The organism is Caballeronia eucalypticola (assembly GCF_047608185.1).
Taxonomy (GTDB): domain Bacteria; phylum Pseudomonadota; class Gammaproteobacteria; order Burkholderiales; family Burkholderiaceae; genus Caballeronia.
Map to the genome: position 1 here is coordinate 115,344 of NZ_JBLKRU010000018.1, position 40,767 is coordinate 156,110.

Consider the following 40,767-nt stretch of genomic DNA (forward strand, 5'->3'; position numbering starts at 1 on the left):
TGTCAATTTGATAGCTGGTTAAAAAAGCATTTTACCTATGTTCGCGGAAGGTTCCGAGTTTTTCCCGGTATTTGCGAACGCGTATTGATATTTCATCGATTGGATCTGGCAAGAATTTTGTCTGCGGTTTGCCGCCATGTGTCGATAAAAATCGGACCGGCAAACCGCAAAACCGCTAGGAACGGGCCTCTACGACCCACTTTCCATCACGTTCCACCAGCACGCGATCGAACGCGAATTCATCGAGATCATGGTTGTGACCAGGCAACGCCTGGATCACCACTTCGCCTGCGTCGCGCAATTGCGCAACTGCCTTGAGCAGCGGTTCGTCGTGCTTCCACGGAGCGAGGACCGCGCTGCCGCGGGCATCGACGGGGGAAATACGCGCGACTTCGCGCAGGTCGAGCGAGAAACCCGTTGCCGGGCGCGCGCGGCCGTAGGCCAAACCGACATCGTCGTAACGGCCGCCTCGCGCCACTGCATTCGGCACGCCGTCAACGTAAGCCGAGAACATCACGCCGCTGTGGTACGCGTAACCGCGCAGATCGGCGAGATCGATCATCAACTCGGCGCCGTTCGCTTGAGCCGCCAGGAACGCGAGGTCGTCTAGTGCCCGGCCGATCACCGGAAGATTCGGCAGCCGCGCCCGCGCTTCGTCGAGCACGGCAGCGTCGCCATACAGGGACGGCAACGCGCGCAATGCGTCCCGGGCTACATCGCCGAGCTTGGCCGTGAGCTCGTTCAGACGCGGCACATCCTTCGCGCCGAGCGCGTCGAACAGCGCTTCACCGAGCGCCGCCGCCGACGGTTCCAACTCAAGCAGCGCCGACAAGACACCGGCGTGGCAGAGGTCGAGGCGCACTTTATCGAGGCCGCTCAGACGCAGCGAATCCAGCATCAATTGCTGGATCTCGAGATCCGCTTCCAGTCCTGCATGGCCGTAGATTTCCGCGCCGATCTGAATCTGCTCGCGCGTAGCGTGCAGACCGCGCGGGCGCGTGTGCAGCACGTTGCCTGCATAGCAAAGACGCGTTACACCTTGCCGATTCAGCAAATGCGCGTCGATACGCGATACCTGCGGCGTAATGTCAGCACGCAGGCCGAGCGTGCGGCCGGACAATTGATCGACGAGTTTGAAGGTGCGCAGATTCAGGTCGCTGCCGCCGCTGGTGAGCAGCGACTCGAGATACTCGAGCATGGGCGGCATGACAAGTTCGTAGCCGTACGAACGAAAACGGTCGAGCATCCGACGGCGCAATTCTTCAATCTTGCGAGCCTCGGACGGCAAGACGTCGGCGATATTCTCGGGAAGTAACCAGGTGGACATCGATGCGTTTCCTACGGAGCGTTTGAGCGCGGCGGGATTCTCGCCGCAGATGAGCGCAAGCTTTGAGTCTATGGGTGACTGGAGACTACACGTCGACCCGCTTTGAATTTTTGGGTTGCCAGGGTCAAGCCGCTGGGTCAAGTCACTGGGTCAAGTCACTGGGTCAAGTCGCAATAATCAGCAGGATAACGCCAAGCACCATGGCGATCAGTCCGCCGATACGAATCTGGTGCGGCGGCCGTTGTGCGATCCGGCGGAACGTATCGCGCCAGGAGTTAGGGAAGACGAACGGAAACATCCCCTCAATAATCAGCATCAACGCGATCGCGAGCAGTAACGATGCAGCCATATCCATTCGATTAAAGGCGCCGCGGCTTTTCGCCGCGACGCTTGGACGATCTCAGCGCTTGCGCGCGAGCGTCGGTGGGGTGGCATCGCTGCCGCTCGGCGCAGCACCACCATTCGGGCTGCGCATGAAGCGGAAGAAATCGCTGCTCGGATCGACAACCATGACGTCGCCGGCATTGAAGGTCTTTTTATACGCTTCGAGGCTTTGATAGAACTGGTAGAACTGCGGATCGACGCCGTATGCATCGGCGGCAATAGACGCAGCCTTGCCGTCACCCTCACCCTTGATCGTCTGCGCTTCCTTGTAAGCATCGGCAAGAATGGATTCCTGCTGACGCTCCGCGGCCGCTTTCAGTGCATCGGCGTCTGCCGTCCCCTTCGCGCGCTCCTCGGCTGCCGCTTGCTGGCGCGCCGCGATCATGCGTTTGTAGACTGAATCGGCCACCGCCGGCGGAAAGTCGATGCGCGTCAGTTGCAAGTCCACCAGCTCAACGCCGAACGCCGCTGCAGGCTGCTCGATCGCTTTCTGCGCTTCGGTCGCAATCACCTGCTGCTCACCCAGCACATCCGTCAGCGGACGTTTGGTGAACGACGACGTCAACGCGGTGCGCGTCAGCGCAGCCAGCCGGTCCTGCGCCGTCTGCGTGTTCTTCTCGTTGCTTTCAAACAGCTTGAGCGGATCGGCCACGCGATACTTGATGACCGTATTCACGATCACTTCGTTCTTGTCCGATGTGTTGAAGCGATCCGAGCCTGCTTCGTCGAGCGTGAGCGTACGGGTGTCGATCAGCGTCAGCGTCTGGAACGGGGGCGGCAACTTGAAATGGAGGCCGGGCGCGACGAGCGTGGGCGTACCGCCGCCATGTGCTGTGACCACACCCGCGTGGCGTTCATCGACCACGAACATCATGGAGGAACCGATGAACAATACGATTACCACGGCTACGACAAGCGCAATGATTCGATTCATGATCGCGCTCCTCATTGCGTGTCGTCTTCGCGCGAACGCGAACGGAACGCATCGCGCGAGCGCAATGGGTCACCCGATGACTGCGCGGCAGCGCCCGAAGCAGCAGCAGACGCTGCGGCGCTTGCAGGCGCGGCGGACTGGGCAGTCACGGCCGAAGCCGCCGATGCGCTTTCGGCACGCGCATCCTGCGTGATGGAGCCTCCGATCACGCCGGCAGGCGCGGCGCCGATCGGTTGACTGGCGCCCGAAGGCACCGTCCCTGCGGCGACACCCGACGCGCCCGATGGCACCGTTCCAGCAGCCGCTGCGTTCGCGTTCTGACGGTTTGCATCGACGAGTTTGTCGAGCGGCAGATACACCACGTTGTTCGAGCTCTTGCTGTCGACGAACACCTTCGTCGCACGCGAATAAATCTGCTGCATTGTGTCCAGATACATGCGTTGACGAATCACTGCCGGCGCCTTCGAATATTCTGCATAGACTTGCTTAAAGCGCTCGGCATTGCCTTGCGCCTGCGAAACGACCCGGTTGCTATAGCCCTTCGCGTCGTCGACCATGCGCGCCGCGTCGGTCTTCGCGCGCGGCAACAGTTGATCGGCATAGGCTTTCGCGGTGTCGACCGCGCGCTCGTTGTCCTGGCGCACCTTCGCGGCGTCTTCAAACGCCGGCTGAACTTGGGCCGGCACCTGCACGCTTTCGATGGTCACGCCCGTCACCTGCAAGCCCGTCTTGTACAAATCGAGCGATGCCTGGATGGTGTCGAGAAGCTTCGCGCGCAATGCTTCGCGATCCTTGAAAAGCAGGTCGTCGGTGCTGTGCGTGCCCGCGATCTCGCGAATGGCCGCCTGCGCCGATTCCGTCACGTTTTGATCAGGATCGACATTGCGGAACAGATAGTCGGTAGCCGACTTGATCTGATACTGCACGGCAAACCGCACCTCGACGATATCCGCGTCGTGCGTCAGCAGCGATGCGTCGCGCACGTTGGCCTGGGTCACGGTGTTGTTGCGACCGACTTCGACCGAACGAATTTGCGACGTATTGACGATCTCGTGCGACTCGAACGGATACGGTAGACGCCAATGGATACCCGCATCCGCTGACTCCTCATACTTCCCGAAGCGCGACACGACACCCACATTGCCATCCTGTACGACGAATACGCCGCTACCCAGATAGATCGCAATCAAGACGCCGACAACTATGCCCAAGCCGATCTTGGCGCCGCGGCCGTTGTCAGCACGCGGACCGCCGCCGGCCGGCTTCTTGCCGAACAAGCCCGCGAGTTTCTTGTTGAAGTCACGCCACATTTCGTCGAGATCCGGCGGCCCTTCGCCGTCCTTGTCCTTCGATGGGCGCTTTTGTTCCTGCGGACGCTTCTGCTCCTGGCTTTTGCCATCGCCATTGCCGTCGCCCCGTCCCCAGCGCGGGTCGTTGATCGAAAAGACGGCATGCGAAAGCTGCCGGTTACTCCGCTCGTTGTAGTCGTTCACTCGGTGATTCACCATTAGACAGCCGGGTCAATGCAAATCGAAACAGATCAGTGCCCGTGCTCGGGGACCTTGCGGTCATCACTTTCACTTTCGTCGGCTGACCGGTGATCTTCCGGTAGCGCGGTTCCGTCGTCGGATGTGCTATCCATGGACTCCGGCACGATTGTGCCGTCCGGAAGTTCCGTGTACTCGTTGTTATCTTTGGGTTCGGAAGCCGCAAATTCGGCGATCGCCGTGCGCAGTGCGTCGAGTCCCTGACCCGTTCGCGCGCTTAAAAAGACGCGCAAAATATTACCATACTCATCCCTTTCAACCGGATCGTTACGGGCCGCGAGCTCAGGCACTGCATCGATCTTGTTGAAGACGAGGATTTGCGGAATGCCGTCGGCGCCAATGCTGCTCAGCACCTTGTTGACTTCCTCGATCTGGTCGAGCCGCACCATGCTCGATGCATCCACTACATGCAGCAGCAAGTCCGCCTGAACCGTCTCTTCAAGCGTTGCGCGAAATGCCGCGACCAGTTGGTGAGGCAGGTCGCGAATGAACCCGACCGTATCCGACACCACGGCCTGACCCGCTTCCTCGCCGAGATAAACCCGGCGCGAGGTGGTGTCGAGCGTGGCGAACAACTGGTCCGCCGCGTAGGCCTGCGCTTTCGTCAACGCGTTGAAGAGCGTCGACTTGCCCGCGTTCGTATAACCGACAAGCGATACCGATGTAGTCCGGTTGCGCCCGCGCTGGCGTCGCTGCGTGCCATGTTGACGCTGCAGCTTCTTCAGCTTCGCCTTGAGCGCCTTGATCCGCTCGCCGATCAAACGGCGGTCGGTTTCAAGCTGCGTTTCACCCGGGCCGCGCAAGCCGATACCGCCCTTTTGCCGCTCAAGGTGAGTCCACGCACGGATCAACCGGGTGGACAAGTAGGTGAGCTGGGCGAGTTCGACCTGCAGCTTGCCTTCATGACTGCGGGCACGCTGCGCGAAAATATCGAGGATAAGACTGGTGCGGTCGATCACGCGCCTGTCCAGCGCCGTTTCCAGATTGCGCTGCTGCGCGGGCGCGAGGGCGTGATTAAAAATGACGAGTTCCACGTCGTTGGCTTCGCACGCGAGGCGCAGCTCTTCGACTTTGCCGCTGCCGACAAACATCTTGGCATCGGGGCTGGAACGGCGACCGGTCAGGGTGACGGCGGGATGAGCACCCGCACTTTGTGCGAGCAGACTGAGTTCTTCGAGACTGGCATCGAAATCGATTTTTCCGAAGTCGACACCGACAAGCGCTGCGTTGATCAAATTAATATTTTCATTTTGAAGCGACCGGTGAATTAGCACGTTCATTCATGCCATCACACCGGACGCTGCGAGGTTTAGGGCGTTTCTGCATCCGGGTGGAAATTCACTGGACGCGCCGGCACGACCGTGGAAATGGCGTGCTTATAGACCATTTGGGTAACCGTATTCCGGAGCAACACGACGTACTGGTCGAACGATTCAATATTGCCTTGCAGCTTGATGCCGTTGACCAGGTAGATCGATACAGGCACATGCTCTTTTCGCAGTGCGTTCAAAAACGGGTCTTGTAACAATTGCCCTTTGTTGCTCATAGCAAACTCCGTATTATTTTTGCAGGTTGACGTGATTGCGACGAAGAAAAAGAGATCCGCCGTCAATCGCTACACTATAGCCGATTTTCATTTTCGCACCAGCGCGCCACGGCCGCCTGAAACCCGGCGAAACGCTTGGTGCACGCGGGATTCAGCCTTTGTCCGCGTAAGGGTTCGCGCTTGAACGGAACTCTATGCGCAATGGAGTCCCTACCAGCCCAAAAGTTTCTCTGAAGCGCCCTTCGAGGTAACGTTTATAGGTGTCGGTGATCGCGTCGAGGGCATTTCCGTGCACGACGATGATCGGCGGATTTTGTCCACCCTGGTGCGCATAACGCAGCTTCGGACGAATCGGTCCGCGGCGGCGCGGCTGCTGAAATTCAACCGCGTCGATGAGCGCGCGCGTGAGCTTCGGCGTGGGCAACTTGGCCATGGCGGCGGCGTAGGCGTCATCCACTGACTTCATCAACTGGCTGATGCCCGTCTTTTCCAGCGCCGACACGTAATGAAATTTAGCAAAGTCCAAAAACTTGAGCTTGCGCGTCAGGTCGGCCTTGGTGCGCTCGCGCACATGCGAATCCAATCCGTCCCATTTATTCACCCCTACCACCAGCGCACGTCCTTGCTCGACCACGAAGCCCGCAATATGCGCATCCTGATCGGAGATGTCCTGTTGCGCATCCAGCAGCAGAATCACTACGTTAGCGTCGGAAATGGACTGTAACGTCTTCACCACCGAAAACTTTTCCACCGCTTCGAACACCTTGCCGCGACGACGCAACCCAGCCGTATCGATCAGGGTGTATTTGCGGCCGCTTCGCTCGAAATCAATATAGATGGAGTCGCGCGTGGTGCCGGGCATGTCGAACGCGATCACCCGCTCCTCGCCGACCAACGCATTGATCAGTGTCGACTTGCCGACGTTCGGGCGTCCCACGATCGCGATTTTCACGCCGCGCGCCGCCTTTTCCTCGGGGTCTTCTTCCGGCTGGCCGGCATAGGCTATTTCGAGCGCGTCACCGATCATTTCCGTGACGCCGTCGCCATGCGCCGCAGAGATTGCGCGCGGGTCCCCGAGGCCCAGTTCGTAGAAGTCTGCGGCAACGGCGCTGTACTTCATGCCTTCGGCCTTGTTGACCACGAGGAACAGCGGCCGCCCGCTCTTGCGCAGGTAGTCCGCAATCGCCTTGTCTTGCGGCGCGAGTCCGTTGCGGCCGTCGGTGATGAAGACGACCACGTCGGCCTCTTCCACTGCCTGGCGCGTCTGGCGAGCCATTTGGTGCAGGATGCCGTCTTTCGCGACCGGCTCGAAACCGCCGGTGTCGACGACCAGATAAGGCCGGTCGCCAACCCGCCCTTCGCCGTAGTGGCGATCCCGGGTAAGGCCGGGCAAGTCGGCGACGAGTGCATCGCGCGAACGGGTCAGGCGGTTGAAAAGCGTCGATTTCCCCACATTGGGGCGCCCCACGAGGGCAATTACGGGTTTCATCAGATGGTGTTCACAGTTGAACGCAAGGCGGATGATTCCGGCCCGGCGCGCGCCGGATAAAAGTCCGGAAACGGCGAGCCGCGAGTGTGCGTGGCCCGGCGATGTGTCGAAAATTAGCACGGTTCCAGCGGAGCGACCGCGGCGTGCAGCGATGTTCCACGTTCATGGCGTTTGAAGCGCATGTGGAACGCGCTGAGCGCTCCGCCAAACGACATGATCGATCGAGCAACGTCACCCGAAGGTGTGGAGCGGCTTGTACAAAACTGCTGCCGGAATCCCGATGCCTGGTGATGCCTGTTGTTACTTGTACCGTTGCCTGTACTGCCTGTGTGCTACCTGTGTGCTGCTTGTGCGCTTATTTGCCACACGATAATTTCGTCGCGCGGGCTTTAATGAATCGATTCTATTCGCACGGCGCGGACTCAAAAACAAAAAAGTCCGGAAAAACGCGAACGGCCGGCAAAGCCGGCACGTTCGGCAAAACGTTATCGCATCAAACCATTCAATCAACGCGGACGGAAACCGTACAGCCCGCCATCGTGCGTCAGGATAACCAAAGTATCGCCCGCCAGCACCGGCGCAGCGGTGATTGCGCTGCCGTCAGTCTTGGCCCGGCCGACGAATTCGCCATTAGCCGTTGAAAGGAAATGCACGTAACCCTGGTAGTCGCCAATCACGACCGCGCGGCCCAGGATGAACGGCACGCTGACCATGCGATTCTTCAGCTTGTCGTTCTTCCAGAGCGGCGCGCCGTCGATCCCGCTAAACGCGTTGACGATCGACCAGTCGTCGCCGGCTGCAACAATTTCATTGTCCTGCGCCAAGCCGCTGTCGCTCGAAAATGCCTTTTCCCATTGCGGACGGCCGGAGTTCGCATCGAAACAGCCAATGCGACCCTGGAAGGTGACCGCGCACGTCTCCGATCCCACTAGCGTTGGCGCGCCGGTTACGTCGTTGATACGCTCGACTTCAGTGACTCCCTTCGGGAATGACACCGGTGTCTGCCAGTAGGTATCGCCAGTCTGCAGATTGATTGCTGCGAAGGTACCGCCCGGGAAGCCCGCCAGGACCGCCTGGGAAGCCGCGAACGTCATGCCGGCAGCCACACGCAGGTTGAGCGGCACGGCGCGCGCCTGGAAGATCCACTTTTGTTCGCCGGTCTGCGCGTTGAACGCGATGACCTTGCCATCGATTGTCCGAACGACAACCACGTCATTGCCGACCAGCGGCGGCGAGATGATTTCGCCCGGCGCAGTTGCTGTCCAGAGTTGCTTGCCGTCCGGTCCGAGCACGTACACGCTGCCTTTCAGGCCACCGACCGCAGTCAGGTTACCGTCGCTGCCCACGCCCGCCGACAGATCGTCCTTAAGCTTGATGCGCCATACGTCCTGACCAGTCTTTGCATCGATCTTCGCTACCGTGCCGTTGGCGCCCGCCGCGTAGACGAAGTCACCGACCGCCACCGGCGAGAACAGGTAACGACCGGCCTTGCCGACGCTCGCCTTCCAGGCCTGCTCCACGGTTAGAACCGGCTTGATGTCTACAAGCGGAGTCGGTACGCGGCGCTCGTCCTTGGTGGCGCAGGCGGTGAGCATAACCGTCATCGCGCAAGCGAGCGGGAGAGCGTAGCGTTTCAGAAAGGTCATCGGTGGACGCAACATGAATAAGTGAAATCGGTTGATCGGTGTGCGGCGTGGTGCTCGGCCAAGTTAGATGCACCATTGCAAACCGGTGACTTTAACCTAGTGAGCAGCGCGCCCGCATAAGGACGTGGTCGACTGACAGGCTTCGAGGCCCGCCGTCGGCGCTAGCCCCCGAGTGCGTCCAGCTTGAACTGGACCAGTTGACGGGCGGACGAATCGGATTTCGGCAGCGTGTCAAGTGCGACCTTGTAGGCCGCGCGCGCGTCATCGCGCTTACCTTCGGCCACCAGCAGGTCGCCGCGACGGTCCGACACCACGCCCTTGAACGCGTCGAGCGGCGCGTCGGCGAGTACCTTCAGCCCAGCGTCATATGCCTTTTCGTCAAGCAGCAACAAAGACAGCCGCAATTTCGCGATCTGTTTGTATTCAGCGTCTTTCGCGTGATCGGCGGCCCATTGCAGTTGGGTTTTAGCCCCTGCACTGTCCCCTGCGGTGTACAGCGATTTGGCGGCGGCCAGCGCCGTCATCTGCGCGTAAGCGGTGCCGCCGAACTTGTCTTCCATGTCCGTTGCCGAGCGCGTGACCATTGCCTTGTCACTCGATGCCACCGCTTGCTGCACCTGGTCGTAGAGCACGGCGGCTTCCGCAGCCTGCCGGCGCTGCCAGAAATTCCAGCCGTTCCAGCCGGCCGCGACGACGAGCACCGCAAGAACAATCCAGGTCGTGGAATTGCCCCATTTCGCCCACCAGGCTTTCAGGTTTTCAAGTGACTCTTGTTCTTCGTGATAGCTCATGCCCTGCGTATTCCTTGACTGCTTTTGTGTTCACGCGCAACGCTGCACGCCATTGTTTCGGCCCGCCGCACGGCTTTGACCGCGCGGCGCCGCCCGATAAATTAGTCGGCGCCGTCGTCGGCGGTTGCCACCATCGCATTGATTAGAAATTCGGTCAAGTCTTCCACTGGCACCGTGGCTTGCTCGTTCTTTTGACCCGTCGACTCGACCGATGCGCTACGCAGCGGCTTCACGCCAACCATCCCCTGCGCCAGTTCATTCTCGCCCAGCACCACGGCAAATGCCGCGCCGCTGGCATCGGCCTTTTTCATCTGCGACTTGAAGCTCGCCGGCGTGCCGTCCGGGCTGCAATGCAGAATCACGTCCAGGCCGGTATCGCGCAGCCGCTCGGCGATGATAAACGCCTGCTCCGCCGCCGCTTCGCCTTGGTGCACCACGTAGATGTCGGTTCCTTCAGGCGCCGGCACGAGATCTTCTTCTTTCAGCAATTCAAGAATGCGCTCGACACCCATCGCCCAGCCGCACGCCGCCGTTGCCTTGCCGCCAAGCTGCTCGATCAGCGGATCGTAGCGGCCGCCGCCCGCCACCGTGCCTTGCGCGCCGAGCTTGTCGGTCACCCATTCGAACACGGTGAGGTTGTAGTAATCGAGGCCACGAACCAGACGCGGATTGATCTTGAACGGAATGTTGTTCGCCCTCAGCAAACGCTGAACACCGTCGAAGTGCGCGAGCGATTCGGCCCCAAGGAAATCGACGAGCTTCGGCGCGTTCTGCGCAATCTCCTGCATGGCGGGATTCTTGGTATCCAGCACGCGCAGCGGATTGGTATAGAGACGGCGCTTCGATTCTTCGTCGAGTGCATCGACGTGCTGCTCGAGATAGGCGATCAATTCCTTGCGATGCGCCGCGCGCTCTTCCGGCTGGCCGAGCGAGTTCAATTCGAGCCGAATTCCGGAAAGTCCAAGATCGTCCCACAAGCGCTGGCACATCATGATGATTTCAGCGTCGGTGTCCGGTCCTGCAAAGCCGAGCGCTTCCACGCCGACCTGATAAAACTGGCGATACCGCCCGCGCTGCGGACGTTCGTGACGGAACATGGGACCGATGTACCACAGCCGCTTGGGGCCGTCGTAAAGCAGATTGTGTTCAATCGATGCACGCACCACAGCCGCCGTATTTTCCGGGCGCAGCGTGAGCTGCTCGCCGTTGAGGGCGTCGGTGAAACTGTACATTTCCTTCTCGACAATATCCGTCACTTCGCCAATGCCACGCGTGAACAACTGCGTGGGCTCGAGGATCGGCGTGCGGATCTGCTGATAGCCGTATGCGCGCAGCATCGACCTGACGGTGCTTTCGAAGAATTCCCACAACGCGGCATCCTGCGGGAGGATGTCGTTCATGCCCTTCACGCCGCTTAGCTTCTCAAGCTTTTTCTTCTGTTCAGTCATCTGTCTTTAAAGTGTTTCTGCCTGCGCGGTTTCGCGCTTGCCGTAGGTCCGCGTCACGTACTCGCTGACGATTTGCTGGAAATCCTGGGCGATATGCTCGCCGCGCAGCGTCTTGACCTTCACGCCATCGATAAACACCGGCGCTGCCGGGTTCTCGCCCGACCCCGGCAAACTGATGCCGATATTCGCCTGCTTCGACTCGCCCGGCCCGTTCACGATGCAACCCATCACCGCGACATGCATTTTTTCGACGCCGGGAAATTCATCGCGCCAAACGGGCATTGCGTTGCGCAGGTACGTTTGAATCTGCGACGCCAGTTCCTGGAACAACGTGCTTGTCGTGCGTCCGCAGCCCGGGCACGCAATCACCATTGGCGTAAACGAACGCAGGCCCATGGTCTGCAAAATTTCCTGGCCGACGATCACTTCGCCGGTCCGTGCGCCGCCCGGTTCCGGCGTAAGCGAGATGCGGATGGTGTCGCCGATTCCTTCCTGCAGCAGCACCGACAACGCCGCCGTCGACGCCACAATGCCCTTCGATCCCATTCCCGCTTCGGTCAAACCGAGGTGCAGCGCGAAGCTGCAGCGCTTCGCCAATTCGCGATACACCGCGATCAGGTCCTGCACGCCGCTTACCTTGCACGACAGGATAATCTTGTCGCGTCCGAGGCCGAGTTCGACCGCGCGTTCCGCCGACCCGATCGCCGATTGAATCAGCGCTTCATACATCACGCTTTGCGCTTCCCAAGGCGTGGGACGGGCCGCGTTCTCATCCATCATCCGCGCGAGCAGATCCTGGTCGAGGCTGCCCCAGTTCACGCCGATCCGGACCGGCTTGTCATAGCGCGCAGCCGCTTCGATCATCTGGGCGAACTGGGTGTCGCGTTTGGCTCCCGCGCCAACGTTGCCCGGATTGATCCGGTATTTCGACAACGCTTCGGCGCACGCAGGGTAGTCACGCAACAGCGTATGACCGTTGTAATGAAAGTCCCCGACGAGCGGCACCGTCACGCCCATCCGGTCAAGCTGCTCGCGTACTGCCGGCACTGCTGCTGCTGCTTCGGGCGTATTCACCGTGATCCGCACCAGTTCCGAGCCGGCTTGCGCCAGTTCCTTGATCTGGATCGCCGTGCCGATGGCGTCGGCGGTATCGGTGTTCGTCATCGACTGGATGCGCACGGGCGCATCGCCGCCGATTGTGACGAGCTGGCCGCCCCAACGGACGTCGACAGCGTGCGACGCCCGCCGTTTCCACGATCCGCCGAAGACTGGCTCCGTCGAACAGATCTTGCTTTCAATAAGGGGTTGTTGAGCTTCGGATTGCATCTAGAGACCCTTTGCGCCGCCGGCTATCACACGGTGACGCGTATCTGGACATGAATGAGACTCGAGGACATAAAAACGGCGCCGCCACCTTTGCGACGCCTTGATGAAATCTTCGCACAACTCCGTGTCAAGGCTGAGAACCGACCTCAAAGCCCCTCGCGCCATGTGGCGTAATTTCTTCAAGCCCACGTTATATAACGGCGCGGGCTCAACCACACACGAGCGCACACACGAGTGGACGCGCGGACGAAATCAGGGCAGCGAAAAACGGGCGACATTGCCCTTCGCGGGGCCAAATTTGGCTGGGTCGACGGGTTGTCCGTCGAACGTCAGCGAATCGAGGCCTGCCCGATTTCCAACCGTGACCTTGAACGGCGCGTCACCTGCGACTTTCTGCACGTTGCCAGCCTTGACCAGGCCCGAGAACACTTCCTTGCCGTCCTTCTGGCGCACGCTGAACCAGCTGTCGCTCGCCACCTTCAATTCGATCTCGTTGCCACCGGTGCCGACTGAAGCAGTTGCCGACGCCGAAGTTGCTGCAACCGCCGACGACGCGGATTTCGGCGCATTCGCCAACGGAGCGCTTGCGCTCTGTGCACGCGCTGCGGCGCCCTGGACAGCCGTAATCGTGGATGAAGACGCCGCAAGCGCGTTCGTACCCAGCGGGCTCGGCATAGGCTGAGCCCCTGCCTGCGTTCCAGCCTGAACTCCGGCTCCATTCGCCGAGGCTTCACTAGCGGCGTCAGCAGAGGCGACTGCCCCCGTGTTGGCCGTTGCATCGTCAGTCGCTGCCACCGACGAACCTGCACTGGTGTCGCTGTTCGTGGCCTGAGTTGCGCCATTGGCGCTGGCCTTCAGCCGGGCAAACCATGCGGCAGAATCCCCACCCGTGTGCCACATGGCGAGCGCAATCACCGCAACGATCACCGCCGCTACGCCCCACAACCAGGACCGGCGCCGCGGCGAACTGCCCAGCGGCACTGACACGCGGCCGCGCGGCAAACCCGCACCTGACGATGCCGGCAACGATAAATTTTGCTCGACCGGACCATTCGCGTGACGCAGCGCGGCCGTGAAGGGAGCCGGGTCGGCGCCCATGATTTTCGCGTAACTGCGCACAATGCCAGTCGCGAAGTTCCGGTCGGGGAAAAGGCTGAGATCGCCGCTTTCGAGCGCACGTAGTTTCTGCGGCGACACCTTCAACCGCGCGGATACATCGTCCAGGGACCAGTTCTTCGCTTCGCGAAGCTGCGTAAGCCGCGCGCCAACCGCGGCGACAGAATCAAGACTCGCTGCCTGCTGAATGCCGCCCGCGGTACTGGCGACGCTCGCGGCGTTTTCGGGCTGGTTTCCGGGCAAAACGCCGGACTGACTGCCTGATTGGCCAGCTTTATGAGCGCCGAAAGGCGTCGGGTGCTGCGGCTCACTCATCCCAATTTCCTCGCATCGATTCTTTTTGTCGCTGTTCAGCTTCGTTGCTGACCTTAGCGCCACCGTGGCTGCAGCCGAGTTGGCGTTGCAGACGGCTTTATAACAAAATGCACGGCATTGTGTGCCGACTTCTATCGTTTATTGCCGGATTTTCCGCTTTTTTCACCGGATAGGGCGCCGCAGGTCGGCGGCGCGATTATCCCGCCCAAAGCTTCAGACAGCGCGAACCTCGATCACCTTCGCCGTCTTGCCCATACGCTGGGCCAGACGCGTACGGTCCTGAACCTCGCCGGCCAACTGCCCGCATGCCGCGTCGATGTCGTCGCCGCGCGTCTTGCGCACGGTTGTCACGACGCCGGCGTCCATCAGCACTTGCGCGAATCGCTTGATCTGTTCGTTGCTCGATCGCGTCAAACCGGACTCGGGGAACGGATTGAACGGAATCAGGTTGAATTTGCATGGCACATCACGCGTCAGCGCGATCAGTTCGCGCGCGTGCGCTTCGCTGTCGTTCACGCCGTCGAGCATGCAATATTCGAATGTGATGAAATCGCGCGGCGCAACCTTCAAATAACGCTGGCAGGCCGCCATCAATTCCCGCAGGGGGTATTTCTTGTTCAGCGGCACCAGCATGTCGCGCAGCGAATCGATGGGCGCATGCAGCGACACGGCAAGCGCGACCGGCAGGTCTGCGCCCAGACGGTCCATCATGGGCACGACGCCCGACGTGGACAACGTCACGCGGCGACGCGACAGCCCGTACGCGTTGTCGTCGAGCATCAGCCGCATGGCCGGCACGACGGCGTCATAGTTGAGCAAGGGTTCGCCCATGCCCATCATCACGACGTTCGTCACGACGCGATCGGCCTTGCCGTTATTCGGCGCTCCATAGGTGCCACTTTTGGACGCCCGCAGCGCAAACTCGGCCATGCGCAACTGGCCGATGATTTCGCCCGTGCTCAGGTTGCGCGAAAAGCCTTGCTTGCCGGTGGAGCAGAACCGGCAATTCACGGCGCAGCCCGCTTGCGACGACACGCAAAGGGTCCCGCGATTTTCTTCCGGGATATATACGGTTTCGACCGCGTTGCTATTTCCCACGTCGATCAGCCACTTGCGTGTGCCGTCGGTGGAAACGTGATCGCGGACGATGGAAGGCATGTCCAGGCTTGCCCGCCCCTTTAACTTCTGACGCAGCGATTTCGCCAGGTCCGTCATGCCGTCGAAGTCGTCGACACCGAACTGGTGAATCCAGCGTTGCAATTGCTTGGCGCGAAACGGCTTTTCGCCCAGGCTGTCGCAATAAGCGACGAGCCCGGCGGCATCGAGATCAAGAAGGTTGACTGTTGCAGCTGTCATTTCGATTCTGCCATTTCCTTGCTGAGCGAAAAATGGACCGCGTTCTAAGCCGCGCTCCAGCTATTTCGCGCCAATTCCAGCGATAAATCTACTCCCGAATCAACGCGAATAGACGTTCACTTCGGGGAAGAAGAAAGCGATTTCCTGACGTGCGGTTTCAGCAGCGTCCGAACCGTGCACCGCGTTAGCGTCGATGCTGTCGGCGAAATCCGCGCGGATCGTGCCCTTGTCAGCCTTTTTCGGGTCCGTTGCGCCCATCAGGTCGCGATTCGTCAGGATGGCGTTCTCGCCTTCCAGCGCCTGGATCATCACGGGGCCCGAGATCATAAATTCGACCAGGTCCTTGAAGAACGGGCGTGCAGCGTGAACCGCATAGAACTTTTCCGCATCAGCGCGCGACAGGTGGACCATGCGAGCTGCGATGATCATGAGGCCAGCTTGCTCAAAACGGCTGTAGATCTGACCGATCACATTCTTTGCCACTGCATCCGGTTTAATAATCGACAGGGTGCGCTCGATCGCCATGAAAAACTCCAAAAAATGAACGGGTTACGAATATAAATGAATCGGTAATTGTAGCACGAAGCGTTGTATGATTGCGATGGAAACCTTACGACTCCGTAAGCATCAAAGCAAGTGACGAATTGCAGTGCGGATCACAGCGTGGGTATGAAACGCGCCGTAATTTTAGCGGTCTCGGTAGTGCACAGCAGCAACGTTGATTTCGGCGCAAGATAGGCCCATATTTCGTGTCAGAAGGGCTTTCGGGCTTTCGGGCTTTCAGGCCCCGCGGCGTACAATGCAACTAGCAGATGTTCGCGGCGTATCGTCCAACGAAGGTCCAGCGAAGCCGCCTGACTGACAAAGCCGTGTTTTTGCATCGCAGCTTCCGCACGGCGGCGTCGGCGTTTTCCGGCAAATCGAGCCGGTTTTTGAACCAGATGGCTTTACACAAGTTTAGGCAAGGAGAAACCATGAACGAATCCCCTTACGGTTTTGGTCGCAGCGGTAGTGTCACGTCCTCCGAAACCCGCAACCGCGTACTACGGAACACCTATTGGCTCCTCGCAATATCCATGGTCCCAACCGTGTTGGGCGCGTGGGTCGGGGTGGCAACAGGTTTCTCCCTGTTTGCGGCTACCAGCCCCGCCATGAGCTTCATTGCCTTCATGGCAATCGCGTTCGGCTTCATGTTCGCCATTGAGCGCACCAAGAACAGTAGCATCGGTGTATTCGTGTTGCTCGGCTTCACGTTCTTCATGGGTCTGATGCTGTCTCGTCTGCTGAGCTTCATCCTCGGCTACACGAACGGGCCGCAGCTCATCATGATGGCGTTTGGTGGCACTGGTGTGATCTTCGCCGCCATGGCGACTATTGCAACGGTCAGCAAGCGTGACTTTTCCGGTCTCGGCAAGTGGCTCTTCATGGGCGTACTGGTGCTGCTGCTGGCCGCGTTTGCGAACGTGTTCCTGCACCTGCCGGCCTTGATGCTGACGGTCTCCGTGCTGGCCATCGTGATCTTCTCGGCGTACATGCTCTTCGACGTCCAGCGGGTAGTGAATGGCGGTGAAACGAACTACATCAGCGCCGCGCTCGCGATCTACCTGGATTTGTACAACGTGTTCACCAACCTGTTGATGCTGCTCGGTATCTTCGGTGGCAATCGGAATTGATTGCGCTTTAGTTTTGCTTCGCAAGTGAAAACCGGCCTTTTTCGAAGGCCGGTTTTTTATGCACGCAAATCTGGGAAATTCAAAGCTTGGAGAGTCAATCGCGTTCGAACAGCGCAATCGATTCGACGTGCGATGTATGCGGAAACATGTTCACCACGCCCGCGCCCTTCATGCGGTAACCAGCATCGCGCACGAGCACGCCCGCGTCCCGGGCGAGCGTTGCCGGATTGCACGACACGTACACAATTCGCTTAGGCAACACGCCCTCGCCGCTCTGCGCCATTTCTCCCAACGCCTTCGATACCGCCAGCGCGCCCTCACGCGGCGGATCAATGAGGATCTTGTCGAAGGGACCTAGCGCGCGAAAATCGTCCGTTGTGATCTCGAAGAGGTTTCGGCATGCGAACGACGTATGCTCTTGAACGCCATTGATCCGGGCATTTTCTAGCGCCCGTTCAGTCAGGCCCTCGCTCCCCTCGATTCCCACCACCTCACGCGCCATCCGCGCGAGCGGCAACGTGAAATTGCCGATGCCGCAAAACAAATCCAGTACCCGATCCGTTCGCTGCGCGGCCAGCAACCGCAACGCGCGGCTAACGAGCACCCGGTTGATCTGATGATTGACCTGAGTGAAATCGGTTGGCTTGAACGGCATGCGGATGCCGAATTCCGGCAGCGTGTAGGCCAGATCCCGCTCAACGGGATAAAACGCAAAAGCGGTCTCCGGTCCTTTCGGCTGCAGCCAGAATTGAACGGCATGGGCATCGGCGAAAGTACGCAGCAGCGCTTCGTCTGCCTGCGTCAACGGCTCGAGAATCCGCAGCACCAGCGCGGTCGTCTCGGCGCCAACGGCCACTTCAATCTGCGGCAGGCGGTCGCGAATGGATAAATCGCGGACGAGCGACCGCAGCGGCATCAACAGCGCCGACACATTCGGGTGCAGGACGTCGCACGTTTCCATATCGGCGACAAAACTGCTCTTTTTCTCGTGGAATCCCACGAGCGCGCCGCCCTTTCCCGCGATCAGCCGTACAGCCAGCCGTGCCCGATACCGGTATCCCCACGACGGCCCATGAATTGGCCGGTAGATCGTTTCTGCGTGGAGCTTGCCGATGTGCTGGAGGTTGTCCTCGAGGACCCGCTGCTTGACGGCAATTTGCGCGCGCACATCAAGGTGCTGCATGGAGCAGCCGCCGCATTTGCTGAAATAAGGGCATTTCGGCCGCGTGCGCATGACGCTTTCACGCAGGATTTTGATCAGCAACGCTTGCTCGAATGCGGCCTTCCTCCGAAAGCTCGCGTACAACACGCGTTCACCCGGCAGCGCGCCTTCCACGAAAATAACCTTGCCTTCCGAGCCGTCCTCGGCCGTCGCACGACCGACACCCTGCGCATCCATATCGAGCGATTTGATTTCGATCTCGATTGGCGCGGCCGAAGGGTCCAGAGGAACGATTCGAGTGGGCGGATTCCAGCGATTACGCGATTTTTTTCGAGCGTGAGACACCTGCGGACTTCCTGGCTAATGTGAAACTTGGTGAACGAAGTGAACAATCGGGAAGCGGAAAGCGAAACGAAACGCGGGGCGAAGACCCCGGAAAAGAGCAACAAAGGCGAGATTGTAGACGATGCCGGGGGAGCCCCGGCGCGGCACTCAGTTGTCGAAGGCAGCCAGATATTCGGCCCAATGGGACGCCGGTTCCAGCGCGAGCGCATTTTTTACGAAGCTGATCTCGTCGGCATACTCCTCGGCGGAAAAACCGCCGCGCATCAGTTGGAAACGGCAGTACATCAGATACGTGTTGACCACGTCCGTCTCGCAATAATTGCGGATTTCCTCGATGCGCCCTTCCGAGTACGCCTGCCAGACCATGCCGCCGTCCATGCCCAGCTTTCCCGGGAAACCGCAGAGCTTGGCAAGCGCATCCAGCGGAGCGTTCGCACGAGCCTGGTACATCGCGAGCACGTCCATGAGGTCAGTGTGGCGCGCGTGGTAACGGCTGATGTAGTTGTTGTAGCGAAACTCGCGATCATCATTGCCCAGGTCCCAATAGCGGGACGCTGTCACGCCGTGCACCAGCGCGCGGTAGTGCAGCACGGGCAGATCAAAACCGCCGCCATTCCATGAAACTAGTTGAGGCGTGTATTTTTCGATTACACGAAAAAACGACTGGATCAGCGATGCCTCGGAATCGGTCGTCGTGCCGAGCGAACGCACGCGAAACCCCGTGTTATCGCGAAACACGCATGAAATGGCCGCAATGCGTTGCAGATGATGCGGCAGGAAGTCGTTCCCCACCTTTTCACGGCGCGCGGCGAACGCATGCTCCGCCACCTCGATATCGGTGAGCGTGGCGGGAAGAGAATCGAGACGGCGAATACCGTCGACATCGGGAATGGTCTCGATGTCGAATACGAGAATTGGAGTCATTATTTTTTTAAGGACGGCCTTGCAAAGCGCCTTGCCTAAAGCACGGCGTCTTTTCGCACGCCATTCGATGCGAAGAACCGCTTGAGTCGGACCAGCGCTTCCTGCTGAATCTGGCGCACGCGTTCGCGCGTCAAGCCCATTTCGTCGGCGAGTTCTTCGAGCGTGGCCGGCTCAATATGATTCAGGCCGAAACGGCGCTCAATAACGTGCCGGTGTTTGTCGGAGAGACGGGAAAGCCACAGCTTCGTAAGCGTTTCCAGTTCGCGATGCTGAACTTCCGAATCCGGCGACTGACTTGCGTCGTCGGATAGCAAATCGAGCAGGCTGCTCGCCGGGTCAAGATCGAGCGGCGCGTCGAGCGACGCCGTGTGTTCATTGAGGGCGAGGATGTCGGTGACTTCTTCGGGCGTTTTGCCGGTGAGATGCGCAATGTCGTCAATGCTCGCGTCTCGCCGGTCCGGCGCAATGGCCGCCGTCGAATTCGCCGAGCTTTTTTCGAGATGACGTTTCGCGCGAAGCACCTGATTGAGTTCGCGAATCACATGAACGGGCAAACGCACTGTGCGCGCCTGATTCATGATCGCGCGCTCGATGCTCTGGCGGATCCACCACGTGGCATACGTCGAAAACCGGAAGCCACGCGTGGGATCGAATTTTTCGATAGCGTGCATCAAGCCGAGATTGCCCTCCTCGATCAGATCGAGCAGCGGCACACCGCGATTCAAATAGCCCTTCGCGATACTGACCACCAGCCGCAAATTGCGCTCGATCATGACCTGGCGCGCTTCGAATTCGCCGGCTTTCGCCAGCCGCGAATAGCGCTGCTCTTCCTCGACCGTCAGCAGCGGCTTCACGCTAATGCGGTTCAGGTAATGCTGGATTGTGTCGGCCGTGAGTTCAGCCTGCAAAATAGACTTGAAGTCATCGACGTCGGGTACGGAATCAGCGGCACCCTCGACGGCATCCTTGCCATTCGCGCCACCGTCTTCGTCTGAATCGAGTTCGGCGTCAGCCGTTTCGCCTTCAGACTCGTCTGCCTGATTCGAAGCGCCGTCTTCCACCGTTGTCTGCGTGGGTCGGCTGATTGTCTCAGCCTCGGCTTGCGGCGGTTGGCGCTTCGATTTAGGCATGATGATTTCGCTTATTGCGGCGGCAAATACTTCAGAGGGTCGACAGGTTTGCCCTGCCGGCGAACTTCGAAATGCAACATCACGCGGTCCGAATCGCTGTTGCCCATCTCGGCGATTTTCTGCCCTTTTGTCACCGCGTCTCCCTCTTTTACCATCAAAGCACTGTTATGTGCGTACGCGGTAAGAAAAGTTGCGTCGTGCTTGATGATGACAAGATTGCCGTATCCGCGCAGACCGTTGCCGGAGTAGACAACCCGTCCGTCAGCCGCCGCATTGACCGGATCTCCGCTCGCGCCGCCAATGTTCAAGCCTTTGTTCTTCGCCTCGTCGAACGTGCCGAGAATCGGTCCGCGCGCCGGCCAGATGAACGCCGGCTGTGCAGCCGGAACCGCAGCTGCCCCATTGTCGACACCCGTTCCCGGCGGCGGCGTCATGGCCAGTCCGGGCGCTGCCGTACCCGGCATTGCACCCATGCCGGACGACGTGCCGTAATTCGGCGCCGGCGGCGTGCTGCCGTTTGCATAGCCACTCGCGCCCGGTACAGTCGACGTATTCGCGCCGTAAGTATTATTGAGCGGCTGAGCTTGCACCCCGCCGCCAACAATGGGAGCGGTAGAAACGCCCGGTGTTGCCGCCGCGAGATTGGCGCCCGGAGGCGCCACGCGCAACAACTGGTCGACTTCGATCTGATTCGGATTCGTCATGTTGTTCCACGACGCAATGTCCCGATAATTCTGGCCGTTTTCCAGGGCGATCCGGTATAGGGTGTCACCCGGCTTCACCCGGTAGTAACCCGGCGGCGGCGGACCCGGCGGCAACATCGATCCATCCTGGGCAGCCTGCGTGCCGATAGCGGATCCAGTCCGGTCGACGACGGGCGCCTGATCCATCCGGGTCGCGCAGGCGGCCAGTGCGGACAGCGCCACGACGCATACACCGCGCTGAACCACCGACAGACCGGGGTTCGCGCTCACATTTCGTTTAGCACGCAACATACTCATCGGTGTCAAATCACTCCGGATTTTAAGGGTACAAAGAAAACCCGATCGAGCTGCGATTCGCGCCATTGAGTGGGCGAAACGCGCTCGACGAGCGTCAGTATCTGCGCTTGCGCCGTCTGCGATCCGACGGGCGCAACAAGTCTGCCGCCGACAGCAAGTTGATCGAGCAACGCCTGCGGAACGTCGAGTCCGGCACAAGCAATCACAATGGCGTCAAACGGCGCGACTGCCGGCAACCCGAGACGGCCATCGCCGTAATGCAGGCGGATATTTGGTACGCGCAACGGCCGCAGATTGAGCTTCGCTCGCTCAGATAACGGCCGGATCCGCTCAATGGAATACACGTCGGTCGCCACCTGCGACAGGACAGCCGCCTGATATCCGCAACCCGTGCCAATCTCCAGCACATTCCTGAGCGTGCGACCGGCGGCGACCAGCTCGATCATCCGCGCGACCACCGATGGCTTCGAGATAGTCTGATGATGCCCGATCGGCAGCGCCGCATCCTCGTAAGCCTGCGTGGCAAGTCCGGGATCGACGAACATATGGCGCGGCACCGCGGCCATGGCAGCGAGCACGCGTGCATCCGTTATACCGTTGGCGCGCAGCCTTTCGACCATGCGCTCACGTACTCGTTCCGATGTCAGCGCATGAGTGCTTTGCTGCCCGGCCTGGGCCCCAGCCTTTCGGACGTTGGACCGGGCCTCGGGCTGCGACGCCGTTTGCAACCTGGCCGGTTGTGAGTTCGATTTGGCGTCCGGCTTCACATGCGTCCGGGACCTGGGTTGAGCGTCGCGTGTTTCGTTCGGACGCGCACCCGCACGCAGCGCGCCGGGCTGATGGTGCGCCACGACCGTGGATGGTTTCGATGCAGCGTGCACTCTCGCAGCAGACCGATGCCCGTCTCCCGCCGATGCGGCTGAACTCCCCGCCACACCCCGCGCCGCCGTGTTGCTCGCGAGCGCCTTCGGCTCGGCTTTCGCCGCCGCATTTGTCTTTATGCCGGAATGCATCCCGGCCGACGGTTTTGCTGCCCTTGCCGCCGCCAGTTTCGGCGCGGCGGCGGAAGCCTTGTGCGTAGCCGCAGCCGATTTCAAACCGCCGTTGCCGCCCGGTATCGCCTTCAATGCCGGCTTGCTGCGCGCATCGGGGCGCGCAGTCGCCTTGCGTGGCTCACGCACCAGATCGGCGAGCGCCAGCGGAAAGCGTTTCGCGCGTTCGTCGGTCATGAACGGCGGCTCCGTGCCTCGGCCCACTCGCGGGTCGCGGGCAGCAGTTTGGTATGCGTCAGGTCGAGCTGCAGCGGCGTGATCGAGATATGGCCGTTCGCCACGGCATGGAAGTCCGTTCCTTCACTGGCATCGAGTGCGTCGCCGGACGGCCCGATCCACCAGATCGGATTACCGCGCGGATCGATCTGACGAACGACAGGCTGCGATGGATGACGCTTGCCCAGCCGCGTAATGCACCACTCGCCCATCTGGTCATACGGCAGACTCGGAATGTTCACATTGAGCAGCGGATGGCCGGGCATGGGATGCGCGAGGTAGTGCGCGACGATCTCCGCCGCCACGCGCGCCGCGTCCTCCAGATGCAGCCAGTCCCGTCCGACCAGCGAGAAGGCAATGGCGGGCACGCCAAACATGAAACCTTCGGTGGCTGCGGCGACCGTGCCGGAATACAGCGTGTCCTCGCCCATGTTCTGGCCGTTGTTGATACCGGATACGACCAGATCCGGCTGCTCGGCCAGCATGCCCGTCAGCGCGATGTGCACCGAATCCGTTGGCGTGCCGTTCACGTAGTTAAAACCATTCGCCGCAGTGTGAATGCTGAGCGGCCGCGACAGCGTGAGCGAGTTCGAAGCGCCGCTGCAGTTTTGCTCGGGCGCCATCACAGTGACTTCGCCAAGCGGCTGCATGGCCGCATGCAGCACGTTAAGGCCGCGTGCCTGATAACCGTCGTCGTTGCTGAGTAGGATTCGCATTCGACGATTGTAACCGAGGAAGGAAGGCCCACGGATCGACGTCGGGGCACTCGGCCAAACGGTTTGCCATTGCGCTTTGCAGAGGGCAAATTGGTCGCGATTTGTAGACCGTTCGGCCAACGAGACGTAGGCAAGAGCACGTTCGTACGGCCCTGATCTACACTGCCAGATCACGATTATTTCACCCGGAGACACCATGCGCGCCATTCGATGCAACCAGTTCGGACCGCCGGAATCCCTCGTCCTGGAAACACTCTCCGACCCCCAGCCCGGGCCGGGCCAGGTAGTGATCGACGTGCGCGCCGCGAGCGTGAATTTTCCTGACGTCCTCGTGATCCAGAACAAGTATCAGATGAAGCCCGACCTGCCGTTCACACCGGGTTCCGAGTTCGCGGGTGTGGTGCGAGCCGTAGGCCCGGACGTCACGCGATTGAAGGCCGGCATGCGAGTGGCCGCCTATACGGCGCAAGGCGCATTCGCCGAGCAGGCGTTGGCAAGCGAGGCAGCGTGCATGCCATTGCCTGACGACATCGACTTCGCCAGCGCTGCGGCCATCACGCTCGCGTGCGGGACATCGCACCACGCGGTGGTCGACCGGGGCGCACTGAAGGCCGGCGAAACCATGCTCGTGCTGGGAGCGGCGGGCGGCGTGGGGCTGGCGGCCGTGGAAATCGGCAAGGCGCTGGGTGCGCGCGTGATTGCGGCGGCGTCGAGTCCGGAGAAGCTCGCGTTGTGCGTGGAACATGGTGCGGACGCCACCATCGACTACACGAGTGAAAACCTGCGCGAACGGATCAAGGCGCTGACAGACGGGAATGGGCCCGACGTCATCTACGATCCGGTCGGCGGCGAGTACGCGGAGCCGGCTTTTCGCAGTATCGGGTGGCGCGGTAGATATCTCGTGGTCGGGTTCGCGAACGGCGACATTCCAAAGCTGCCCCTCAATCTTGCACTGCTCAAGGGCGCGAGTATTGTGGGTGTGTTTTGGGGCCAGCATATCCAGCGCGAGCCAGATTTGGCGAGTGCCGCGATGCAGCAGATCTTTGGCTGGATCAAGGACGGCCAGGTACGGCCGCACGTCACGAAGCGTTATGCCCTCGAAGAGACCGCCGCGGCATTGAATGACATGGCCAGCCGACGCGTCTCCGGGAAGATCGTGATCGAACCTCGATGAATCACGCCAAGGCTTAAATTGCCTTGTCCGCCCGCAGTCGCGCAATTTCTTCGGGCGCGTAGCCGAGGGATTGCAGGACGTCATCGGTGTGTTCGCCGAGTTGCGGGCCAAGCCAGCGAGTCTCGCCCGGCGTTTCCGACAATTTCGGCGTGACGTTCGGCAGCGCGATCTCCCGACCATCCTGCCAGGGAAAATGCTGAATCATCTGGCGCGCGATGTATTGCGGATCGGTGAACATATCGGCCACGCTGTAGATTCGGCCCGCAGGCACATCCGCAGCGTTGAGCACAGCGAGCGCCTCATCGATGGAACGGGTGCAAAGCCATACACGGATTGCGTCGTCAATTTCCCGAGTGCGCGGCACACGTCCGTCATTCGATGTCAGCGTAGGATCGTTGCCCAGGTCCTCGCGGCCGATCGCGAGCATGAGCCGTTTGAAGATTGGATCGCTGTTGCCGCCAATCACAATACTGCCGTCGCGGCACGGATACGTGTTTGACGGCACGATGCCCGGCAACGACGCGCCGGTGCGCTCGCGGATCATGCCGTACACGCCGTATTCGGGTACGACGCTTTCCATCATATTGAACACGGCTTCGTACAGCGCGACATCGACGACTTGTCCCTTGCCGCCATTCGCTTGCCGATGATGCAGCGCCATCAACGCGCCAATCACGCCATGCAGCGCGGCAATGGAGTCACCAATGGAAATGCCGATGCGCGGCGGCGGCAAGTCCGGATAACCGGTGATGTGGCGCAATCCGCCCATCGATTCAGCGATGGCGCCAAAGCCCGGCCGATCGCGATACGGCCCGGTCTGGCCGTAGCCCGACAGCCGCACCATCACGAGGCCCGGGTTTTCGGCGGATAGCACCTCATAGCCGAGCCCGAGTTTTTCGAGCAAGCCCGGACGAAAATTCTCAACGACGATATCGGCTTCCTTCGCCAGTCTCCGGACGATTTCCTTGCCGTCAGGAGACTTGAGATTGACTGTCACCGATTTTTTATTGCGTGCCTGGACGGCCCACCATAGCGATGTCCCGCCTACTTCCGGATACAGCTTGCGCCATTTGCGCAGCGGATCGCCGCCGTTCGGATCTTCGATCTTGATCACGTCGGCGCCGAACTCGCCCATGAAGCGCGCGGCGAACGGCCCGGCGATCAGCGTACCGAGTTCGAGCACCTTGACGCCGGCGAGCGGTCCCGTAGAAGCGCTCATGGTGTCTCCTTCGTTGTCGTTTTAAAAACTGTTTCAGAGCGGCTTGAAATAGCGTGATGGCTTGACGCGCCACACGGTTTTTACAGCGGAATGTCGAGCGCCTTGAACCGCGGTGACCCGTCGGCGAGCGTGCCGTTAAACAGTTCCGCAGGACGCACCCACAGGCCATGATCGTGCGGCCAGAGATGCTCATAGACGATCATCGCCTCTTCCGTCTCCGCATGCCGCGCCACGCCAATCACGCGATATAAACCGCCCTTGTAATGCCGGTGCGTGGCGAGCGCCAACGCTTCTGCTTCGGTCATATTGTTGCCTTGTTACGGTATGACTAGGATCTACAACTGCGGTCTAAACCGAGCGCCTGTCGAGCATTGCACGCGCGATCGTGCCCGCGTCAACGTATTCAAGTTCGCCGCCGACCGGCACGCCGCGCGCAAGGCGCGTCACCTTCAGGCCCTTCGACTTGAGCGTCTGTGCAAGGTAATGGGCGGTCGCCTCGCCTTCGTTCGTGAAGTTCGTGGCAAGCACGATTTCCTTCACGAGGCCGTCAGTGGCTCGCTGGATCAGGCGATCGAAATGGATCTCTTTCGGCCCGATACCATCTAGCGGACTCAGCCGTCCCATCAACACGAAATACAGTCCGCGATACGTCAGGGTCTGTTCGAGCATGATCTGATCGGCCGGCGTTTCGACGACACAAAGCAGTTCAGGATCGCGTTCGGGATCGTCGCAGACTTCGCAAATCGCCGCCTCGGTGAACGTGTTGCATTTCTCGCAATGTTGCAGATGCTCGGTGGCGAACATCAACGACCGGCCAAGCTTTTCAGCGCCTGACCGGTCGTGCTGCATCAGATGATAGGCCATGCGCTGCGCCGACTTGGGACCCACGCCCGGCAGCGCACGCAGCGCTTCGACGAGCGCCGACAAGGCGGAAGGTTGTTTCATGCGCTGATGGCCCTATGCTCTGAGGATTGAGGTGTTTAGAACGGCAGCTTGAAACCCGGCGGCATTGGCATGCCGGCCGTCATGCCGCTCATCTTTTCCTGCGTGGTGGCTTCGGCTTTGCGCACGGCGTCGTTGAACGCGGCGGCAACGAGATCCTCCAGCATGTCCTTGTCGTCGGCGAGCAGGCTCGGGTCGATCGTCACACGGCGGACGTCGTTCTTGCACGTCATGACCACCTTCACGAGACCGGCGCCGGACTGCCCTTCCACTTCGACCAGGGCAAGTTCGTCCTGCATCTTCTTCATGTTGTCCTGCATCTGCTGAGCTTGCTTCATCAAGCCGGCGAGTTGGTTCTTCATCATGGTCGGGCTCCTTGCTCGAAACGGGGTAAAGAGAATGGATGCGTGCCGCGCGGTTCGGGATCGGCTCGGGTCCGCGCCGGCTGTGAATGGGTGATGGTTGTAGCCTTGCGTGCTCTATGTGCTTTACAACGGGTGTTCGATGTCCTTTGAACCGTCCGGCGTGAAAGGGGCCTCACCTTCATGCTTGCCCGGCGTTCTTGATCCGAAGCTTAGATGCTTTCTCTGACTCGTTCGCTCTGCGGGGGTTCTGGCTTTAACGTATTTCAGCGATCTCACGGGCCGCGTAGCTTAACGGCTTTCGGTGTCAGCCCTTCTTCGCTCACGACGAAATCGTCAACTCGCCGATGCCGCGTTCTGCCCGCCATCCTGCGGGCTACCCGATGCCAACGGCTTGATCGAACCCTGCACAATACTTGCGCCAAAATCGCGGATCAGCGATTGCACGAACGGGTTCTGCGTAATCTCCTTTTCCGCCTCCTGCTGGCGCTGCGCGCGAGCAGCGGCGTCGATCGCAGCAGCCGTGCGGCGCGCTGGGCCGACGCTCACGTTTACATCGATCGGCCGGCCCAGCTTGTCGGTTAATGCAACCTTCAGCTTCGCCACTTGTGCGCTTTCGGCGTATTGCGGCACCGGCACAGCAAGCGTGATCGATGTGCCGTCACACGCGGTGAGTTCGCTGTTGAAAGCGAGCTGGTAAGCGATACCCTTCAGCGGTAAATCCACGGCGAGCGTTGGCCAGTCACCGCTCACACCAAGCGCATCGAGCGGGACGGCGGGCGGCAGCGGACGTGCATCGACGCGGGGCGCCGGCTTGGCGGCGGGCGCATCGTTGAAGCGCAGGTCGTCGGGGCCGCTGTCGAACGCGGGCATGAAACCGTCGTCGGGCGGCATGAAATAGCCCTCTTCCGACGACACCGGCTGATAGTCGTCCAGCGGCATTTCTTCCCACGGAGGAGTTGCGCCGCCATTGTTCTTGCTCGCTACGGCGCCAGCACCGTTCGCGCCGCTGCCATTTCTATCTGTGCCGTTCGCGTTCGGCTGCGCACCACCGAACCTGGAGTCACCTGCGGCGGGCGCTGCATTTCGATCAGCCGAAGCCGCAAGCCGGCGTGGCACGGGAACCTGCACGGTCGGCGTTGCCTTCGGGACTGCGGGCTTGCGCACCGGTTCGGGAGCACGCACACCGCGATCCGACGATACCCGATTGCCTGCACTGCGCAACACGTCGAGCGCGGCGCTAGCACCGCCCGTCGCACGCGGCGATGCGATTTTTTCAGCTGAGGGCACCGCCCGGTTTGCTGGCCGACTGGCAGCGTCGCGATCGACGAGTTCCTGAGCCGCTGCGGCCAAAGTCGAGGCGCTGGAATCAGGTTCTGATTCAGGAGCAACCGAGACGTCCTCCGACGACCCATGGCAACTGACGGTCGACGAAGGCGTATCGGCGGCGGGCTCGGGATCTAAAGCCACGGCCGCTACGTCAGATGATGCCGGTCCAGCAGGGTTGTTCGCCGGCGCGCTTTGCGCATCCGCTGCGTCCACCTTGGCGCCATCGTTATGCAAGTCGACAGCCTTGTCGGTCAGCGCATCAGCCGTTGCATCTTCCCTCGAACCCTCTGGATCGATAGCACCACCCGGTGCAACGGCGGAGGTATCGATACCCTCATCCGTTCGATCAGGCTCCGCGATCATTTGCGCGTTCGCAGCCGGCTTAGGCTCGAGCTTAACTGCAATGCTCTGCACGGCATTCTGACTAGCCGCTGCGAGATCTTCCCGCGGTTCCGATTCAGCAACCGCCTTCGGAGCTGAATCGTCAGCCGCACTGTGCCGTGCCACGGCCGTTTGATCTGCATCCCGCGCGCGATCCACACTCGTCGTGGCGGCTCCAGTAGAGGCAGCATCGGAGACACGATTTACCGCTGGCTTCGGAGCCTCCGCACTCGGCAAACTCGCCCCACCGGCGACGACACCACTCGGCGCCGATGCGCGTGTCCCCGCGCTGGACGAACCCACAACCGCCTGCCTTACCCGCGCGCCGCCTCCGCCGCCTCCGCCCGGACCACCCGCGGGTTCGAACGCGAGCATGCGCAGCAGCGTCATGGTGAAACCAGCGTATTCATCGGGTGCCAGGCCCATCTCGCCGCGCCCGATCGTTGCAATCTGATAGAACAGTTGCACGTGCTCGGCACTCAGCAAGTCGGCGAAACGGCGGATATCGGTTGCCTCCGGCCATTCGTCCAGCACCGAAGCCGGCGCAAATTGCGCCCATGCGATCCGATGCAACAAGCCGGCCAGATCTTGCAGTGCCGTGGAAAACGACAAACTGCGCAACGCCATTTCGTCCGCGATGGCAAGCACGCCCTCCCCGTCGCCGGCCGCGAGGGTATCGAGCAAGCGGATCAGGTAACTCTGGTCGAGCGCGCCGAGCATGCCGCGCACGGCCTCCTCCGTGACCTGGTTCGCCGAATACGCAATGGCCTGGTCAGTGAGTGAAAGCGCGTCTCGCATGCTGCCGTCGGCGGCACGCGACAAGAGCCGCAACGCTTGCAGCTCAAACGGTATCTGCTCTTCGCCCAGCACATGTTCCAGATGCCCCACGATCTGCCCTGCCGGCATCTGCTTCAGATTGAACTGCAGGCAGCGCGACAGCACAGTGACGGGGATCTTCTGGGGATCGGTGGTGGCGAGGATGAATTTGACGTGTGCGGGCGGCTCTTCCAGCGTCTTCAACATGGCGTTGAACGCGTGGTTCGTTAGCATGTGCACTTCGTCGATCATGTAGACCTTGAAACGCGCGTCGACCGGGGCGTACACCGCGCGTTCCAGCAGCGCTGCCATTTCGTCCACGCCGCGATTACTGGCCGCGTCCATCTCCACATAATCGACGAACCGTCCTTCATCGATCTCCCTGCACGCCCGGCATATGCCGCACGGAGTGGAAGTTACGCCGGTCTCGCAATTGAGCGCCTTGGCGAAGATGCGCGACAGCGTCGTCTTGCCAACACCGCGCGTGCCGGTGAACAGATAGGCGTGGTGCAGTCGCCCGCCGTCGAGCGCGTGCGTCAGCGCGCGAACCACGTGCTCCTGGCCGACGAGCGAAGCGAATGATTTGGGCCGCCACTTGCGTGCGAGAACTTGATAGGTCATGCCGAAATTGTATCAGCAACGTCAAGAGGCAAAAGCGTTTCGCGGCGGCGCGCACGCCTGCGGAAGCGATGCATAGGAAGCTGCACTGCATATGGGCAGAACCGCTTATTGGCCGGCAAGAGACCTCGATGGGAAATGCGAATGAAAAACGTGAAAACGGAGGTAGGGCCCAGCGCGAAAGACGCAGATCTGCCAGGACATCCGAAAAGCGGGAGGCAGCAGGTTTTAAACCAGGGACAAACCGATGCGACGTTTGGGGAAATTACGAAGTTTGAAGAAGGAATAAGACGAGGAACTAAAGAACGGCTGGAAGATGGCGACGCAAATAACAGCGAAACAAACAAGAAAAGCGAAGGTGACGAGCCCGACCCTCGGCACTGGTAGAAAACGGCTGTGGCTGCTTCGTTCCCGACCTGACCAGGTTGACCGCGCCACCATGCGAGGAGGCCCGTCACGGAGAATCATATCAGAGAAGAATCGCCGCGCCCACCACCAAGCGAAGTGCTATTGCAATCCCGGCACGTAATCTCCATATTCGTGTTGTGGGGCGGCGGCCTTGGTGGATGGACTCCTTGTACATCGATACACGGCTGAAATGAGCGCAATAACACGCGCCGGAGGTTCGTCCAGAAGGGGCCTATCGGTACCGGGCAACAGATAGCAAAGTAAGCTAAGATGACAATTTGAAGCACCGGCTAATCGCCGTGTGACGGGCAGAAAGCGGCTTTTCCGGCAACGGATGCGCCCATCCAAGCGAGCGGTTCTACACCCCGCAGCGCGGCGAACTATTTCCTGTTTTGGTGTATCGTGGCGAGCATTCAAACGCGGGCCTCGAAATCATAGAGGTATTCACATAATGAGCGAATCGATCAAACATATCAGCGACGCATCCTTTGACCAGGACGTCACGAAATCGGATAAACCTGTCTTGCTCGACTTCTGGGCGGAATGGTGCGGTCCTTGCAAGATGATTGCTCCGATCCTCGATGAAGTGGCCAAGGACTACGGCGACCGCCTGCAGATCGCCAAGATCAATGTGGACGAGCATCAATCGACACCGGTGAAGTTTGGAGTGCGCGGTATCCCCACGCTGATCCTGTTCAAGAATGGTGCCGTAGCCGCGCAGAAGGTCGGCGCATTGTCCAAGTCGCAACTGACCGCGTTTCTGGACAGCAATCTGTGATTTGAAGCTGCAGGGCGGATGTTGTTATCCAAAGTTGTGACTCGAAGCCGGAAGCTCGCAATGGCATTTCCGACTTTCACGGATCCGCCCTCTCCCAGCGACAAGACCTGGCGTTTGTGCCGGGTTTGATCACTGACTAATTAATACAAGTAAAATGGAAAAAGCAGCTAGCTACACGCGGTGATTCCAGCAAATTGTTGTGAGGTCACAACATGCGCGAATCACACTGTCACCACGGCCACCCGAGGGCCTGTCGGCATGTGCTATGCTAGAATCCTAAGACTGCAAGACGTTTCTTAAGACGGCAAGACGTTTAGGTCCTTGAGCGTTCAGCTCACTTCTCCTCCCAAATTCTCTGTTGTACCTCTTCTCCCTGGCGGGAAATCCGTATGCATTTATCCGAGCTCAAGTCTCAGCACGTCTCCGCATTGATCGAAATGGCCAATGGCCTGGAGATCGAAAACGCCAATCGACTGCGCAAGCAGGAATTGATGTTCGCGATTCTTAAAAAGCGCGCCAAGACTGGCGACACGATCTTCGGCGACGGCACGCTCGAAGTATTACCTGACGGCTTCGGCTTCCTGCGGTCGCCCGAGACTTCATATCTCGCCAGCACGGACGACATCTACATTAGCCCGTCGCAGATCCGCCGCTTCAACCTGCACACAGGCGACACCATCGAAGGTGAAGTGCGTACGCCGAAAGACGGCGAGCGTTACTTTGCACTGGTCAAGGTGGACAAGGTCAACGGCCAGGCGCCGGAAGCCTCGAAGCACAAGATCATGTTCGAAAACCTGACGCCGCTGCATCCGAATAAACCGATGCCGCTCGAGCGCGAAATGCGCGGCGAAGAGAACGTGACGGGCCGGATCATCGACATGATCTCGCCTATCGGCAAGGGTCAGCGCGGGTTGCTGGTGGCATCGCCGAAATCGGGCAAGACCGTGATGCTGCAGCACATTGCGCACGCGATCAAATCGAACCATCCGGATATCGTTCTGTTCGTGCTGCTGATCGACGAACGGCCGGAAGAAGTGACGGAAATGCAGCGTTCGGTGGTCGGCGAAGTGATTGCCTCCACCTTCGACGAACCGGCCGCGCGCCACGTGCAAGTCGCGGAAATGGTGATCGAAAAGGCGAAGCGCCTGGTCGAAATGAAGCACGATGTCGTGATTCTGCTCGACTCCATCACGCGTCTCGCACGCGCCTACAACACGGTGGTGCCGGCCTCGGGCAAGGTGCTCACCGGTGGTGTCGATGCCAACGCACTGCAACGTCCGAAGCGCTTCTTCGGCGCCGCACGCAATATTGAGGAAGGCGGTTCGCTGACCATCATCGGCACGGCGCTGATTGAAACCGGCAGCCGGATGGACGACGTGATCTACGAAGAGTTCAAGGGCACCGGCAACATGGAAGTGCACCTGGAACGCCGCCTCGCAGAAAAGCGTGTGTATCCGTCGATCAACCTGAACAAGTCGGGTACACGCCGCGAAGAACTGCTGATCAAGCCGGACCTGCTGCAAAAAGTCTGGGTGCTGCGCAAGTTCATTCACGACATGGACGAAGTCGAATCCATGGAGTTCCTGCTCGACAAGATCCGTCAAACCAAGAACAACGCTGAGTTCTTCGATCTGATGCGCCGCGGCGGCAGTTAATTCCGCGTAGTAAATCCAACGCGCTGGTTCGAAACATGAAAAGCCGCCCGCATTCGCGGGCGGCTTTTTTTCGTCTGGCGAAACGCGAGCCACGATTGACAACATGTACGTTCACGTTCATGTTGATCTATAATTTCGGGGCATCCACATCCGCCGATAAAACCATCGGCCAGCACCATGTCCAGCGAACTGCTCACCGTACGCAACGCCGCCGAACGCCTCGGCGTCACCCCGCGCACACTGAAATACTACGAAGAGCGCGGTCTCGTTACGCCCAGCCGTAGCGAGGGGCGTTATCGGCTCTACGATGAAAACGACCTGGAGCGCTTCGGGCGGATCTTGCGGCTGCGATCGCTGGGATTTTCGCTGCACGGCATCGTGGAAATGCTCAAGCGGCCGCTCGAAAAAACGGAGGCTGGGAAGAACCGCTATTCGACGGAGTCGCTGGCGGACATCCGCCAGGGTCTGCAGCAGCAACTTGATGCTATCGATACCCGCATTGAGTCCGTGCGTCGCGAGCTGAAGGAAGCGCAAGCGGTGCGCGCCGAACTGCGTCTCGACTTGGACTACGTAGAAGCCCGGCTCGCTGGCCAGCCTGCCGACGCATTGCTCGAACAACGATCGAAAGCAAGCGCGAAGGCCGGAGGTAAAAAGGCGTGAGCGCGCGGGCACCGGTGTTCACCGTCGAGCGATTGCGCGGCGATTTTTTCCCGTGGGTGCTCGCGCTCGTGACCGGGCTGGATTACTTCGACAACGCCATCTTCTCGTTTTTCGCCAGCTACATTGCGGGCGGAATCAATGCATCGCCGGATGAACTCGTGTGGTCATCGAGTGCTTACGCGGTTGCCGCGGTGCTCGGGATCTTGCAGCAGCAATGGTGGGTCGACCGTCTCGGACACCGGCGTTATGTGGCCGGCTGCATGCTGTTGTACGCGTGCGGCGCGATGATGTCGGCGCTCACCGAAACCTCGTTGCAACTGATGTTCACCCGCGGTTTGCAAGGCTATTTCATCGGTCCAATGATGGGCGCGTGCCGCATCCTCATCCAGGTGAGCTTTACGCCGCAAAAACGCGCCGGCGCGACGCGGGCGTTCCTGATCCTCATTGTCGGCAGCAGCGCGGTTGCGCCTTTGCTTGGCGGCTGGTTGGTGTCGCACTTCGACTGGCGCGCACTGTTCGCCTGCACCGCGCCCGCGGGACTCGCGTTCGCCGTCCTGGCGATGCTCGCGCTGCCTGATACCGGCAACGTGGTGCGGGAAGAACGTGGCGCGACCAGTTTCTGGCCGTATCTCTTGTTTGCATTCGCGCAGGGTGCGCTGCAGATCGTGATGCAACAAGTGCGCTTCGTACACTTCAGCACATCGCCCGCGCTCGTGCTGCTGACGGTGGCGGGGATTGGCGCCCTCGCCTGGTTCGCGTGGCATCAATGGCATCACCCTGCGCCACTCGTGCGCCTTCACGCGCTGCGCGAACGCTCGTTTCAGGTCGGTCTCTTGCTTTACATGTTCTATTACTTCGAGTCGACGGGGTTCAGCTACCTGATCTCACGATTCTTGGAACAGGGACTTGGTTATCCGGTCGAGAACACGGGCCAGTTGGTAGGTATCACGTCGCTGATCTCGGGTTCCGCGCTGTTCCTGTATTTCAAATTCACGAAATATGTGCCGCGCAAAAAATGGATCATCGTGCCGGGTTTTGCGATCGCGGCGCTGATCGGATGGATGATGACGCGCATGTCGCCGGACGTGGCCCAAAGCGACCTGATCCTGCCCATGCTGCTGCGTGGATTGTTGCTGCTTTTCATCGTGTTGCCCGTCGCTAACCTGACGTTCAGAATCTTCGAGATCGAGGAGTTTACGCACGGCTACCGGCTGAAGAATATCGTGCGGCAGTTGACGCTCTCGTTTGCGACGGCGGCAGTGATTATTGTCGAACAGCATCGGGAAGCGTTGCATCAGTCGCGTCTCGCCGAAGCCGTGAATCCGTACAATCCGGAGTTTCAACACGCCGCGAATGCACTCGCGAATGGCTTCGCAGCGGCTGGCCATTCAGCCGTCGATGCCCACGCGCTCGCGATTGCAACCATCGCCCGCACGGTCGCGCAACAAGCGAGTTTCCTGGCTTCGCTCGACGGCTTTTATTTCCTGATGGGCGTGGCGATTTGCGGTGGCGTGTTCGCGCTCTGGCAGAAACAAATCGATTGAGCCAGAGAGCGATTCGATAAACCATCAAAAGAACAATACAGATCTCATGGCTAATTTCCTGACCCGGCTGATCAGCGGAAATCGTCGTGAAAGAGCACTGCGCAAACACGCCATCGACGACGCGCTCTGGCAAAACACGCTCGATCGCCTGCCGTTTTTCGGCCATCTCGACGACGCCGAACGCGCCCGGTTACGCGAATGCACCACGCTTTTTATCGCGGAAAAGGAGTTTTCAACCGCCCACGATCTGCCGCTCACCGATGCGATGATCGTCGCCATCGCGGCGCAAGCTTGCCTGCCCGTGCTGAACCTGAGCCTGGAGTTGTATCGCGGCTGGGTCGGCGTGATCGTGTATCCGGGTGAGTTCGTGATCCGCAAGACGGTCGAGGACGAGGCTGGCGTGGTGCATGAGATCGAGCATGACGCGAGCGGCGAGGCGTGGGAGGGTGGGCCCGTCGTGCTGTCGTGGGAAGACGCGCAGATGACCGACGGCGAGGATGCCTACAACGTGGTGATCCACGAATTCGCGCACAAGATCGACATGCTCAATGGCGAGGCGGACGGCCATCCCCCGCTCTTTCGACGCTGGCACGCGCCGCTCGATTCGAACGCCTGGAACGACGTCTTCGATCACGCTTATGACCATTTTTGTGCTCAAGTCGATGCCGTTCCACCGCGCCGCTGGGGCCGGTTTGAGCGCGAATCGCTGATTGATCCCTACGCGGCGGACCATCCGTCGGAGTTTTTTGCGGTCTGCAGTGAGGCGCTGTTCGTACAGCCGGCGGCGTTTGAGCGGGAATATCCGGAGTTGTATCGGCTGCTTGCGCGGTATTACCGGCAAGATCCCGCGGGCGTAGGTGCGCTGGCCGTGTCAGGGCAGCAATGACGCCCGGCGCCTCAGTCCGGAGTCGCCTGAAAACATGCCAAACGGCTGTTTTTCTGGCATAATCTCCGCTTTTCGACCTCAGGCAAGTGGCTCGCTAGATCCGTGTGGGCTGGCTACCAACAGATACCAAGGAAAGACCATGAAAGAAGGCATTCACCCGAATTACCGCGAAGTGCTGTTTGTCGACATCTCGAACGACTTCAAGTTCATCACCCGTTCGACGATCAACACGCGCGAAACCGGCGAGTTCGAAGGCAAGACGTACCCGCTGGCAAAGATCGAAGTGTCGTCGGAATCGCATCCGTTCTACACCGGCAATCAGAAGATCATGGACACGGCTGGCCGCGTCGAGAAATTCAACAAGAAGTTCGCAGCATTTTCGGCAAAGAAGTAATTTGTCGAGAGAACAGCCCAGGCTGGATTCGAAGAAAGGCAGCGAAAGCTGCCTTTTTTTCGTCTGTGCCCCGTGCATTGCTGCAATTTGGCGACAATCCGACGGTCTCGCTTCGCCAAATTCCACAGAACCCGGGCCCTTACAAGCACCGCAATGACGCGCGCGACGCCGCCCGTCTACAATGCCGGATTCGGTAAAAAACGCACGACCCGCCGAGGCACGAGATTCGCGTGTCATGCAAGACCCAAGCGCCGCCGCCTTACCCTATTGGCGCTCCATCAGTTTTGTTTCCTCGCCCAAACGCATGCGAAATGTCGTCCGTCTGACCGCCTCAGCCACCAGCGCCCTGCCGCGCTGGCTGCTGCTCGCTATTTGTATTATCTACGCGTCGTTTGGCCTGTTCGGCCGCGATCCGTGGAAAAACGAGGACGCAGCGGGCTTCGGCGTCATGTGGACGATGGCCAACGGCAGCGTGAAAGACTGGCTGCTGCCGAACCTGCTCGGCAAGGCGCTGACCGGCGACGGTCCGTTCATGTACTGGTTCGGCGCGGGCTTTATCCGCCTGCTGAGCCCGTGGGTCGATGCAAGCAATGCATCGCGCGTAATAACCGGCTTGCTGTTTTGTATCGCCTGCGCGTTTGTCTGGTACACGGCGTATCTGCTTGGCCGTCGCGACGAGGCGCAACCATTCAAATATGCATTCGGCGGAGAGCCGGAACCGCGCGACTACGGCCGCACACTCGCCGATGGTGCGCTCCTGATCCTGCTTGCCTGCTTTGGTCTCGCCGAACGCGGCCACGAAACCACGCCCCAGCTTGCTCAGTTCGCCGGCACCGCCATGCTGGTCTACGGCCTCGTGCGTAGCTGCGACAAACCGATCCAGGGCGCGCTGATCTGGGGCGCGGCCATCGGTTTCGTGGGGTTGTCGAGTAGCCCGGTGCTGGTGCTGGCACTGCTGATCTGCACGCTGGCAATGACGGTGATCGTGCGCGAGGTGCGGCCGTTTTATCTGCTCGTGCTCGGCGTGCCCGTTGCTGTCATCCTGATCGGCGCTTGGGTGTGGCCCGTGCTGCACTTCTACCCGGACGACGGCGAATGGTGGCTGCGCCAATGGTGGCGCAACAGTTTCGACTCGTTTTCGGGTTCGCCGATCCAGGCGCTCTCCTACGCCCTCAAGAATCTACCGCTTTTCACGTGGCCGGCGTGGCCGCTTGCTATCTGGACCTTTGTCAGCTGGAGCGGATTGCGGCGCTCGCCGCATGTGGCCGTGCCGTTATCCGTGATCGGGCCGCTGCTGGTTTTGGTGATACTGCAAAGTCACCAGTCGAACCGCCTGTTCATGCTGTTGCTGCCGCCTTTGTCCGTATTGGCCACGTTCGCGCTGCCGACGCTCAAGCGCGGGGCGATCAACGCTATCGACTGGTTCGCAATGTTGAGTTTCACCCTGCTCGCCACGTTTGTCTGGCTTGTCTGGACCGCGGGCTTGTATGGCTTCCCCGCGCCGCTCGCCCGCAATCTCGCGCGTCTCGCGCCCGGTTTCCAGCCCGAGTTCAAGATCCTGTCGTTCGTGTGCGCGGTCGCCGTGACGGTTTGCTGGTTTTCGCTCGCGCGCTGGCGCCTCGCGCGTCATCCGAAGGTGTTGTGGCGCAGCGTCGTGCTGTCGAGCGCCGGCACCACGCTGATGTGGGTGCTGCTGATGACGTTGTGGTTGCCGGTGGTGAACTACAGCCGGACGTATCGCGACGTGGCTGAGCAGATTGCCGATCATCTGCCGCCTGACTACACGTGCATTTCACCGGTCCGTCTGGGCGATGCGCAGATTGCAACTTTCGCGTATTTCGGCGGCATGCATTTCGCCTTCGATGAAGACTGCGACGTGATCCTGCGTCAGGACACGCAGGATTATGGCGAGCCTTCGTCGATCTCCTCGTTCGAGTGGAAGCTCGTGTGGGAAGGCCGGCGCGTGGCCGACCGCGACGAGCGGTTCCGGCTGTACGTGCGCATCGAGCGGCCGGTGCCGCCGGTCAAGCGGCCGCGACCGAAGTCACTGCATCGCGGAAGCAACTGACCATGTGGCCCGATGTCCGCAAGATCGTGGCCCTGGCGTGGCCGGTGCTGATCGGCCAACTGGCGATCATCGCGTTCAGCGTGATCGATACGGCCATGGTCGGCCGATATTCCGCCACGGATCTTGCAGCGCTCGGCCTCGGTTCATCGATCTACATCTCTGTCTATATTGGTTTAACGGGCATCCTGACGGCATTGCAACCCATTGCCGGGCAATTGTTCGGTGCGCGGCGTGAAGCCGATATCGGCGAGGAAGTCCGGCAGGCGCTATGGCTGGCGGCGGTGTTGTCGGTGATTGGCTTCGTTTGTTTGTATTTCCCGCAGCCTCTCCTGAGTATCGCCGATACCCCTCCCGCCCTGCACGACCGCACCCTCGCCTATTTGCGCATCCTGTCGCTCGGCCTGCCGGCGAGTCTCGCGTTTCGCGTCTATGGCTCGCTTGCGAACGCGGTAGGCAAACCCCGCCTCGTGATGTTCCTGCAAGTCGGTGCGCTGATGCTGAAGGTTCCGCTCAACCTGTGGTTCATCTTCGGCGGATTCGGCGTGCCGGCGCTGGGTGGTCCAGGCTGCGCAATCGCGAGCACGATGATCAACTGGCTGATCGCCATCGTTGGAATAACGGTGCTGGTGCGTGTCGAGTTCTTCCGGCCGTTCGGCATATTTTCGCGCTTTTGCTGGCCCGTCTGGCAGCGTCAGAAAGCGCTGCTGAAACTCGGCATTCCGATGGGGCTGTCCTACCTGATCGAAGTGACCTCGTACACGTTCATGGCGCTGTTCATCTCGCATTTCGGCACGACGACGCTTGCTGGACATCAGATCGCCGGCAACATTGGCGCGGTGCTCTACATGACGCCGCTGTCCATTGGCGTGGCGTCCGCGACCCTCGTTTCGCAAGCACTTGGCGCAGAACGTTTCGATGCCGCCCGTTCGCTCGCCCGCCACGGCATTGCGTTGTCGTGCGGTATCGCGTGCGTGTACGGCGCGGCGCTGTTCGCGCTACGGCCTCACTTGCTCGCGGCCTACACGCCCGACAGCCAGGTGATCGCAGCAGCCATGCCGTTGCTGGCGATTGTCGTGTTCTATCATTTCTTCGATGCCCTCCAGATCACCACCGCGTTCGTACTGCGCGCCTACAAGGTGGCGGTCGTGCCGACGGTGATCTACGCGGTCGCGTTGTGGGGCATCGGGCTGGGCGGCGGATACTTGCTCGGGTTCGACGTGGGCGGTTTTACGCCCGCCTGGTTGCAGGGCGCGCGCGGGTTCTGGGTGGCGAACTCGTTAAGCCTGGGCGTGGCGGGCGTAGGACTGTTTCTCTACTGGCGGCGGATCAGCACGCGGCACATCCCGGATGATCGTGTCGGCGCCGGGGCCAAGCCAGTTTAGATTCAAAACCGCACCAACCACGCCAAACCGCGCACTCGATGCAATCAGCGCACGCGCGGTGTCATAAAATGAAAACAATTGGCAAGGACGACGTAACACTCCGGTAAAATCGCCAGCGTTTTGGCCACCCTGGAACGAGTGCGATGATCCGCGTCATAAAAAAACAACGCTGGCCCATGGCGTCGCTTGCCGCCCTTTCCATGTTCGCCGCGGGTTTGCTCGGCGCCACGCATCGCGCCGACGCCGCCCGCACGCTGAGCGTATCGCCACAGGGCAAGGTCACGCAGGTGCGCCAGGTGGTCGTCAAGTTCGACGAAGCGATGATCGCGTTCGGCGACCCGGCGGCCAAAGCTCCGGCTCAGGTCCATTGCAGCGGGGGACCATCGGCGGGATCCGCGCATTGGATCGACGATAAAACCTGGGCCTTCGACTTCGCACAAGACCTCACGCCCGGCATGCGCTGCTCAGTCGCGCTGAACGACGGTCTCAAATCCACTGCGGGCAACGCGCTCACCGGCCCACGCCAGTTCCGCTTCGAAACGGGCGGCCCGTTTGTCACGCAAGTCATGCCCGGCGGCGGCGAGATAGAAGAAGACCAGATCTTCGTGTTGCGCCTGAACGGCCCCGCGACAGAAGCGTCGGCGTTGCAAAACATCTGGTGCGAATCGAGTGGATTGGGTAACCGGATTCCCGTCAAGAACGTCGAC

At 60.4% G+C, this 40,767-nt stretch carries 37 protein-coding genes and 1 other RNA gene (1 of these 38 cut by a window edge); 11 read left to right on the forward strand and 27 right to left on the reverse strand.

Annotation, left to right across the window (positions count from 1 at the left end):
- The 15 genes from ACMX25_RS21325 to ndk form a co-directional block, all read right to left on the reverse strand.
- A protein-coding gene (locus ACMX25_RS21325) for an adenylosuccinate synthase (RefSeq protein WP_414952061.1) crosses the window boundary here: on the reverse strand, position 1 shows a 1-nt sliver of it. The gene continues 1,346 nt to the left of window position 1, outside the view; a 1-nt sliver of its 1,347-nt coding sequence is all that appears in the window; only part of the start codon is in view: it crosses the left edge, with 1 base visible at position 1; its stop codon lies off the left edge, out of view.
- Positions 2 to 175: 174 nt separating this feature from the next.
- On the reverse strand, positions 176 to 1,327 hold the full coding sequence (locus ACMX25_RS21330) for an ATP phosphoribosyltransferase regulatory subunit (RefSeq protein ID WP_414952062.1): 1,152 nt from the start codon (positions 1,325 to 1,327) through the stop codon (positions 176 to 178).
- Between the two features lie 163 nt (positions 1,328 to 1,490).
- Positions 1,491 to 1,682: a DUF2065 domain-containing protein gene (locus ACMX25_RS21335; RefSeq protein WP_031356417.1), complete on the reverse strand. Its 192-nt coding sequence runs from the start codon at positions 1,680 to 1,682 to the stop codon at positions 1,491 to 1,493.
- Positions 1,683 to 1,727: 45 nt separating this feature from the next.
- The gene (hflC, locus tag ACMX25_RS21340; protein WP_414952063.1) at positions 1,728 to 2,645 is read right to left on the reverse strand and encodes a protease modulator HflC; all 918 of its coding nucleotides are present in this window, start codon (positions 2,643 to 2,645) and stop codon (positions 1,728 to 1,730) included.
- 11 nt (positions 2,646 to 2,656) lie between these two features.
- Positions 2,657 to 4,138, reverse strand: a complete 1,482-nt coding sequence (gene hflK / locus ACMX25_RS21345) for an FtsH protease activity modulator HflK (protein WP_414952064.1) — start codon at positions 4,136 to 4,138, stop codon at positions 2,657 to 2,659.
- Positions 4,139 to 4,185: 47 nt separating this feature from the next.
- The gene (gene hflX / locus ACMX25_RS21350; RefSeq protein WP_414952065.1) at positions 4,186 to 5,472 is read right to left on the reverse strand and encodes a GTPase HflX; all 1,287 of its coding nucleotides are present in this window, start codon (positions 5,470 to 5,472) and stop codon (positions 4,186 to 4,188) included.
- A gap of 29 nt (positions 5,473 to 5,501) precedes the next feature.
- The gene (gene hfq, locus ACMX25_RS21355; RefSeq protein WP_031356421.1) at positions 5,502 to 5,738 is read right to left on the reverse strand and encodes an RNA chaperone Hfq; all 237 of its coding nucleotides are present in this window, start codon (positions 5,736 to 5,738) and stop codon (positions 5,502 to 5,504) included.
- 151 nt (positions 5,739 to 5,889) lie between these two features.
- Positions 5,890 to 7,227 carry a ribosome biogenesis GTPase Der gene (gene der / locus ACMX25_RS21360; RefSeq protein ID WP_414952066.1) on the reverse strand — a complete coding sequence of 446 codons (1,338 nt, stop codon included), beginning with the start codon at positions 7,225 to 7,227 and terminating at the stop codon, positions 5,890 to 5,892.
- Between the two features lie 506 nt (positions 7,228 to 7,733).
- Positions 7,734 to 8,873, reverse strand: a complete 1,140-nt coding sequence (gene bamB / locus ACMX25_RS21365; protein WP_414952067.1) for an outer membrane protein assembly factor BamB — start codon at positions 8,871 to 8,873, stop codon at positions 7,734 to 7,736.
- Positions 8,874 to 9,034: 161 nt separating this feature from the next.
- The gene (locus ACMX25_RS21370; RefSeq protein WP_414952068.1) at positions 9,035 to 9,664 is read right to left on the reverse strand and encodes a YfgM family protein; all 630 of its coding nucleotides are present in this window, start codon (positions 9,662 to 9,664) and stop codon (positions 9,035 to 9,037) included.
- Between the two features lie 101 nt (positions 9,665 to 9,765).
- A complete protein-coding gene (gene hisS / locus ACMX25_RS21375; RefSeq protein WP_414952069.1) occupies positions 9,766 to 11,112 on the reverse strand; it encodes a histidine--tRNA ligase in 1,347 nt (448 codons plus the stop codon).
- 6 nt (positions 11,113 to 11,118) lie between these two features.
- A complete protein-coding gene (ispG, locus tag ACMX25_RS21380) occupies positions 11,119 to 12,438 on the reverse strand; it encodes a flavodoxin-dependent (E)-4-hydroxy-3-methylbut-2-enyl-diphosphate synthase (RefSeq protein ID WP_414952070.1) in 1,320 nt (439 codons plus the stop codon).
- A gap of 252 nt (positions 12,439 to 12,690) precedes the next feature.
- Positions 12,691 to 13,869 carry a helix-turn-helix domain-containing protein gene (locus ACMX25_RS21385; protein ID WP_414952071.1) on the reverse strand — a complete coding sequence of 393 codons (1,179 nt, stop codon included), beginning with the start codon at positions 13,867 to 13,869 and terminating at the stop codon, positions 12,691 to 12,693.
- Between the two features lie 213 nt (positions 13,870 to 14,082).
- The gene (gene rlmN, locus ACMX25_RS21390; protein ID WP_414952072.1) at positions 14,083 to 15,225 is read right to left on the reverse strand and encodes a dual-specificity RNA methyltransferase RlmN; all 1,143 of its coding nucleotides are present in this window, start codon (positions 15,223 to 15,225) and stop codon (positions 14,083 to 14,085) included.
- A 99-nt stretch (positions 15,226 to 15,324) separates the two neighbouring features.
- On the reverse strand, positions 15,325 to 15,750 hold the full coding sequence (gene ndk, locus ACMX25_RS21395; protein ID WP_414952073.1) for a nucleoside-diphosphate kinase: 426 nt from the start codon (positions 15,748 to 15,750) through the stop codon (positions 15,325 to 15,327).
- 449 nt (positions 15,751 to 16,199) lie between these two features.
- Between ndk and ACMX25_RS21400 the strand changes: the two genes are divergently transcribed.
- Complete coding sequence (locus tag ACMX25_RS21400) at positions 16,200 to 16,898, forward strand: Bax inhibitor-1/YccA family protein (protein ID WP_414952074.1); 699 nt, start codon at positions 16,200 to 16,202, stop codon at positions 16,896 to 16,898.
- Between the two features lie 94 nt (positions 16,899 to 16,992).
- Here the strand turns inward: ACMX25_RS21400 and rlmD are convergent, their stop codons facing one another.
- From rlmD to surE, 6 genes are all read right to left on the reverse strand, one after another.
- Positions 16,993 to 18,354, reverse strand: coding sequence for a 23S rRNA (uracil(1939)-C(5))-methyltransferase RlmD (gene rlmD / locus ACMX25_RS21405; RefSeq protein ID WP_414952095.1), 1,362 nt, complete (start codon positions 18,352 to 18,354; stop codon positions 16,993 to 16,995).
- 198 nt (positions 18,355 to 18,552) lie between these two features.
- Positions 18,553 to 19,329, reverse strand: a complete 777-nt coding sequence (locus ACMX25_RS21410) for a 3'-5' exonuclease (protein WP_414952075.1) — start codon at positions 19,327 to 19,329, stop codon at positions 18,553 to 18,555.
- A 35-nt stretch (positions 19,330 to 19,364) separates the two neighbouring features.
- A complete protein-coding gene (gene rpoS, locus ACMX25_RS21415) occupies positions 19,365 to 20,459 on the reverse strand; it encodes an RNA polymerase sigma factor RpoS (RefSeq protein WP_414952076.1) in 1,095 nt (364 codons plus the stop codon).
- A gap of 11 nt (positions 20,460 to 20,470) precedes the next feature.
- Positions 20,471 to 21,460 carry a peptidoglycan DD-metalloendopeptidase family protein gene (locus ACMX25_RS21420; protein ID WP_414952077.1) on the reverse strand — a complete coding sequence of 330 codons (990 nt, stop codon included), beginning with the start codon at positions 21,458 to 21,460 and terminating at the stop codon, positions 20,471 to 20,473.
- 5 nt (positions 21,461 to 21,465) lie between these two features.
- Positions 21,466 to 22,689: a protein-L-isoaspartate(D-aspartate) O-methyltransferase gene (locus tag ACMX25_RS21425; RefSeq protein ID WP_414952078.1), complete on the reverse strand. Its 1,224-nt coding sequence runs from the start codon at positions 22,687 to 22,689 to the stop codon at positions 21,466 to 21,468.
- Complete coding sequence (surE, locus tag ACMX25_RS21430; protein WP_414952079.1) at positions 22,686 to 23,444, reverse strand: 5'/3'-nucleotidase SurE; 759 nt, start codon at positions 23,442 to 23,444, stop codon at positions 22,686 to 22,688. Before surE ends, ACMX25_RS21425 begins: the two co-directional genes overlap by 4 nt.
- A gap of 196 nt (positions 23,445 to 23,640) precedes the next feature.
- On the opposite strand from surE, the gene ACMX25_RS21435 reads away from it, so the two are divergent.
- Positions 23,641 to 24,618, forward strand: a complete 978-nt coding sequence (locus tag ACMX25_RS21435) for an NADPH:quinone oxidoreductase family protein (RefSeq protein ID WP_414952080.1) — start codon at positions 23,641 to 23,643, stop codon at positions 24,616 to 24,618.
- A gap of 13 nt (positions 24,619 to 24,631) precedes the next feature.
- On the opposite strand, the gene ACMX25_RS21440 is transcribed toward ACMX25_RS21435, so the two are convergent.
- The 6 genes from ACMX25_RS21440 to ffs all read right to left on the reverse strand — a co-directional run bounded on the left by ACMX25_RS21440 (position 24,632) and on the right by ffs (position 30,741).
- Positions 24,632 to 25,837 (reverse strand): CaiB/BaiF CoA transferase family protein, encoded by a 1,206-nt coding sequence (locus ACMX25_RS21440; protein ID WP_414952081.1) that lies wholly within the window; start codon positions 25,835 to 25,837, stop codon positions 24,632 to 24,634.
- Between the two features lie 80 nt (positions 25,838 to 25,917).
- Positions 25,918 to 26,142, reverse strand: coding sequence for a DUF1653 domain-containing protein (locus ACMX25_RS21445; RefSeq protein WP_414952082.1), 225 nt, complete (start codon positions 26,140 to 26,142; stop codon positions 25,918 to 25,920).
- Positions 26,143 to 26,185: 43 nt separating this feature from the next.
- A complete protein-coding gene (recR, locus tag ACMX25_RS21450; RefSeq protein WP_414952083.1) occupies positions 26,186 to 26,782 on the reverse strand; it encodes a recombination mediator RecR in 597 nt (198 codons plus the stop codon).
- Between the two features lie 35 nt (positions 26,783 to 26,817).
- Complete coding sequence (locus ACMX25_RS21455; RefSeq protein ID WP_089163842.1) at positions 26,818 to 27,144, reverse strand: YbaB/EbfC family nucleoid-associated protein; 327 nt, start codon at positions 27,142 to 27,144, stop codon at positions 26,818 to 26,820.
- A 333-nt stretch (positions 27,145 to 27,477) separates the two neighbouring features.
- Positions 27,478 to 30,288 (reverse strand): DNA polymerase III subunit gamma/tau, encoded by a 2,811-nt coding sequence (gene dnaX, locus ACMX25_RS21460; RefSeq protein ID WP_414952084.1) that lies wholly within the window; start codon positions 30,286 to 30,288, stop codon positions 27,478 to 27,480.
- A 354-nt stretch (positions 30,289 to 30,642) separates the two neighbouring features.
- An RNA gene (gene ffs / locus ACMX25_RS21465) (signal recognition particle sRNA small type) lies at positions 30,643 to 30,741 on the reverse strand.
- Between the two features lie 403 nt (positions 30,742 to 31,144).
- Here ffs and trxA point away from each other — a divergent pair.
- The 9 genes from trxA to ACMX25_RS21510 all read left to right on the forward strand — a co-directional run.
- Positions 31,145 to 31,471 (forward strand): thioredoxin TrxA, encoded by a 327-nt coding sequence (gene trxA, locus ACMX25_RS21470; protein ID WP_031356443.1) that lies wholly within the window; start codon positions 31,145 to 31,147, stop codon positions 31,469 to 31,471.
- Between the two features lie 389 nt (positions 31,472 to 31,860).
- Entirely contained in the window at positions 31,861 to 33,126 is a 1,266-nt protein-coding gene (gene rho / locus ACMX25_RS21475; RefSeq protein WP_031356444.1) for a transcription termination factor Rho, read from the forward strand.
- 177 nt (positions 33,127 to 33,303) lie between these two features.
- Positions 33,304 to 33,786 (forward strand): MerR family transcriptional regulator, encoded by a 483-nt coding sequence (locus tag ACMX25_RS21480; RefSeq protein WP_414952085.1) that lies wholly within the window; start codon positions 33,304 to 33,306, stop codon positions 33,784 to 33,786.
- Complete coding sequence (locus ACMX25_RS21485) at positions 33,783 to 35,330, forward strand: MFS transporter (protein ID WP_414952086.1); 1,548 nt, start codon at positions 33,783 to 33,785, stop codon at positions 35,328 to 35,330. The genes ACMX25_RS21480 and ACMX25_RS21485 overlap by 4 nt, the downstream gene beginning before the upstream one ends.
- Positions 35,331 to 35,376: 46 nt before the next feature.
- Positions 35,377 to 36,216, forward strand: coding sequence for a M90 family metallopeptidase (locus tag ACMX25_RS21490; RefSeq protein WP_414952087.1), 840 nt, complete (start codon positions 35,377 to 35,379; stop codon positions 36,214 to 36,216).
- A gap of 139 nt (positions 36,217 to 36,355) precedes the next feature.
- Positions 36,356 to 36,610, forward strand: coding sequence for a type B 50S ribosomal protein L31 (locus ACMX25_RS21495; RefSeq protein WP_299702926.1), 255 nt, complete (start codon positions 36,356 to 36,358; stop codon positions 36,608 to 36,610).
- 304 nt (positions 36,611 to 36,914) lie between these two features.
- Positions 36,915 to 38,678, forward strand: coding sequence for an ArnT family glycosyltransferase (locus tag ACMX25_RS21500; protein ID WP_414952096.1), 1,764 nt, complete (start codon positions 36,915 to 36,917; stop codon positions 38,676 to 38,678).
- Between the two features lie 2 nt (positions 38,679 to 38,680).
- Positions 38,681 to 40,060: an MATE family efflux transporter gene (locus ACMX25_RS21505; protein ID WP_414952088.1), complete on the forward strand. Its 1,380-nt coding sequence runs from the start codon at positions 38,681 to 38,683 to the stop codon at positions 40,058 to 40,060.
- Between the two features lie 176 nt (positions 40,061 to 40,236).
- Positions 40,237 to 40,767: Ig-like domain-containing domain (locus ACMX25_RS21510; RefSeq protein WP_462686296.1), on the forward strand; the 531-nt coding region annotated here is incomplete at its 3' end.

Excerpts from the sequence above, each read along its gene's own strand:
- ACMX25_RS21330 (WP_414952062.1), bottom strand. The coding sequence starts at position 1,327 with ATGTCCACCTGGTTACTTCCCGAGAATATCGCCGACGTCTTGCCGTCC.
- ACMX25_RS21335 (WP_031356417.1), bottom strand. The coding sequence starts at position 1,682 with ATGGATATGGCTGCATCGTTACTGCTCGCGATCGCGTTGATGCTGATT.
- hflC (WP_414952063.1), bottom strand. The coding sequence starts at position 2,645 with ATGAATCGAATCATTGCGCTTGTCGTAGCCGTGGTAATCGTATTGTTC.
- hflX (WP_414952065.1), bottom strand. The coding sequence starts at position 5,472 with ATGAACGTGCTAATTCACCGGTCGCTTCAAAATGAAAATATTAATTTG.
- hfq (WP_031356421.1), bottom strand. The coding sequence starts at position 5,738 with ATGAGCAACAAAGGGCAATTGTTACAAGACCCGTTTTTGAACGCACTG.
- der (WP_414952066.1), bottom strand. The coding sequence starts at position 7,227 with ATGAAACCCGTAATTGCCCTCGTGGGGCGCCCCAATGTGGGGAAATCG.
- bamB (WP_414952067.1), bottom strand. The coding sequence starts at position 8,873 with ATGACCTTTCTGAAACGCTACGCTCTCCCGCTCGCTTGCGCGATGACG.
- ACMX25_RS21370 (WP_414952068.1), bottom strand. The coding sequence starts at position 9,664 with ATGAGCTATCACGAAGAACAAGAGTCACTTGAAAACCTGAAAGCCTGG.
- hisS (WP_414952069.1), bottom strand. The coding sequence starts at position 11,112 with ATGACTGAACAGAAGAAAAAGCTTGAGAAGCTAAGCGGCGTGAAGGGC.
- ispG (WP_414952070.1), bottom strand. The coding sequence starts at position 12,438 with ATGCAATCCGAAGCTCAACAACCCCTTATTGAAAGCAAGATCTGTTCG.
- ACMX25_RS21385 (WP_414952071.1), bottom strand. The coding sequence starts at position 13,869 with ATGAGTGAGCCGCAGCACCCGACGCCTTTCGGCGCTCATAAAGCTGGC.
- rlmN (WP_414952072.1), bottom strand. The coding sequence starts at position 15,225 with ATGACAGCTGCAACAGTCAACCTTCTTGATCTCGATGCCGCCGGGCTC.
- ndk (WP_414952073.1), bottom strand. The coding sequence starts at position 15,750 with ATGGCGATCGAGCGCACCCTGTCGATTATTAAACCGGATGCAGTGGCA.
- ACMX25_RS21400 (WP_414952074.1), top strand. The coding sequence starts at position 16,200 with ATGAACGAATCCCCTTACGGTTTTGGTCGCAGCGGTAGTGTCACGTCC.
- ACMX25_RS21410 (WP_414952075.1), bottom strand. The coding sequence starts at position 19,329 with ATGACTCCAATTCTCGTATTCGACATCGAGACCATTCCCGATGTCGAC.
- rpoS (WP_414952076.1), bottom strand. The coding sequence starts at position 20,459 with ATGCCTAAATCGAAGCGCCAACCGCCGCAAGCCGAGGCTGAGACAATC.
- ACMX25_RS21420 (WP_414952077.1), bottom strand. The coding sequence starts at position 21,460 with ATGAGTATGTTGCGTGCTAAACGAAATGTGAGCGCGAACCCCGGTCTG.
- ACMX25_RS21425 (WP_414952078.1), bottom strand. The coding sequence starts at position 22,689 with ATGACCGACGAACGCGCGAAACGCTTTCCGCTGGCGCTCGCCGATCTG.
- surE (WP_414952079.1), bottom strand. The coding sequence starts at position 23,444 with ATGCGAATCCTACTCAGCAACGACGACGGTTATCAGGCACGCGGCCTT.
- ACMX25_RS21435 (WP_414952080.1), top strand. The coding sequence starts at position 23,641 with ATGCGCGCCATTCGATGCAACCAGTTCGGACCGCCGGAATCCCTCGTC.
- ACMX25_RS21440 (WP_414952081.1), bottom strand. The coding sequence starts at position 25,837 with ATGAGCGCTTCTACGGGACCGCTCGCCGGCGTCAAGGTGCTCGAACTC.
- ACMX25_RS21445 (WP_414952082.1), bottom strand. The coding sequence starts at position 26,142 with ATGACCGAAGCAGAAGCGTTGGCGCTCGCCACGCACCGGCATTACAAG.
- recR (WP_414952083.1), bottom strand. The coding sequence starts at position 26,782 with ATGAAACAACCTTCCGCCTTGTCGGCGCTCGTCGAAGCGCTGCGTGCG.
- ACMX25_RS21455 (WP_089163842.1), bottom strand. The coding sequence starts at position 27,144 with ATGATGAAGAACCAACTCGCCGGCTTGATGAAGCAAGCTCAGCAGATG.
- dnaX (WP_414952084.1), bottom strand. The coding sequence starts at position 30,288 with ATGACCTATCAAGTTCTCGCACGCAAGTGGCGGCCCAAATCATTCGCT.
- trxA (WP_031356443.1), top strand. The coding sequence starts at position 31,145 with ATGAGCGAATCGATCAAACATATCAGCGACGCATCCTTTGACCAGGAC.
- rho (WP_031356444.1), top strand. The coding sequence starts at position 31,861 with ATGCATTTATCCGAGCTCAAGTCTCAGCACGTCTCCGCATTGATCGAA.
- ACMX25_RS21480 (WP_414952085.1), top strand. The coding sequence starts at position 33,304 with ATGTCCAGCGAACTGCTCACCGTACGCAACGCCGCCGAACGCCTCGGC.
- ACMX25_RS21490 (WP_414952087.1), top strand. The coding sequence starts at position 35,377 with ATGGCTAATTTCCTGACCCGGCTGATCAGCGGAAATCGTCGTGAAAGA.
- ACMX25_RS21495 (WP_299702926.1), top strand. The coding sequence starts at position 36,356 with ATGAAAGAAGGCATTCACCCGAATTACCGCGAAGTGCTGTTTGTCGAC.
- ACMX25_RS21500 (WP_414952096.1), top strand. The coding sequence starts at position 36,915 with ATGCGAAATGTCGTCCGTCTGACCGCCTCAGCCACCAGCGCCCTGCCG.
- ACMX25_RS21505 (WP_414952088.1), top strand. The coding sequence starts at position 38,681 with ATGTGGCCCGATGTCCGCAAGATCGTGGCCCTGGCGTGGCCGGTGCTG.